The organism is Luteimonas changyuni (assembly GCF_039548395.1).
Taxonomy (GTDB): Bacteria; Pseudomonadota; Gammaproteobacteria; order Xanthomonadales; family Xanthomonadaceae; genus Luteimonas.
The window spans coordinates 57191-106581 of the sequence record NZ_JBCLUZ010000010.1 but is presented as its reverse complement, the minus strand read 5'-3'; the positions used below and the strand labels follow the sequence as shown (position 1 = coordinate 106581).

Genomic DNA, 49391 nt, shown 5'->3' with positions numbered 1-49391 from the left:
AGGCAGGGGGGATGCCCAGAGGCGGCCATGGATGGCCGGCGGCCGGAACTGGGAGCAGGATGCGCATATTCCGGCTGGGCATCCCCCCTGCCTCCACGGCGGGCAGCGCACACCCTCCCGGACTCCCTCCCGGAGCAATCACCCGGCCGGAACTGGGAGCAGGATGCGCATATTCCGGCTGGGCATCCCCCCTGCCTCCACGGCGGGCAGCGCACACCCTCCCGGACTCCCTCCCGGAGCAATCACCCGCAAGCTCCACACAATCGGGAGAAGAGCCAAAGAAAAACCCCGCCTCGCGGCGGGGTCCTTCGTGTCGCGGTACAGCGGCGTGGCTGGATCAGAAGCCCATGCCACCCATGCCGCCCATGTCGCCGCCGCCCGGCATCGCCGGCTCGTCCTTCTTCGGCAGCTCCGCCACCATCGCTTCGGTGGTGATCATCAGGCCGGCGATCGACGCCGCGTTCTGCAGCGCGGTGCGGGTGACCTTGGTCGGGTCCAGGATGCCGAACTCGATCATGTCGCCGAACTCGCCGTTGGCTGCGTTGTAGCCGAAGTTGCCCGAACCGTCCTTGACCTTGTTGACGATGACCGACGGCTCTTCGCCGGCGTTGGTCACGATCTCGCGCAGCGGCGCTTCCATCGCGCGCAGGGCGATCTGGATGCCGTGGTTCTGGTCTTCGTTGGCACCCTTCAGGGCCTCGACCGCGGTCTTGGCGCGCAGCAGCGCAACGCCGCCGCCCGGGACCACGCCTTCTTCCACCGCCGCACGCGTGGCGTGCAGGGCGTCTTCGACGCGGGCCTTCTTTTCCTTCATCTCGATCTCGGTCGAGGCACCGACCTTGATCACCGCCACGCCGCCGGCCAGCTTGGCCACGCGCTCCTGCAGCTTCTCGCGGTCGTAGTCCGAAGAGGTCTCTTCGATCTGCGCCTTGATCTGCTTGATGCGGCCTTCGATGCCCGAGCCTTCGCCCGCGCCGTCGATGATCGTGGTGTTTTCCTTGGTGACCTGGATCTTCTTCGCGCGGCCGAGGTCGTTGATGGTCGCCTTCTCGAGCGACAGGCCGACTTCCTCGCTGATCACGGTGCCACCGGTGAGGATGGCCATGTCTTCCAGCATCGCCTTGCGACGGTCGCCGAAGCCCGGGGCCTTGACGGCCACGACCTTGACGATGCCGCGGATGGTGTTCACCACCAGGGTCGCCAGGGCTTCGCCCTCGACTTCCTCGGCGACGATCAGCAGCGGCTTGCCGGCCTTGGCCACGCCCTCGAGGACGGGCAGCAGGTCGCGCACATTGGAGATCTTCTTGTCGTGCAGCAGGATGAAGGGATCATCCAGCTCGGCCGACATCGACTGCTGGTTGTTGATGAAGTACGGCGACAGGTAGCCGCGGTCGAACTGCATGCCCTCGACCACGTCGAGCTCGTTCTCGAGGCCCGAACCTTCCTCGACCGTGATCACGCCTTCCTTGCCGACCTTGTCCATTGCCTGGGCGATCAGGTCGCCGATGTTGGCGTCGGAGTTGGCGGAGATGGTGCCGACCTGGGCGATTTCCTTCGAGGTCGACGACGGCTTGCTGATGCTCTTCAGCTCTTCCACGGCGGCCTTGACGGCCTGGTCGATGCCGCGCTTGAGGTCCATCGGGTTCATGCCGGCGGCGACCGCCTTCATGCCCTCGCGGATGAAGGCCTGGGCCAGCACGGTCGCGGTGGTGGTGCCGTCGCCGGCGTCATCGGACGTGCGCGAGGCGACTTCCTTCACCATCTGCGCGCCCATGTTCTCGAACTTGTCGGCCAGTTCGATCTCCTTGGCGACGGACACGCCGTCCTTGGTGATCGTGGGCGCGCCGAAGCTCTTGTCGAGCACGACGTTGCGGCCCTTGGGGCCAAGCGTTGCCTTGACGGCGTTGGCAAGCACGTTGACGCCACGCACCATCTTGGCGCGCGCGTCTTCGCCGAAGCGGATTTCCTTCGCGGACATTGTTGTTTCCTCGGAACTGGATCAGGGAATGGGGGTTGCGATGCGCTTGACGCGCGCTCAGCCGACGATGGCGAGGATGTCGTCCTCGCGGACGATCTTGTATTCGGTGCCTTCGTGCTTGTACGCCGAGCCCGAATACTGGCCGTAGATGACCTTGTCGCCGACCTTGACCTTCGGCGCGCGCAGGCTGCCGTTGTCCAGGGCCTTGCCCTCGCCGATGGCGATCACTTCGCCCTTGGTGGGCTTTTCCTTGGCATTGTCGGGGATGACGATGCCGCCGGCGGAGATTTCGTCGGCTTCGATCGGCTTGACCACTACGCGGTCGTAAAGCGGCTTCAGGTTCATGACAATCCTCACAAGTGATTGATTTTACTTGACAAAAACAGGAATCGGTCGCGGAGTCTAGCAGTCGGACCTGCCGAGTGCCAAAACGCGCGCCGCGAAAACCCGGCAGCGCCGGGATGTCCGCAAGATGGGGGGGCGTTGGCGGGGTTCAAGGGCCCCGCGGGAAATAAAGACGCGGCTCAGAAGCGCCAGGCGCCGACAACCATGGTTTCGCCGTTGTTGGGGGCGTGCAGGCTCGCGTTCGAGATATGGCGCAGCAGCAGCGAGAAGCGGCCCCAGCGCCAGCCGGCGGTGGTGACGAACTGCGGATCGCCGGACAGGGCGTCCGTCTCGCCCGACTGGGCGCCGACGCCGGCACCAAGCGTAAGGCCGTTGTCGGTGCGCTCGTAGCGCAGGCCGACGAAGCCGACCACGACGCTGTCGGACAGGTCCCGGCCACGCACTTGGCCGCGGCCGTCGACGTGGATGGCGCCAACCTCGCCGCGGAGTACCGCGTTGTCCAGCTCCCGCAGTTCCGGCAGCCAGGCGACCGAGGCCACTTTGGTGAATTCGCGCTCGGTGGTCTTGGAGCCGCCGGCGGCGACCTCGATGCCGGTCGCGGCAGCGGCAGGCAGCGCGAGCGCGAACAGGGCTGCGGCCAGTCCGGCGCGGAGGATGGCGGGGCGGATCGGAGCGGGCATGGGACGACCTGGATGAATGGGGAGATTTGACCGCACAAGAATACGATTGCCGCGTCGCGCTGGCGTGCAGATTGACGGAATGGTGTGTCCTTGTCTGGCCGTCGTCATATTTGACGGTTAGATTGCGTGGTCCACAAAGGGGAGTTACCCAATGCGTCTTGTCAGTTCCCGGCTTTGCTGCGCGATCGCGCTGGCGGTTGCCGCCACGCTGCCGGCCCAGGCCGAAGTCTTCATCAACGAAATCCACTACGACAACATCGACACCGACGTCGGCGAGGCGATCGAGGTCGTCGGCAGCGCCGGAGAGAGCCTCGCCGGCTACCAGCTGGTGCTCTACAACGGCAGCAACGGCGCTTCCTACGACACCGACACCCTGCCCGAGGGCACGCTCTCGGCCTGCGGCGGCAAGGTCCGCTTCGCCACGGTGAACTACCCCGAGAACGGCGTGCAGAACGGCGCGCCCGACGGCATTGCCCTGGTCGATCCGCAGGGCGCCGTGGTCCAGTTCCTGAGCTACGAAGGCGTGATGACCGCCAGCAACGGCCCCGCCGCCGGCATGAGCAGCACCGATATCGGCGTCATGCAGCCGAGCAGCACCCCGATCGGCCATTCGCTGCAGCTCGGCGGCACCGGCAATGTCTACGCCGACTTCGCCTGGGCGGAGGCCGCCAGCGAGACCTTCGACGCATGCAACAACGACCAGTCCTTCGGCGAGCCCGGCAATGCCGCGCCGCGGGTGGTCGAGACCTTCCCGACGCAGGGCTCCAGCAGCTTCCCGTACGCGGCCGAGCTCAAGGTCACCTTCAGCGAGCCGGTGGCCGCCCAGCCCGGCGCGTTCACCCTGGCCTGCGAAGGCCCGGCCCGCCATCGCGCACCCGGGCTCGATCACGTCGCGCAGGCGACCAGCTTCACCCTGACGCCTTCGTCTCCGCTGGTGCCGGGCCAGGCCTGTTCGCTGCGGGTCGACGCCGGCTTCATCCTCGATCTCGACGACGCTGCGCCCGAGGCCGACACCGTCATCGACTTCAACGTGAAGCGTTCGGGCGGCGGCGGCGGTGGCGGCGACGGCGATTACTACGGCCTGGTCAACGACTCCAGCCCCGACCAGCTGCGCTGCTCGCTGCACGAGACCATCCGCGGCCATGTCGCCTATCCCTACAGCGGCAGCGGCATCACCACCTGGACGATCCTCGAAGTCGCCGACGAGGACCCCAACGACGCCGGCAAGATCCTCGACGTCTATCGCAACCGCAGCTACGTCAAGGGCACCGACCGTGCCGGCAGCGGCGGCAGCAACAAGTACAACCGCGAGCACACCTGGCCGAATTCGCTCGGCTTCCCGGACCGGGTGGGCGACATGGGCTATCCGCACTCGCCGTATACCGACGCGCACATGCTCTACCTGAGCGACGAGGTCTACAACTCCAACCGCGGCAACATGCCCTTCGCCGATTGCCCACAGTCGTCGAACTGCGGCGAGCGGCCGACGGAGTTCAACAACGGCCGCGGCGGCGGCACCGGCGTCTATCCCGGCAATTCGAACTGGGTCATGGGTCCGAACGGCAACCAGGGCTCCTTCGAACCCTGGGGCGCGCGCAAGGGCGACATGGCGCGTGCGGTGATGTACATGGCGATCCGCTACGAGGGCGGCACGCACCCGACCACCAACCAGTCCGAGCCCGACCTGGAACTCACCGACGACCGCAGCAGGATCGTCGGCACCACCTCGTCACCGGCTTACATGGGCCTGCTGTCGACCCTGGTCGAATGGCACCTTGCCGACCCGCCGGACGACGCCGAGCGCGCCCGCAACGAAGTGGTCGCCGCCCACCAGGGCAACCGCAACCCCTTCATCGACCATCCGGAATGGGGCACCCAGGCGCTGTTCACCTCGAGCACGCCCGCGACCTGCGAACTCGCCACGCCACCGGCGAGCGAGCCCCGCAACCCGCGACTGCGTGATCCGCGCGCGCGTGGAACCGTGGCTCCGGTGCCGGCAGCTGCCGCACCCACCGGCCGCAAGCTGAAGGCGATGCGCTGACGGCACGCGCCCGGCTTCCCGTTCATGCAGGGAAGCGGCTCAAACAGAAGGGGCGCCGGGATATCCGGCGCCCCTCTGCGTTTGCACGATCAAATAAGCGACAGCAGCGTGGTGATGCGATTCCGGTTGAGGGCGGCCATCGGCGGCAGCCTGCAGCTCAACGCGATCGACTTCGACGTCAACAGACCGCCGGCATCGGCACCTGACCATGTCAGGTCCCCGGCCGTACCGCCGGCCAACGTGATCGATTTCGGGATGTAGCTGGCAGTTGCAAGCTCATCGCCAACCACCGCCGTACAGGTCACCGTGACCGGAGCTGTCGACGAATTGCTGATGCGCGTACTGAAGCTCTGCACGTTCAGGGAGACTTCTTCGTTGGCAAGCGCACAGGTCACGAAGGCCGGCGCATCGCTTTCATTGACGACGGCGAGCGGGCGCTTGCGGATCAGTCCTTCAAAACGGGCAGCGCCGCCTGGCAGTTGCCGACAGGGCCCGAGCCGGTCGTAGTGAGCAGGTCCAGTGCCTGCGCATGTTGGGTCGCGCCCAGAAGCAGGACGCCGGCTGCAGCGAGGCAGATCGATCTGTACATATGGGTCTCTCCTCATATATGGATGCGGCGCCTTGCGGGCGCCGCCACGCCACCATAGAAGAACGTCGCGCGGGCCAAGCGTGATGGCGGACACGCTTTTGACCGCCTTCCAGCGCTGCGGCGTCAAAACCGGCGCCTTGCGCGTGCACCTCGCAGTCTGCGTCGATGACCTTCTTCGCCGCATGCGCCGGCGATGGCAGCAGCGTGCCGATGCCGGCGAGCAGCATCGCCAATGCAAGCGGCCCGCGATCGCGGCTGCGCCTCCTCGCCAGGCCGGGACATGACCCGGCGCCGGAGTTGGTCGCGGCCGGTCTTCCGGACATTCACCGGGGCGCATCCGGGCTGCTGCGTTCCGCGACCGCAGGGATCCGGCCGGCCCGGGTCGGCTACCCTGTCCGGCTCCTGCCGCCCGCCGCCTGTCCGTGCCGATGACCGCCCTCCCGCACCGCTGCAACTGCCCCGACGTCCGCACCGGGAGGTCGATCGCCACGCCGCCGGCCTGGCGATGGATGTGCGCAACCTTCCTCGCGCTGGCGACGCTGCTGGCGCCGGCGACGGTCCTGGCCGCGATCGGCATGGACGACCTGCTGCCGGTGGACGAGGCCTTCGTGCTGCGGGTCGATGCTGGCGCGACGGGTGGCATCAAGCTCGAGTGGACGATCGCCGAGGGCTACTACCTCTATCGCCACCGCATGGGCGCCGAGCCCGTGGACGATGGTTTCCGCGCCGACCCGGCCGGGCTGCAGCTGCCCGCCGGCACGCCGTATACCGATGAGTTCTTCGGCGACGTCGAAACCTATCGCGGCCGCGTGGCCGGCCTGCTCCCGGGGACCGCGACGGCCGCACGCACTGAGCTGAAAATCCGCTACCAGGGCTGCGCCGACGTCGGCATCTGCTATCCGCCGCAGACGCGCACGGTGGCGGTCACACTGCCGGCCGCCGCAGCCGCGGCGCCGAGGCAGGCCGATTCCGGCTTCGCCGCGCTGGGCCGGGCGCTGGGCACAGGCGGTACCGGCGGCAGTGCAGCGCTGGCCAGCGCCGGTGTGGCCGGCCCGCTGCCGCTGCCGGAAGCGCAGGCCTTCGCCTTCGAAGCCATTGCCGATGGTGGCGATACCCTGCTGATGCGCTTCACCCCGGCGCCGGGCTACTACCTCTACCGCGACCGCAGCAGCTTCACGCTGGAGGCCGACGGCATCCAGGCGGGCGCGCCGCGCTGGCCCCGCGGGGTCGCGCACCACGATGAATACTTCGGCGAGGTGGTGGTCTATTTCGACCAGGTCAACGTGCCCTTGCCGCTGCGCCGCAGCCACGGCGAGCCGCGCGAGGCCACGCTCACCGCCACCTTCCAGGGCTGCCAGGATGGCGGCATCTGCTATCCGCCGATGACCCGCAGCGTGCGCGTGTCGCTGCCGGCAGGCACCACGGCGACGGCGGCAAGCACCACGGCGACGGCGGCAAGCACCGCGGATACGGGAGCCACCGCGGGCGCAACGACGGTGGCCAGCGACCCGGCCACCACCGGCGCCGCCAACGGACCCGCGGCGATCGACGGCGCAGCTGCCGCCAACGCGCGGGCCGCAGCCGCCGGCACTCCCGATGCGCCGGACGCCGCGGCCGCGGACGCTTCGGCGCCCGTCGACGGCACAGCCGGCGCCACGGCCGACGCGGCCGCCGACAACGCCGCGCGCAGCAGCCCGCCGGCCACCGCGGGCGGCGGCGGCCTTGGCCTGGCCCTGCTGCTGGCACTGGCCGGCGGCATCCTGCTCAACCTCATGCCCTGCGTGCTGCCGATCCTTTCGCTCAAGGTGCTGGGCCTGGCCCAGGGCGGCGCCAGCCGCGCCCACGCCCGCCGCCAGGCGCTCTGGTACACCGCCGGGGTGCTGGTCGCGTTCGCGGTGGTCGGCCTGGCGGTGCTTGCGCTGCGCGCCGCCGGCCAGGCCCTGGGCTGGGGCTTCCAGCTGCAGCAGCCGGGCTTCGTGGCCGCATTGGTGCTGCTGATGGCGGCGGTCGGATTGAGCCTGTCGGGCGTGTTCAGCATCGGCGGCAGCGCCAATCTCGGCCAGGGCCTGGCTGCGCGCAGCGGCCCGGTTGGCGACTTCTTCACCGGCGTGCTCGCCTGCGTGGTCGCCAGCCCCTGCATCGCGCCGTTCATGGGCGGCGCGCTGGCCTATGCCTTCTCCGCTTCGCCGGCCGCGGCGCTGCTGGTGTTCCTGGCCCTGGGCCTGGGCCTGGCGCTGCCGTTCCTGCTGGTCGGCCTGGTGCCGGCGCTGGCCGACCGCCTGCCAAGGCCAGGCGCGTGGATGGACACGCTCAAGCAGGTGCTGGCCTTCCCGATGTACCTCACCGCGATCTGGCTGGCCTGGGTGCTGGGCCGCCAGCGCGGCGTCGATGCCATGGCCGTGGTGGCCGCGGGCGTGGCGATGATGGCGCTGGCACTGTGGTGGCTGGAGCGCGCGCGCATGCGCGGCGGCTGGCTGCGGCGGCTGCCGGCGATCGCGCTGCTGCTGGTGGCGCTGTCGTCCGCGTGGCTGGTTGGCCGCATGCCGCCGCCGGTGGCGGCGGTGGCCGGGGCCGAAGGCGGCAGCGTCGCCTACTCCGCCGAGCGCCTGCGCGCCCTGCGCGACGCCGGCACCCCGGTGTTCGTCAACATGACCGCCGACTGGTGCGTGACCTGCAAGGCCAACGAACGCAGCACGCTGTCCGGCGATGCCTTCAGGGACGCCCTGGCACGCACCGGCGCCGCCTACATGGTCGGCGACTGGACCAATGTCGATCCGGAGATCAGCGCCTTCCTCGAGCAGCACCGCGCGGTCGGCGTGCCGCTGTACGTGGTCTATCCGGGCGACGGCGGCGAAGGCCAGGTGCTGCCGGCCGTGCTCGACCCCGACACTGCCGTCGCGGCGCTTGAACGGGCGGTACGCTGATGCGCACGCGCAGCATCCTGCTTGTCGCGCTGGCCGCGGGCGTCCTTGGCGTGGTGGCCGGCCTGGCGGTGAACGGCCCCGGCCCGCTGCTGCGCACCGAGCTCGGGCAGCGCGCGGTGCAGCACGCGATGGATGCCGTGGCCCCGGTGCCACCCGCGGACCTCGCGATCGCGACCCGCGGCGGCCCGGTGCCGACCATTACCCTGCCCGACCTGTCCGGCCGTCCGCGCACCCTGCCCGCGGAGTTCGCGGGCCGCCCGCTGCTGGTCAATTTCTGGGCCAGCTGGTGCGGTCCCTGCATCGAGGAGATGCCCGAGCTCGACCGCTTCACCGCCGGACAGGGTGACGACGGCGTGCAGGTGATCGGCATCGCGCTCGACGACCAGGCGGCGGTGGAAGAATTCCTGGAGCGCATCCCGGTGCGCTATCCGATCCTGATCGACGCCGCGGGTCCGCGCGATTCCGGCGTCCAGCTCGGCAACCAGCGCGGGGTCCTGCCGTATACGGTGCTGGTCTCGGCCGACGGCCAGCTGCTCAAGCAGCGCATCGGTCCCTTCGTGCATGGCGAGCTGGACGACTGGGCGCGCAGCCGCGAGTGAATCAAACGAGCGTTTAAAACTGGGCTAATTCGCAAAACTTCGGCGATCTGGACACGATCCGCCGCTTGCCGCAGACTGACCGCCGTTTTTCGCGAAGGCGGATCGGCATCGGAAATGGACAGGCTTCTTGTCCTCCACGGCCCCAACCTCAACCTGCTCGGCAGCCGCGAGCCGGAGATCTATGGCCGCGACACGCTGGCCGCGATCGACGCCGGGCTGCGCGCGCGCGTGGAGTCGGCGGGGCTGGCGTTCGAGAGCCTGCAGTCCAACGCCGAGCACGTGCTGGTGGACCGCGTGCAGGCCGCTGCCGGCGACGGCACCCGCTTCATCCTGATCAATCCGGCCGCCTTCACCCACACCTCGGTGGCGCTGCGCGACGCGCTGGCCGCGGTCGCGATCCCCTTCATCGAGGTCCACCTGTCCAACCCGCACGCCCGCGAACCCTTCCGCCGCCAGAGCTTCTTCAGCGACCTGGCCGTAGGCGTGGTCGCAGGCTTTGGCGCCGCCAGCTACAGGCTTGCCCTGGATGCGGCCCTGCCCCGCCTTGCGCCGGCAGGCTGAGTCCCGCCCGCACTTCCCGATTGCCACTGCCGGCGCCACTGCCGGCACCACCTGAGAGGCCCGCATGGACCTGAGAAAAATCAAGAAGCTGATCGACCTGCTCGAGGACTCCAACCTCGCCGAGATCGAGATCAAGGAAGGCGAGGAGTCCGTGCGCCTTGCACGTACGCCGCGCGGCTACGCGTCGCAGCCGCAGCCGCAGTTCGTGCAGGCCGGCCCGCAGCCGGACCCGGTGATGCCGATGCAATCACCGGTCCAGGCCGCCACCGGCGGTCGTCCGTCCGAACCCACCGGCCCTGCGCTCCCCGACGGCCACGTGGTGCGTTCGCCGATGGTCGGCACCTTCTATTCATCGCCCGCGCCGGACAAGCCGGCCTTCGTCACCGTGGGCCAGACCGTCGGCGCCGGCGACACGCTGGGCATCATCGAAGCCATGAAGATGTTCAACCCGATCGAGGCCGACGTTGCCGGCACGGTGCTGGCGATCGTGGGCGAGAGCGGACAGCCGGTCGAATTCGACCAGCCGCTGTTCGTGATCGGCTGAGGCCCGACGACATGCCCCTCGACAAGGTCGTCATCGCCAACCGCGGCGAGATCGCGCTGCGCATCCTGCGCGCCTGCCACGCGCTGGGCATCCGCACGGTCGCGGTGCATTCCACCGTCGACCGCAACTTGAAGCACGTCGGCATGGCCGACGAATCGGTGTGCATCGGCCCGGCGCCCTCGCCGCAGAGCTACCTCGACATGGCCAGCATCATCGCCGCCGCCGAGGTCACCGACGCCCAGGCGATCCACCCCGGCTACGGCTTCCTGGCCGAGAACGCCGACTTCGCCGAGCGCGTGGAGCAGTCGGGCTTCATCTTCATCGGCCCCAAGGCCGACACCATCCGCCTGATGGGCGACAAGGTGGAGGCGATCAAGGCCATGAAGGCCGCCGGCGTGCCCTGCGTGCCCGGCTCGGACGGCCCGCTGGGCGACGACGCCGCGGAGAACATCCGCCTGGCGCGCGGCATCGGCTACCCGGTGATCGTGAAGGCGGCCGGCGGCGGCGGCGGCCGCGGCATGCGCGTGGTGCATACCGAGGCCGCGCTGCCCGGCGCCGTGGCGACCACCAAGCAGGAGGCCAAGGCGGCCTTCGGCAACGACATGGTCTACATGGAGAAGTTCCTCGAGAACCCGCGCCACATCGAGATCCAGGTGCTGGCCGACGGCCAGGGCAAGGCCATCCACCTGGGCGAGCGCGACTGCTCGATGCAGCGCCGCCACCAGAAGGTCGTCGAGGAAGCACCCGCACCCGGCATCACCGACGCGATGCGCACCGAGATCGGCCAGGTCTGCGTGGACGCCTGCATCCGCATCGGCTACCGCGGCGCCGGCACCTTCGAATTCCTGTTCGAGGACGGCCGCTTCTATTTCATCGAAATGAATACCCGCATCCAGGTGGAGCACCCGGTCACCGAGATGGTCACCGGCATCGACCTGATCCGCGAGCAGCTGATGATCGCCGCCGGGCGGCCGCTGTCGATCCGCCAGGAGGACGTGGTGATCCGCGGCCACGCGATCGAGTGCCGGATCAACGCCGAGGACCCGGACAGCTTCATGCCCTCGCCCGGGCTGATCCAGCATTTCCACGCGCCCGGCGGGCCGGGCGTGCGCGTGGACAGCCACGTCTACGAGGGCTACCGGGTGCCGGCCAACTACGACTCGATGATCGGCAAGCTGATCGTGCACGGCGCCGACCGCGACCAGGCGATCTGCCGCATGCGCGTGGCGCTCAGCGAGATGGTGGTGGACGGCATCCGCACCAATATCCCGCTGCAGCAGCGGATCCTGGCCGACAGCGGCTTCGAGGAGGGCGGGCGCAACATCCACTACCTCGAAAAGCGCCTGACCGAGCGCAAGGACAACTCGCTCTCGATCCTCTGAGCGCCCGTCCTGCCGGACGGCGGCGGTTTCCGCCGGCCGGCACCATGTCGCACCGCACCTTGGTGGCTCCGGCCACCTCGCCTATGCTCGGTCGTTCACCGGGCACGGGGGCCGGTACCAACGACAAGGGAGAGAGGATCGATGCGCGTTCGCAAGAGCAGGGTCGCCACCGTCGTGCTGGGCGGCCTTCTGGCCACGGCCACCGCCGGGATCGTATTCGCACAGCCACGCACCGCTGCGCCCGCGCCCAAGGGCGCTACCACTGGAAACACCACGACCGAGAGGCCCTGGAGCGTCGGCGGGGGCGACATCGGCATCCGCTGGAACCATGACCTTGCCGGCGACCTCGGCATGCGCATCGTGCCCGCCTCCATCCATGGCCAGCCCACCTCGGACGGCTCCGAGCGCTTCGCGCTGCAGGACGCCCGGCAGATGCGCTTCATGGTCGACAACGGCTACGCCCGTGAAATGGCCGGCGGTGCCCTCCAGGCCCGCGGCGGCTACGTGGTGCAGCTGAAGGGCGGCAGCATCGACCTGGACGGCTTCCGCCTCGTGCCACGCGCGGTCAAGCGCGGCGCCGAGCCCGAGTTCGACCTGATCGACGCCAAGGGCGTGGCCTGGTTCCACGTCGACCATGTGATGCACGAACTGCTGGACGATCCGGCGTCGTTCACCATCGGCTCCTCCGACGTCCGCATCAGCGAACGCCTGGCCAAGCGCCTGGGCGCCCCGTATGCCGCCGGCATGGCGATCGCCGAACTGCAGCTCGACGTGCCGGTGCAGCTGCGCGGCAGCGGCGACCTGCAGCCGCAGGCCAACCACATCACCTGGGACGGCGATCCGGCGCCCGATGGCGGCACCTACCAGAACGACATCTTCATGCTCAGCACCTTCGCGCAGTACCTGCGCTGCCAGGGCTGCAGCGGAACCTCGGGCAGCGGCACCATGGCCATCGCGCCGTCGGCGACGCTGAAGAACAACGTCAACGAGGGCAACATCGCCGCCACCGTGCCCAACGACCCGCTGGGCACCAGCAGCGCGATGTGGACGGCCAGCATTCCCTGGCACCAGAAGTTCTCCGGCAATTCGGCCCCGTACAACAACGACCAGCATCCCTACCTGATCTGGAACATGTACCGGACCAACGCCGACGGCAGCTTCGAGCAGGTCGGCCGCTCGGGCGTGAAGCACGCCTACCTGACCACCAACGGCGGCTGCCTGGACAGCAACGACCATCACGGCCACGCACTCGGCCGCGGCTGCACCGACACCTACTCCGTCGGCAACAACGACTACACCCAGGGCATGACCTCGCGCGACGAGATCCTGCCCTCCTCCGGCCTCTGGGGGCGCTGCGGCTCGGTGTTCGATCCGGACTGCAACGGCGTCCAGAACACCGCGCCGGGCGACAACTACGCCCACCGCCTGCTGGTCAACGAGTCGCAGGTGTCGCCGGCCGCCAACCCGGGCGCCACCTGGATGTTCGAATCCTGGTACGTGGCCCGCAAGGACATCGACATCTACAACTCGATGTCCACCAAGGTGACCAACCCGTCGTGGACCGGCAGCATCTGGAACATCGGCACCAGCGCGGAGCGCCTGGGCTCGGCCATCGACCGCTGGTTCGGCACCACTGTTCCGATGAATCCGCGCAACCCGCACATGAACCCGAGCAAGGAGCGCAAGCTCATCACCGAGCTCGTGTCGGGCGATTCGCACGCCAAGCTGGCGGTCAAGGCCAAGCGCTTGGCGGGCGGCGTCTGGCAGTACCACTACGCGCTGATGAACTTCGACTTCGCGTTCGCGGAAACCGAAGGCAGCTCGCCCAACCTGCGCATCCACTCCACGCAGGGCTTCGACGCCTTTGCGCTGGCCACCGCATCGGCTGACGCCGTCACCGCCACCACGGTCCGCGATGGCGACCTCGACGCGGCGAACGACTGGGCCTTCGAGGCCGGCACCGACAGCATCGAATGGAGCGCGGGCTCCGGCGGCCGTTCGCTGGCCTGGGGCGAGCTGTACTCGTTCACCGTACTGTCCACCAGGTCCCCGGTGAACGGGACCGCCACGCTGCGCGCCGACGGCACCGGCCGCGGCACCGCATACGAGGTCGACACCCTGGTGCCGGGCCCCTGAGCCCTGTTGCCGGCCCGGGACACTCCCGAGCCGGCAAACCCGACGCGCCGGCCGGTACCATGGCGCTCCCCTGGCCCGGCCCCGCGCGATGCCCTTCCTTGAACTGACCCTGCACTGCCGCGAATCGGAACAGCCCCGTTACGAGCACGCCTTCGACGACGTTGGCGCACTGGCGGTGACCATGCTGGATGCGGACGCGGATACCGGCAACGAGCGCGCGATCCTGGAGCCCGGCGTCGGCGAGACGCCGCTGTGGGGGGCGATTTCGCTGAGCGCGCTGTTCCCGCACGACTCCGACCCCCTGCTGTTGCTTGCTGCGCTGGAAAGCTTCGACGCCGGCCTGGACTGGAGCCGGGTGTCGTTCCGCAACGTCGAGGACCAGGACTGGGAGCGCGCATGGATGGACCAGTACGTGCCGCTGCGCTTCGGCGAACGCACCTGGATCGTGCCCTGGAACCACGAACTGCCCGACGGCGCCGCGAGCGACGACGCTGCCATCGTGCGCCTGGACCCGGGCCTCGCCTTCGGCTCCGGGACCCACCCCACCACGGCGCTGTGCCTGCGCTGGCTGGACGGCCTGGCCGCCGACGGCCGGCTGGACGGCGTCGGCGTGCTCGACTTCGGCTGCGGCAGCGGCATCCTCGCCCTGGCCGCGCTCAAGCTCGGCGCCGCCCACGCCACCGGCATCGACAACGATCCGCAGGCGCTGCTCGCCACCGCCGACAACGCCGCGCGCAACGCCGTGGGCGAGCGCCTGTCGGTATACGCACCGGCGGAGGCACCCGATGGCACATGGCCGGTCGTGGTCGCCAACATCCTCGCTTCGGCGCTGGATGCGCTGGCGGACACCCTGGCCGCGCGCGTCGCACCCGGGGGCCGGCTGGCGCTGTCGGGCATCCTCGACGGCCAGCAGGAAGCACTGCTCGCGCGCTATGGCGAATGGTTCGACGGGCTCTCGGTCGCGATCGAAGGTGACTGGGTTCGCATTGACGGCATCCGGCGCCGCTGACGGCTGCCCGCCGCGCAGCGCGCGTGCTTGAATAGGGCACATGTTCGTCAACTGTCCCTCCTGCCGCGGCCTGGTCGCCACCGACCCGGCCAGCGACCTCCCTCCGGAACGCTGTCCGCGCTGCGCGGCACCGCTGCGCGATCTTCCCGGCGGCGCGGTCGCCCCGGTGGGCGATGCCCGCAGCGGCGTGGCGGCGGCGATTTCGGAAGCGTTCGACGGGCCGGCGACAAGCGCCGGGAACCCGGCGGACGACGGCGCTGCACAGCCCGCGATATCGCTCGCCACGCTGCTGCAGGTGCCGGTGACCACGCCCATGCCGAACCCGCCCGCCCTGGCGCATGACGGACCGCCTGAAGCAGCGCCGGACGGGTCTGCTGAAGGTACGGCGGTGCACATGCCGGGAGATGGATCCGGGGCAGCGAATGAAGAGGGGGGCGAGACACCGCTGGCGAGCACGGCGCCGGCGGAGGACCAGGAGCCAGCGGACACCGGTGGGCCAGGCCTGGAACCCGCGCCCGCACCGACACCGGAAGCTGAAGCTGAAGCCGAAGCCGAAACCGAAGCGGAAGCGGAAGCCGAAGCTGCCCCCGCGTCCGGCCCGCGGGAAACCGCCCCTGCGGCCGCCCCTGCGGCCGCGCCGCGGCGCGCCATCGGCCGCACCGCCCCGAGCTTCGCGCGCACCCGGCGCACCGCCATCCCGGAGGCACGCCCGGGCCGCGCCTGGGCGCTGCCCGCCGCCATCGTCGCCCTGGCGCTGCTGCTGTTGCTGCAGTGGCTGCTCGCCGACCGCGCGCGCCTGGCCGCCGACCCGGCCTGGCGGCCCGTGGTCGCGCGCGCCTGCGGGCTGCTGCGCTGCAGCCTGCCACCGTGGCGCGAGCCCACCGCGTTCGTCCTGCTTGAGCGCGACGTGCGTCCGCATCCACAGGCCGCCAATGCGCTGCGCATCGCCGCCAGCTTCCGCAACGACGCCGCCTGGCCGCAGCCCTGGCCCGGGATCGTGCTGACGCTGTCGGACATCGACGGCCGCCCGCTCGGCACGCGCGCATTCACCGCCGCGGAGTACCTCGGCGGCGAGCCGCCCACGGAGCTGCTCGGCAGCGGCCAGGGCGCAATGATCCGCATGGACGTGCTCGAGCCGGGCCCGGGTGCGGTGGGCTTCGCATTCGATTTCCACGATGGCGCCGGGCCGATGGCAGCCGCGCCCGGCGCGCGTTAAACTCGTTTCCGATCGCGCGCTTGCGCGACATGGTCCAGGGGTCCGATTGAACGCCGCCGACAGCAACGAGCCGCAGGCACGCGGCACGCAACGGGCGCCGCTGCGCGAGCACGTGGCGAACTCCGTGCGCCGCTACATCCGCGACCTCGACGGCTGCGATGCGGAAAACCTGTACGACATCGCCCTGCGCGAGCTCGAGATCCCGCTGTTCGTCGAAGTGCTCAACCACTGCGAGGGCAACCAGAGCCGCGCCGCGGCCATGCTCGGCATCCACCGTGCGACCCTGCGCCGCAAGCTGCGCGACTACGGGATTCTCTGATCCGCGCGGCGCCGGGACCAGTCGCGCCCGCGCCGTATAATCACGGGGTCCCCGCTGCCCCCACGTGCAATGACCGTCGATCGCCTGCCCCTGCGCCGGGCCCTGCTGTCGGTATCCGACAAGACCGGCCTGGTTGAACTCGCCCACACGCTCGCCGCGCGCGGCGTCGAGCTGCTCTCCACCGGCGGCACCGCCCGCACCCTGCGCGAGGCCGGCCTGGCGGTGCGCGACGTCGCGGACGCCACCGGCTTTCCGGAAATGATGGATGGCCGGGTCAAGACCCTGCATCCGGTGGTGCACGGCGGCCTGCTGGGGCGCGCGGGCGTTGACGAAGCGGTGATGGCCGAACACGGCATCGGCGCCATCGACCTGCTGGTGCTGAACCTGTATCCCTTCGAATCGGTCACCGCGAACGCCGACTGCACGCTGGCCGACGCCGTCGAGAACATCGACATCGGCGGCCCGGCGATGCTGCGCTCGGCGGCGAAGAACTTCGCGCGCGTGGCGGTCGCCACCGACCCGGCGCAGTACGCAGGCATCGCCGAAGAGCTTGACGCCAACGACGGCGCACTGTCGGCCGCGACCCGTTTCGCGCTGTCGGTGGCGGCGTTCAACCGCGTCGCGCAGTACGACGCGGCGATCGGCAACTACCTGTCGGCGATCGCAGAGGCCGCCGAGGGCGTGCCGGTGCGCAGCGAATTCCCCGCGCAGATGAACGCCAGCGTGGTGAAGGTGATGGACCTGCGCTACGGCGAGAACCCGCACCAGTCGGGCGCCTTCTATCGCGACCTGCATCCGGTGCCGGGGACGCTTGCGACATTCACCCAGCTGCAGGGCAAGGAGCTGAGCTACAACAACCTCGCCGATGCCGATTCGGCCTGGGAGTGCGTACGCCAGTTCGACGCGCCCGCCTGCGTGATCGTCAAGCACGCCAATCCCTGCGGCGTCGCTACCGCCGCCGGCTGTGGAGAGGCCTACGAGCGCGCATATGCCACCGACCCGACCTCGGCCTTCGGCGGCATCCTCGCCTTCAACACCACCCTCGACGCGGCCACGGCGAAGGCGATCCTGGACCGCCAGTTCGTGGAGGTGCTGATCGCGCCGGACTACGAAGCCGCAGCGCTGGACTACTGCGCGAAGAAGGCCAACGTGCGCGTGCTGCGCATCCCGCACGGCGAGGGCCGCAACGCATTCGACAGCAAGCGCATCGGCTCCGGCCTGCTGCTGCAGTCGGCCGACACCCGCGGCATGAGCGCCGATGAATTGAAAGTCGCCACGCGGCGCGCGCCCACCGAAGCCGAGCTGCGCGACCTGCTGTTCGCCTGGCGCGTGGCCAAGTACGTGAAGTCCAACGCCATCGTGTACGCCAGGGACAGCGCCACCGTGGGCGTCGGCGCCGGGCAGATGAGCCGCGTGTACTCCGCGCGCATCGCCGGCATCAAGGCCGCCGACGCAGGGCTTGAGGTGCCGGGTTCGGTGATGGCGTCCGACGCCTTCTTCCCGTTTCGCGACGGGCTTGATGCCGCGGCCGCGGCGGGCATCCGCGCGGTGATCCAGCCGGGTGGTTCGATGCGCGACGCCGAAGTGATCGCAGCGGCCGACGAGCACGACATCGCGATGGTGTTCACCGGCGTCAGGCACTTCAGGCATTGACCATGAAAGTCCTCGTCATCGGTTCCGGCGGCCGCGAACACGCGCTGGCGTGGAAGCTGGCGCAGTCGCCGCGAGTGGCCGAAGTGCTGGTCGCGCCCGGCAACGCCGGCACCGCGACGGAAGCGCGCTGCCGCAACGTCGACATCAAGGCCAGCGACATCGAAGCGCTGCTGGCGCTGGCCCGCGACGAGGGCGTGGCCTTCACCGTGGTCGGCCCCGAAGTGCCGCTGGTGGCCGGCATCGCCGATCGTTTCCAGGCCGCCGGCCTGCGCATCTTCGGGCCCGGCGCGGCGGCCGCGCAGCTCGAGGGCAGCAAGGCCTTCGCCAAGGATTTCCTTGCCCGCCACGGCATCCCGACCGCGCACTACGCGGTGTTCACCGCACTCGAACCCGCGCTGGCGCACCTGCGCGACACCGGCGCGCCGATCGTGGTCAAGGCCGACGGCCTGGCCGCGGGCAAGGGCGTGATCGTGGCGATGACACTGGATGAAGCCGAGGCCGCGGTGCGCGACATGCTCGGCGGCAATGCCTTCGGCGAAGCCGGCGCGCGCGTGGTGATCGAAGAATTCCTCGATGGCGAAGAAGCCAGCTTCATCGCCATGGTCGACGGCGGCTTTGCACTGCCGATGGCCACCAGCCAGGACCACAAGCGCGTGGGCGACGGCGATACCGGCCCCAACACCGGCGGCATGGGCGCGTATTCGCCGGCACCGGTGGTCACGCCCGAGGTCCACGCACGGATCATGCGCGAGGTGATCGGGCCGACCGTGGCCGGCATGGCCGCCGACGGCGTGCCCTTCACCGGATTCCTCTATGCCGGGCTGATGATCGACACCGACGGCGCGCCGAAGGTCATCGAGTTCAACGTGCGCTTCGGCGACCCGGAAACGCAGCCGATCATGATGCGCCTGCGCTCGGACTTCGCCACGCTGGTCGAGGCCGGCATCGACGGCGCGCTTGAAGGCGTCGAAGTCGACTGGGATCCGCGCCCCGCGCTGGGCATCGTGATGGCGGCCGAAGGCTATCCGGCCGCGCCACGCACCGGCGATCCGATCAAGGCCCGGGACGTGCAGGACATGCCTGACACCAAGGTGTTCCACGCCGGCAGCCGCATCCAAGGCGAACACGCGGTGACCGCGGGTGGCCGCGTACTCTGCGTCTGCGCGCTGGGCGACAGCGTGGCCGATGCGCAGCAGCGCGCCCATGCCGCCGTCGCCGGAATTTCCTGGCCCGGCGAGTTCCACCGCAACGACATCGGCTGGCGCGCAATCGCGCGCGAGCGCGGACCTATCCCCCAGGCCTGACCGGCCGCGACAGGAGCCCCCCATGACCATGCCCCGCCTCTCGATCCTCGAACTCGGCCGCGTGCGCGAGGGTGGCGACATCCGCACCGCGCTCGACGAAGCCCGCGAGCTCGCCCGCCAGGCCGAAGGCTGGGGCTACGAGCGCTTCTGGATCGCCGAGCACCACAACATGCCGGCGGTGAGCACGGCGGCGACTTCGCTGGTGATCGCCCACGTTGCCGGCGGCAGCACGAAGATCCGCGTCGGCGCCGGCGGCATCATGCTGCCCAACCACGCGCCGTACGTGATCGCCGAGCAGTTCGGGACGCTGGCCACGCTGTTTCCCGGCCGCATCGACCTTGGCCTGGGGCGCGCGCCGGGCACCGACCAGGTCACCGTGCGCGCGCTGCGCCGCGACCCCGCCAGCAGCGATCGTTTCCCGCAGGACGTGCAGGAGCTGCAGGCCTGGCTGTCGCCGACGCGCCCCGGCCAGCGCGTGGAGGCCGTTCCCGGTTCGGGGACCGAAGTGCCGCTGTGGATCCTCGGTTCCAGCCTGTTCGGTGCCCAGCTCGCGGCCGAGCTCGGACTGCCCTTCGGCTTCGCCTCGCACTTCGCGCCGCAGATGCTCGACCAGGCGCTGTCGATCTACCGCAGCCGCTTCCAGCCTTCCGCGCAGCTCGACAAGCCGTATGCGCTGGTGGGCGTGAACGTGATCGCCGCGCCGACCGACGAGGAAGCGAAGTTCCTCGCCACCTCGCAGCAGATGTCGTTCGCCGGCATCTTCCGCGGCGCCCGCGACCTCACCAAGCCGCCGATCGACGACATCGAACAGTACTGGACGCCGCAGGAAAAGGCCCAGGCCTCGCACATGCTCGCGCACAGCATCTACGGCGGCCCCGACACCGTGCGCGAAGGGCTCAAGGCGCTGATGGAGCGCACCCGGGCCGACGAGCTGATGGTGGTCTCCGACGTGTTCGACTTCAACCACCGCCTTCGCTCGTTCCAGGCGGTCTCCGAAATCGCCTCGACCCTGTAACCCCCCACGAAACTCCTGTAGGAGCAGCTATAGCTGCGATCGTGAAGCATCGGTCGCAGCTATAGCTGCTCCTACCAAGCCGGTGTTGGCGATGGCCGGCTTGGCGGGCTTGCGCTAGGCTCGCCGCACACCATCCGGGGTCCGCATGGCCTACTCCCAGTTCGAGCTGCTGCGCCAGCGGCGCTTCCTGCCCTACTTCGCCGTGCAGGCGCTGGGCGCGTTCAACGACAACGTCTACCGGCAGGCCATCATCGGCCTGCTGTTCTACATGGGCGTGGACAGCGAACAGCGCACGCTCTACACCAACCTCGCACCGGCGCTGTTCATCGCACCCTACTTCCTGTTCTCGGCCATCGCGGGGCAGTTCGCCGAGAAGCTGGAGAAGCAGCGCCTGATCGTGATCACCACGGCGATGGAGATCGGGATCATGACGCTCGCCGGCGTCGGCTTCCTGCTCGGCAACATGCCGCTGCTGCTGGTGGCCCTGTTCGCGACCGGCATGCAGTCGACGCTGTTCGGCCCGGTGAAGTACTCGATCCTGCCGGCGGTGCTCAAGCCCGAGGAGCTCACCGGCGGCAACGGCCTGGTGGAGATGGGCACGTCGCTGTCGATCCTCGCCGGCATGATCTACGGCGGGCTGATCTTCCAGGTCGCGGGCACCTGGGGCGCGGAAGCGGCCGCGGCCTCGGTGGTCGCGCTGGCGGTCACCGGCAACCTGGTCGCGCGGCTGATCCCGCGGGTGGATGCCGGTGCGCCGGAGCTCAAGGTCAACTGGAACCCGGTGCCGGAATCGATCCGCATCTGGAAGCTCACCCGGCGCACGCCGGCGGTGCGCAACGCCATCCTCGGCGTGTCCTGGTTCTGGTTCGTGGGCACGGTGCTCACCGCGCAGCTGCCCAACTATGCCGAGCTGCACCTGGGCGCGGCGGAGCGTTCGACCAGCCTGTACATCTTCGGGCTGGCGCTGTTCTCGGTGGGCGTGGGCGTGGGCTCGCTGCTGTGCGAAAAGCTGTCCGCGCGCACGGTCGAGATCGGCCTGGTGCCGCTGGGCGCGCTGGGCATCAGCGCCTTCATGCTGGACCTCTACTTCGCGCGCAGCGGGCTGGCGCCGCAGGCCGGGCTCGACATCGCCGGCTTCCTTGCCGGCGACCACGGATGGCGCATCGCGATCGACCTCACCGGCATCGGCTTCTCCTGCGGGCTGTTCATCGTGCCGCTGTTCGCGCTGATCCAGAGCCGTACGCCAAAGCACGAGATGGCACGCGTGTTCGCCGGGCTCAACATCCAGAACTCCGCCTTCATCGTCACCGCGGCGGTCACGGGGCTGGTGCTGCAGCAGGTGCTGGGCTGGAGCATCCCGCAGGTGTTCCTGGCGGTGTCGATCGCCAACCTGCTGGTGGCCACCTGGATCTTCACCATCGTGCCCGAGTTCGCGATGCGCTTCGTCAGCTGGCTGCTGGTGCGCACGCTGTACCGGCTGGAGCTGCACGGCATCGAGCGTCACGTGCCCGACGAGGGCGCGGCGCTGCTGGTCAGCAACCACGTCAGCTACATGGACGCGCTGATCCTGGCGGCGAGCATCCCGCGGCCGGTGCGCTTTGTCATGTACTACCGGATCTTCCAGATCCCGGTGATGCGATGGATCTTCAAGGCCGCCGGCGCGATCCCAATCGCGAGCCCGAAGGAGGACGCGGCGATGATGCAGCGCGCGTTCGACAGCATCGACGCGGCGCTGGCCGAGGGCGAACTGGTGCTGATCTTCCCTGAGGGCCGGCTGACGGCGGACGGCGATATCGCTCCGTTCAAATCGGGGGTCGAACGCATCCTTGAACGCCGCCCGGTGCCGGTGGTGCCGATGGCGCTGCGCGGGATGTGGAGCAGCATGTGGAGCCGGCGCAGCGCGTCGGCCGCAAGCGGACGCCTGGGCCTGATGCGCGTGCCGCGCCGCTTCCGCGCGCACGTCGCGGTGATGGCGGACGCGCCGATTCCCGGCGCCGTCGCCGACGCCCCGATGCTGGAGGCAAGGGTGCGTTCCCTGCGGGGCGACAACCCCTGATCTCCGATGCGGCGATCGTGTGTGGGAGCGGCTATAGCCGCTCCCACGAAAGCCGGGTCAGTTGACCCAGCCGGCTACGACGAACAGGGCCAGCAGGGCAAGCCAGGCGAGGAGGACGCGCCAGACCAGTGACATGGCGTCGCGCATCGCCTGGTCCAGCGGGGCCTCGAGCGCCGTGGCCATGGGCACCGCCAGCGGCGGCACGCCGGCGTCGCCGGGTTCGACCCCGGCCTCCACCGACCCGACCTCCCGGACCGCGTCGTCGAGCTCACGACGCACGCTCGCGCGCCCGGCCGCGGCCAGCACGTCGACTCCCTCCGCCAGGCCGGTGCCGCCGGCGGCCTTCCAGGCCGACACCACCACGTCGAAGTTGCCCACCAGCGCCAGCGACAGCGCCATCAGCTGCGCCACCGGCCAGTCCAGCAGCACCAGCAGCCTGCGTGCGCCCTCCACCGTGCCGGCGGGCAGGTACAGCGCCGGCTCGTCCTCCGCGGCAATCGCGACCAGCCGGTACAGCAGCGCGCCCACCGCGCCCAGCAGCACGAACCAGAACAGCACGCCGAACCAGCGCCTCAGCGCCGCGATGAAGACGCGGCCGACCTCGTCACCGGCGTCGGCGGCTCCGGCCGCGGCCGGCGGCCGCAGGCGTGCAAGCGCTTCGCGGCGCTCGGCGGAATCGTCCGCATCGACCACCGCGGCCACGTCGACATCGAGATCCCGCGGCCCCCAGGCGTAGAACACCACGGCCACGCCGAACACCAGCGACGGCAGCCCGAAGGCCACGCCGTGCAGCAGCCACTGCAGGAAACCGACCGCCAGCACCACCGGGACCAGCGCCAGCAGCAGGCCCCAGCGCCCGCGCCAGAACGCGTCCTCGCGGAAGCGACCGTCGAGCCAGCGCAGCAGGGCGCGATACCAGCCGTCATCGCGGACGGCGGCGGCAAACCAGGGCGCCAGGTGCCCGAGCACCAGGGCAACCACTACCGCGAACAGGGTCGGAAACATGGCCTGATTCTAGCGCCAGCGGGCGGCGGCGACCGCCCTCACCCGCGGCCGTGCCAGCGTTCGATCAGCCAGCGCGAGATCGAAATGGTCGGTGACAGCAGCAGCCCGTCGGGGCCGGACTCGCCGCGCAGCGCGGCGCCGACGTCGTCACGGCTGAACCAGCGCGCATCCTCGAGCTCGTCGCTCAGGCACTGCGGCACGTCCGCTGCGGCCTCAGCCTCGAAGCCCAGCATCAGCGACGACGGGAACGGCCACGGCTGCGAGGCCAGGTAGCGGCAGCCGAGCACGCGCACCGCCGATTCCTCGAACACCTCGCGCACGACCGTTTGCTCCAGCGACTCGCCCGGTTCGACGAAGCCGGCCAGCACCGAATAGCGCCGCGGCGCCCAGCCCGGGCCGCGCCCGAGCAGCAGGCGCTCGCCGTCGCTCACCGAGACGATCACCGCCGGATCGGTGCGCGGATAGTGTTCGAGCCCGCAGCCGCCGCAGTAGCCAAGCCAGCCCGCGCGCCGGTACTCGAGTGCCCCGCCGCATGCCCCGCAATACCGGTGCCGCGCGCGCCAGTGCAGCACGGCGCGCGCCTGGGCGAAGGCGGTGGCCTCGAAATCCGGCCACTGCGCGGCCGCGCTGCGCAGGTCGACGCAGGACGGCGGCGCCGGGTCCACGGCTCCGCGCGCAGCGGGACCGCGGGCGTCTTCAGCGCGCACCGCGAACCAGCCCTCATCGCCGCGCAGTCCCAGGAACAGGGCCGCGCCGGGCCCGTCGGCAAGATCCACCGCCGGCGGCGCAAGCAGCGAGCCATCGGCCGCCGCCCACGCCCGGCCCTCGGCATCGAGCACGAGCGCACGCCCGGCCGCCCACAGCCGGGCCAGGGCGGCGCTGTCGTCACGGATGTTCTCGGCGCGATCCAGCGGCGCCTCGACGAAGGCGAACGGCGCCGCGCGCCGCGGGCTCATGCGGTGAAGCTGCTGCCGCAGCCGCAGGTCGACTTCGCGTTCGGGTTGCGGATGGTGAACTGCGCGCCATGCAGGCTCTCGACATAATCGACCGCCGCGCCCATCAGGTACTGCAGGCTCAGCGGGTCGACCAGCAGGGTCACGCCGTCGGTCGCCACCGCGAGGTCGTCATCGCCCTGCTCTTCGTCGAACTCGAAGCCGTACTGGAAGCCCGAGCAGCCGCCGCCCTGGATGTAGACGCGCAGCTTGAGGGCGTCGTTGCCCTCTTCGGCGATCAGCTCGCGGACCTTGGCCGCGGCCGAGGGGGTGAACTCCAGCGGGCGGTCAAGCGACTGGTAGCCGGGGGCGGAAAGATCGATGGTGGTGCTCATGCCATCAAGCATGGGGGGTGGGGCCGCGGGCTTCAAGCGTCCGGCGCGGAACGGGGCGTCGCCGCAGTGGCCTCGGCCCAGGTGAAGGACTCCTCCACCGCCTGGCCGCGCGGTGGTGCCAGGCGCACGATCACGCGGAGCGGCTTGAATCCTTCCGGAACCATCAGGTCGCCGTCGACCTGCTGGAAGTACTTGAACGAATACTCCACGCCCGGCGCATCGTCGGCCTGGCGCAGGGCGGTCCAGTCCAGGCGCTCCAGGCTGTCGTTGCGCGAGCCTTCCACTTCGATGGTCAGGTGCCCGCTGCTCACCGCCGCCCGGTTCAGGGTCTGGGTGAGGGTGGCGGTGAAGTGCCAAGCACCTTCGCCCTGCGACTGCAGGCGCAGGCCGTGCACGGTCAGGCCGCGGCGCTGGCTGGTGCTGCCGACCAGGCGCTCGTAGAAGGCCACGTCCGCGCGCAGGGCGGAGATCTCCTCGTCGCGTTCGGCCAGCGCGACCTGCAGGTCGCCGTTGGCCTCGCGGCTGACCTGGTCGGAGCGCGCGAGCGTCGCGACTTCCTGGCGCAGGCCGTCGATTTCAGCGCGCAGCGCGGCATCGTCGCTGCGGCCGGTGCCGTTGAACACCGTCCAGGCGCCCCAGGCGCCGAGCAGCAGGCAGGCCGCGAGCACGGCCATCAGGACGAGGTGCGCGCGCGGATGCGGATGTTCGGGCGGTGGCGTGTCCGGCATTCCCGCATGGTAACGCGCGCGCCTGAGCGTCGGGCGAACGGGGTGGTGCATATACTTCGCGCCACCGCAGTCGATCGCAGCCCGATGGAGCACGGCCATGTCCGAAGCCCAACTGTTCGCCGCCGGCGTCCTGCTTGCCTGGCTGGCCGGCATCCGCGTCTACCTCACGGTGTTCGGCGTTGGCGTGGCCGGCGCCCTGGGCTGGCTGGAGTTGCCGTCCGCACTCGAAGTCACGGCATCGCCATGGGTGCTGGGCATCTCCGGCGTGCTGGCGCTGGTCGAGTTCTTCGCCGACAAGATCCCGGGCGTCGACTCCGGCTGGGACCTGCTGCAGACGCTTGCGCGGGTGCCGGCCGGCGCCTTCCTGGCCGCGGCCGCGCTCTCGCCGGACGGCGACCTGTCGGCCGGCATGCTCGCCACCGGGGCTGGCGTCGCCCTCGGCAGCCATGCACTGAAAGCGGGCAGCCGGGTGCTCATCAATGCGTCCCCGGAACCGCTCAGCAACTGGGGGGCCTCGGCCACCGAAGACGTCGCCGCGATCGGCCTGCTGGCCCTGGCCCTGGCCAACCCGCTGCTGGCCCTGGGGATCGCGCTGGCACTGAGCCTGCTGCTCGCCCTGGGCCTGTGGTGGCTCTGGCGGCGAGTGTTCCGGCGCCGGCCGGCGACCGCGCCGGGCTGAGCGCGACCGGCATCGCAGGACCACGGCGCCGGTTCGTTGTAGGCTTGGCGATTCGGGGGAGCGCAAGGTGCGCCACGCCTCCGCCCTGCTTACGGAGGTCTCCCGCAGTGAGCGCAGCAACCGGCACCCGGACCGCGGCCGACACGGACCAGGCAGCGCCCTTGCCCGGTGCGACCGTCCGCGCCGAGTTCCCGCCCGCCGGCTACTGGCGCCGCTGGTGCGAGGACGCCGCGCCGCCGGTCACCGTTCGCGTCGATGCGCCCGCGGCCGAACCACCGCCCCCCGCGGTCACGCCACCGGTCGCCGCCGACGGCAGCACCGAGGCGCCCTACCGCGTGCTGGTGGTCGAGGACGACCTCAGCCAGGCGCTGTTCGCCGAAAGCGTGCTCAGCGGCGCCGGCATGCAGGCGGCGGTGGTGTCGGTGGCCACCGAAGTCATGGCCTCGCTCGGGACCTTCCGTCCCGACCTGGTGCTGATGGACCTGCACATGCCGGGCATGGACGGCGTCGAGCTCACCAACCTCATCCGCGAGGATCCGGCCTACGGCCACGTGCCGATCGTCTTCCTGACCGGCGACCTCGACCCGGAGCGCCAGCTCGAAGTGCTCGAGGTCGGCGCCGACGACTTCCTCACCAAGCCGGTGCGGCCACGGCACCTGATCGCCGCCGTGCAGAGCCGCGTGCGCCGTGCGCGCATGCTGCAGCGCGAGCGCAGCGGCGGCGGCCGCCACCCGGTCACCGGCCTGTTCACCCGTTCGCACATGCTGCAGCGCCTGAACTCGATGATTCCCGGCGACGGCAAGGGTGCGCTGTTCATGGTCGAGATCGCCGGCATCGGCGTCCTGCGCGACCGTTATGGCTACAGCGGGCTCGAACAGCTGCTCACCGACGCCGCCGCCCGGATCGGCGAAGCCGCCTCGGGCCACGCCGTGTCGCGCCTGAGCGACAGCATCTACCTGATCCACGCCGCCAGCCTCGAACCCGGGCAGCTGCCCGAAAGCGCCCGCGCGCTGCGGGATGCGCTCGGCCGCGAAGGCTTCAGCGCGAACGACGAGCCGGTGCGCCTGCGCGCCTTCGTCGGCTACACCACCCTGGCCCACGCCTATGGCGATGCCAGCAGCGCGCTGGCCGCCGCCGAGCGCGCGCTGCGCGAGGCCCGCGCCCAGCCCACCGCCGTCGCCGGCTACCAGCCCCCGCGCCAGCGCGACCACGACCAGGCGATGGCCGAATCAGTGCGCCAGGCGCTGGCCGACAACCGCTTCGAACTGGCGTTCCAGCCGGTGGTGGCGGTGGCCGGTGGCGAAGACGCGCAGTTCCAGACCCTGCTGCGGATGCGCAGCACCGACGGCACGCTGCTGGCCGCGGCCGACTTCCTGCCCGCCGCCGACGCCGCCGACCTGATGCACGACATCGATGCGCGCGTGCTCGAACTGGCGGTGACCGTGCTGCACCAGCGCACCGCCGAAGGCCGGCCGGTGCGCCTGTTCGTTTCGCAGTCGGCGCGCAGCCTGGCCCGCGACGGCCACGCAGACCACGTGCTGGGGATGCTGGCCGCCTACGGCATCGAGGGTGCGCGGATGGTGATCGACGTGCGCCAGGACGAAGCCCTGATCCACGCCCTGGCGCTGCGCGAATTCTGCGACGCCATGGTGCCCGCCGGGGTGCAGCTGTGCCTCGGCCAGTACCAGTCCGGCCGCGAATCCGACGCCCTGCTCGCGCAGCTGCCGCTGGGCTACGTGCGGCTGGGTTCGCGCTACGCGCAGAAGCTCGACGATCCGGCGGTGCGCGATGAAATGCGCCAGGCCATCGAGCGCGCGCACCGCCTGGGCCTGTGCGTCATCGGCCAGCAGGTGGAGGATCCGCAGGCCGCGGCCACGCTCTGGATGAGCGGGGTCGACTTCATCCAGGGCAACCTGGTGCAGCAGGCCGCGGGAGAAATGGACTTCGACTTCCACCACTCGGTGCTCTGAGATGCTGACACGCGGACGACCCTCGGCAATCATGTTCCGCTGGCTCGCGCTGGGCGCGGCTGCGGGCGCGGCACTCTCCCTGGTGCTCGAAGCCCTCGGCTTCATAGGGCCCTGGCAGCACGCGACCCTGGTGCTGGTGTTGCTGGTGCTGTTCGCGGTCATCGCCATCCACGTCAGCGTGCGCCGCCGCGACCAGGAAATGGACGAAGCCGACGAGCGCGCGCGCCGCGACGAAGCGGTGATGGAGCAGCTGCAGGCGCAGATCGAGCAGCACACCCAGCTCGAAACCCAGATGCGCCAGGCCAAGCAGGCGGCGGAGTCGGCGGTGATGGCCAAGGGCGAGTTCCTGGCCACCATGAGCCACGAGATCCGCACCCCGCTCAATGGCATCGTGCCGATGCTGGACCTGCTGATGCACGCCCGCCTGGCGCCCGACCACGCCGAGCTGGTGCGCACCGCGTACACCTCGTCGCAGCAGATGCTGCGCATCGTCGACGACATCCTCGACTACTCCAAGCTCGAGGCCGACAAGCTCGAACTCGAAAGCACCGGCTTCAACCTGCGCGAACTGCTTGAAGGCGTGATGCAGCTGATGGATCGCCCGGCCCAGGGCAAGGGCCTGCGCATGAGCCTGAACATCGACCCGGCCGTGCGCCTGGCCGTGCGCGGCGACCCGGTGCGCCTGCGCCAGGTGCTGGGCAACCTGGTGTCGAACGCAGTGAAGTTCACCGAACGCGGCTCGGTGTCGATGACGGTGCGCCGCAACGGCGAGACCGCCGCCCAGCACCAGCTGCGTTTCGAAGTGCGCGACACCGGCATCGGGATCCCGGCCAGCTCGCAATCGCGCCTGTTCCAGGCCTTCAGCCAGGCCGACGCCTCCACCACCCGCCTGTACGGCGGCACCGGCCTGGGCCTGGCGATCTCCAAGCGCATCGTCGACCTGATGGGCGGCCGCATCGGCGTGGAGTCCGAAGCCGGCCATGGCGCTACCTTCTGGTTCGAGATCCCGCTGCTCAAGGCCGCCGGCGACATGCCCAACAACCTTGACGACCACACCGCGCGCGGCCGCCTGCTGCTGCTCAGCGCCGACCCGCGCCTGCGCCTGCGGCTGTCGATGCTGCTGCCCAACTGGGGCCTGCGCGTGAGCGCGGTCGAGAACACCCAGGAAGCCCTCGACCGCCTGCGCGCGGCCTCCAACCAGGGCGCGCCCTGGGCCTACTCCCTCGTGCTGGCGGATCTTGCCGGCATGCGCAGCACCGCGGTGGCCCTGCACCGCAACCTTGGCCGCCAGGCCGTCTACGGCGACCTCAAGCTGGTCTGCCTGTACGGGGACGACCCGGTCCCCGAAGAACTGCAACGCAGCGTCACCCTCCTCAGCCGGCAGTCCCCCGACGCCGACCTCCGTGCCGCCCTGCTGGGCGGGAACGCCACACAGGCACCGGACTCCGTCAGGGAACCAACCTCCATGGCAAACGCCATCGCATCCTCATTGCCCTCGGCCCCGATCCGCGCCGCGCGCGTGCTGCTGGTCGAAGACAACCCCGTGAACCTGATGGTCGGGCAGCGCCTGCTGTCGGTGCTCGGCATCACCTGCGACACCGCCAGCAACGGCGAAGCCGCTCTGCTGCGCATGGAAGCCTCGCGCTACGACGTCGTGCTGATGGACTGCCAGATGCCGGTGATGGACGGCTACACCGCCACCCGTCGCTGGCGCGAGATGGAGCAGGACGCCGCCGACGGCCGCCACGTGCCGATCATCGCCATGACCGCCAACGCCATGGCCGGCGATCGCCAGAAGTGCCTGGACGCCGGCATGGACGACTACCTCGCCAAGCCGGTGACCCGCAGCGAGCTGGAGCGCACGCTGGCGCGCTGGTGGAACGCCGAAGCGGCCGCGGCCGCCGCCCAGCGCGAAGCCTACGAGGTTGATCCGGAGACTGGCGAGATGATCGGCTACGACGATCACATTGCCGGCGCCGGAAGCGGGGACGCCGAAATACAGGTGGAGTTCGTCGACGGGATTCCGCCGGTGGCCGGGCCGGATGACGAGGCCGATGACATGCCGACGACGACGCTCGATGCCGGCACGGAGTGGGGGGGGCGACCGGCTCTCGCGGGTGCGGGTGCGGGTGCGCAGGCTCCCGCGGACGCAGCGCCTGCACCGGCATTCGCGGCACCGGCATTCACGGCACCGCCACCCACGCTGCCACCCACGCCGCCACCCGTGCTGCCACCCGTGCTCGACCACGAGATCCTTGAAGAGCTGCGCGTCATGCTTGGCGGCGACCTCGATCACCTGATCGACGTCTTCCTGGCGGACACGCCGCGCCTGGTAGGCACCATGGAACAGGCCGCCACCGGCCCCGACTACGACGCCCTGCGCGACGCCGCGCATTCGCTGAAGTCATCCAGCGCCAACCTGGGTGCGATGTCACTGTCGGCCGCGGCCAAGCGCGTCGAGCTGGGCGCCCGCGAGCGCCTGCTCGAGCGCCCCGCCGTGGCGGTGGCGCTGGTGGCCAACGAGTTCAACCGGGCACGCGCGGCGCTGAAGGCCGCAAGCGCGGCACAGGCCTGAGCCAATCGCGGCTATAGCCGCTCCCACAAGACCGGCCGGTGGCCCGACCGCAACCGACGGATCAGCTGCCCATCTTCCCTGTAGGAGCAGCCATAGCTGCGATCAGCCGCACACCTTCCCTGTAGGAGCAGCTACAGCTGCGATCAGCCGCCCATCCTCCCTGTAGGAGCAGCTATAGCTGCGATCAGCTACCCATCTTCCCTGTAGGGGCAGCCATAGCTGCGATCAGCTGCCCCCTTCCCTGTGGGAGCCATGGCTGCGATCAGCCGCCCGTCTCCCCTGTGGGAGCAGCTACAGCTGCGATCAGCCGCCCATCTTCGACTGCAGGTAGTTCTGCTCGCCCACGCGGTTGATCAGGTCGAGCTGGGTCTCGATCCAGTCGACGTGCTCTTCCTCGGAATCAAGGATGTCCTTGAACAGGCGGCCGCTGGTGTAATCCTTGATGCTGTCGCAGTACTCGATGGCCTCGCGCAGCACGGGCAGTCCGTCGAGCTCCAGCGCCAGGTCGCACTCAAGGATCTCGCGCGGCGACTCGCCCACCCGCAGCTTGCCCAGCGCCTGGAAGTTCGGCAGCCCCTCGAGGAACAGGATGCGGTCGGCCAGCTGGTCGGCGTGCTTCATCTCGTCGATCGATTCCTCGTACTCGTGCTTGGCGAGTTCTTCGAGGCCCCAGTTCTTCAGCATCTTGGCGTGCAGGAAGTACTGGTTGATCGCGGTAAGTTCGTTGTAGAGCGCCTTGTTGAGGAACTCGATGACCTTGGGGTCGCCCTTCATGGCATGTCTCCGGCTGGCGTGGGGAATGATCCTGACGACTCTAGCGCCAACCATCCCCATCTGCCGGAACGCGAATCGTGATCAATCCCACCTTCATCCGGGCGGGGCGGATGCAGGTGCCTCAGGCCGCGTTGGCCAGCGGCAGGACCTGGAGGACCCTGCGCGAAGCGGCCTCGTCTTCCAGCAGCGCCACCGCGGTATCCACGCAGCTGCCGCAGCAGGCGCCGGCGCCGGTGCGCATGGTGAGCTCGGTCATGCTGCCGCAGCCAGCAGCGGCGGCCTCGCGGATCTGGTGGTCGGTAACCCCGTTGCAGACACAGACGTACACGGCGGACTCACGGTTCATGGGACGAACCGATTGTCCTTCCATATGAGAATGATTGTCAATCCTGAACGAGGCGCGTTCTCGTCACCGGCGCCGGACGCCCTCGTCCGCGCTGGGATTCCAGGCTGATCGTCGGCACCGCCCCGGAGCCCGCCACCTGACGCGCGAACGGCGCCAGATGTTGCAGCGCGCGCGTATAGACACCGCGCTTGAAGTTCACCACGTGTTCGAGCGGATACCAGAAATCGACCCAGCGCCAGTGGTCGAACTCCGGCGTATCGGTCAGGTCCAGGCGCAGGTCGGCGTCCGCGCCGGTGAAGCGCAGCAGGTACCAGACCTGCTTCTGGCCGATGCACACCAGCCTGTCGTTGCGGCGGATCGCACGCGGCGGCAGCCGATAGCGCAGCCAGCCCGGCGTGGCGCCCAGCACGTCGACGTGGCGGGCCTGCAGCCCGGTCTCTTCCGCGAGCTCCCGATACATGGCCTCGAGCGGGGTCTCGTCGGAATTCATCCCGCCCTGCGGGAACTGCCAGCCGTCACGGCGCACCCGGCGCGCCCAGAATACGCGGCCATCCGGATGCATCAGAACGATGCCGACATTGGGTCTATAGCCGTCCGGATCGATCACGATGCGGACTCCTGAGTCTTTCGACGCCTGCGACGTCACTGCGATCGACTCTGCCACGGGGCGCCGGGGCGGACAAGCCGAGGCCGGGGATTTGACGGCGCCCGGTTGCCCGGTGGACAATTGCGGGCTCGACGCGCCGTGCGCACGAGTCCATGGCTATGTAGCTCAGCTGGTTAGAGCACAGCACTCATAATGCTGGGGTCGGTGGTTCGAGTCCACCCATAGCCACCAGAATCACAAGAAATATCAGTCAGTTGCAAGAAAAAAGCCCGCCTCCGATGCGGGCTTTTTCGTGACACGCAATCACCAGGCCAGGCGAGACTCCGCTACCGGCCAGGCCGGTCACGGACTTCCTGCTCGGCCGCCGCCCATCACCGCGCCAACAACCTCCGCGTCCAGTCCAGCAACACCAGCGGCAGCCGCTCAGGCGCCGACAGCACCGCGTAGTTGTCCGGCCCGAACACCTTCGGAAGGTATCCCGGCGCCTGCAGGTCCACGGTCAGGCAGAACGGGAAGATGCCCTGCAGCCGCGCTTCGGTCACCGACTGGCGCATGTCCTCGACGCCGAAACGTCCGTCATAGCGGTCGGCATCGTTGGGCTTGCCGTCGGACAGCATAAGCAGCAGGCGGTGTTCGGCAGGCTGGCGCATCAGCAGCGCTGTGGCATGCCTGATGGCGGCGCCGGCGCGCGTGTAGTTTTCCGGCTCCAGGCCGGCGATGCGCAGCGCGACGTCCGGCCCGTAGGCCTCGTCGAATGCCTTCAGGCTGCGCATCGACACGCCGTGCGGGCCTTCGCCGGAGAAGGCCATGACCGAGAAGGGTTCGCCCAGGCCTTCAAGGGCCATGCAGACCAGCAGCAGGGCCTCGCGCTCGACGTCGATCACGCGCCGGCCGCCGCCAATGAAGCCGTCGGTGGAGCCGCTGCTGTCGACCAGCAGCGACACCGCAATGCTGCGCCGGCCCGGGCGGCGCGCCTCGTACAGGCCTTCGCGAAGGAAGCCACCGGCCCGCAGGTCGGCGCGGCCTTCCACGCAGGCATCGATGTCGATGTCCTCGCCGTCGCCCTGGCGGCGCAGGCGGACGCGCTCCGGCCGCAGGGCCTCGAACTGCCGGCGGATGCCGTCAAGGTGCGAGCGGTGGCGGGCGAGCGTGGCATCGACCCAGCGCGGATCGCCGGCCACGGGCGGCATCATGCGGATGGTGGTGCCGTGTTCGATGTACGACGCGCTCGCGTGATCCCATTCGGGATAGCGAAAGCGGGTCCCGCCGGCGTCGGGATCGTCGAATTCGATCCTGGCGCGGGTGGCGGGTGGGTCGTCCGACAGCAGGACTTCACGCGGCGGGTCGGGTGCGGCGATCATCCGCGTCGATGACAGCTCCGACAGCATGTCGCCGTATTCGTCGGCGCTGGTTTCGTCGTCGCGGTCGACCGGGCGCTGCAGGCCGAAGGGATCCTCGGCGACCTCGTGCGGCGCGTCCTGCTGGATCATCCACACGCCGGGTTCACCGGGGCGGTCCTCGTCTTCGGTCGCTTCGCGCTCTTCGGGCCGCCGCTCCATCCGCGCGCTGCGGACCGGCCCGGTGTCGTCATCGTCGCGCCCGAACGGTTTGCCTTCCACCATCCGGGCCACGGCGCCCACCTCGCGCAGCTCGCCCGTCCACCAGTCGCGGTACAGCGGCATGGGACCGAGGCGGCGGACGGCGGCGGCGTCGAGGCCCCAGTCCTGAAGCAGGCGCTCGGCCCGGGCGAGCGGGTCTCCATCCCGGCTCGCTCCGGAGCCGGATCCGGAGTTGGCGCTGGAGTCGACGTAAGAGCCGGTGTCGCCGTCGGCATTGCGGACCGACGCGACCTCCAGCCCACTCTCCAGGATGTCCCGGACAAGCCGCTCCAGCGGCTGTCGCGCCGTCGCAAAGGCGGCGAGCGGGGGGCGTGCCGCCAGCGCCAGTCCGCGAAGCCGCCGCAGGGCCGGCACCAGGCCTGGAAAGCCGCGCGCGACCTCGGCTTCGGCGGCCTGCGCCTCGAGCGCCAGCGCGGTGTCGCGCAGCAAAGGGCTGCGCTGCCCGGCGATCGCCTGCACGTGGCCACGCATGGCCCGGCACGCCTGCTGCAGCGCCATCGCGCGATAGAGCTCCGACGCTTCGACGGCATCGCAGGTCCCGAGGTGGGCCGGCAACCAGATCGCGTCGCCGCTGGTGGCGGGCAGCGCCCGCTGATGACGTGGATAGGTCGGCCGGTGGAACAGCCGGTGGAGCACGGTCGGGCGCGCCGGCGGCAGCGCCACCCGGAACGTCAGGCTGGTGCCGAACGCGGCCGACACCAGCAGGTCGAGGCGCCGGACCAGCGACGCGAGCGCAATCGGCTCGTCGGGCTCGCGCGCATAGTGCCGCCGCCAGGTGTCGCGGATGAACACAGTGGCGTGCCGCGCCACGTCGACGACAACGTCTTCGGCCTCGGCCACGTCGGCGGCCGCCTAGGGGAACATCGCGTCGACGAGTTCGCGCATCGCGCCGAGCAGGGTCGGATCGTCGCTGAGCGGTGAAACCACCGCCGCGTTGCACGCCTCGCCTACGCTGATGCCGCTGGCGACCAGGCGTCCGGCGGCAATCAGCAGGCGCGTGCTCGGAACCTCGGCCAGGCCGCGGTCGCGGAGCGAGCGCACGCGGCCCGCCAGCTCAACCAGCGCAACGGCAGTGCCGCTGTCCACGCCGCTCTCGGCGACCACGATCGCGGCCTCGGCCGGGGGCTCGGGAAACCCGAGCTCGATCGCCACGAAGCGCTGCCGCGTGCTCGGCTTGAGGTCCTTGAGCATCCGCTGGTAGCCGGGGTTGTACGAGATCACCAGCTGGAAACCCGGCGCCGCCTCCAGCGTCTCGCCGGTGCGGTCGATCGGCAGGATGCGGCGGTAGTCGGTCAGCGGATGCAGCACCACGATGGTGTCCTGGCGCGCTTCCACCACTTCGTCGAGGTAGCAGATCGCACCCTCGCGCACGGCGCGCGTCAGCGGACCGTCCTGCCAGACGGTGTCGTCGTGGCGGATCAGGAAGCGGCCTATGAGGTCGCTGGCCGTCAGGTCGTCATGGCAGGACACGGTGATCAGCGGACGCCCGAGCCGCCAGGCCATGTGCTCGACGAAGCGGGTCTTGCCGCAGCCGGTCGGGCCCTTGAGCATCACCGCCAGCCCGCCGGCGTGGCACTGCTCGACGATCTCGACTTCGTTGCCCGTGGGCAGGTAGTACGGGCCGGCCTCCGCCGGCCTCATGCGCTCATCCACCCATCAGCGCCCCGGGCGCCGCTGCAGCTCGCCGTCGGCATCATTCGCGATCACGTCGAACTGCGGGCGGTACCTGAAGAAGTCGAAGATGAACATCGCGACGCCGGTGGCGAAGATCGTCGCCGTCAGGATCAGCATCAGGAAATGCACCTGGATCTTCAGCTGGGCATCGAGGTAGCCCATGCCCATGATCCGCTCGAGATAGACCTGGGCGATGCCCGCAGTGCCGAACGACAGCGTCATGCCGAACATGCCCGTCACCTGCAGCCAGAACGCCCAGTAGCCGAGCGGCGAGTAGTTGTTCTGGGGTCGGTTGGTCAGGCCTGGCAGCGCGTAGGTGATCATTGCCATGGTGATCATCGCGTAGGCGCCATAGAACGCCGAATGCGCGTGCATTGCCGTGACCAGGGTGCCGTGGGTCCACTTGTTGACGCTGGGCCAGGTGTGGGCGAGGCCGAGCAGGCCGGCGCCGAACAGGGCGAAGATGGCGCTGCCGATGGTCCAGTGCAGGGCCAGGCTGTTGGGATGGCTCACGCCGCCGCGGCGCATCGCCGCATAGGCGTAGATCGCCATCGCAGCCAGCGCCAGTGGCTCAAGCGCGCTGAAGAAGCCGCCGATCGGCAGCCAGATATGCGGCACGCCCACCCAGTAATAGTGATGCGCAGTGCCGAGGATGCCGGCGAAGAACACAAGGCCCACGATCACGTACAGCCACTTCTCCATCACCTCGCGGTCGATGCCGGAGAGGCGGATCAGCAGGTAGGCGAGGAAGCCGGCCATGATCATCATCCACACGCCCTCGACCCACAGGTGGATGGTCCACCAGCGGTAGAAGATCGAGACGGTGTAGTTCTCGTAGTGCAGCAGCGCCGGGATGTAGAGGATCGCCGACAGCGCAAGGCCGCCCAGCAGCACGCCCTCGGTGGTCGTGAACCGCCCGGACTTCTTGATGGTCATGCCGATGTTGTAGAGGAACATCAGCATGCAGATCACGATCACGATCTTGTGCGGCAAGGGCTGCTCGAGCAGCTTGTTGCCGGTGCCGTAGCGGAACAGGTAGCCGATGACCGCGGTCACGCCCATCAGCGTCCACAGTCCCAGCTGCCAGTAGGCCAGCTTCGTGCTGTGCAGCTCGGTGCGGGATTCGTCGGGCACCATCCAGTAGGTGGCGCCCATGAAACCCGTCAGCACCCAGACGATCAGCAGGTTGGTGTGGATCGTCTTGGTGACGTCGAACGGGAGGATGTACAGCAGCGGGTCCGGCCCGAGGTACTTCGCGGCCGACAGCAGTCCGAACACGATCTGCAGACCGAACAGCACCATGGCCACGGCGAAGTACCAGTAGGCCACTGATTGGGACTTGTAGCGCATAGAAAATCTCCCGGTGCCGGCGCAGGACGCCCGCCAGTCTTATTTCATCGATCCAAGGAAGGCCACGAGCTGGTCGACTTGCTCTTCGGTCAGGCTGTCCGCATAGGTGTTGGGCATGAAGGACGTGCCTTCGGCCGAGAACATCGCGCCTGGCACGAGGTGCGCGCTGGGCGTCACGATGGATTCGCGGATGTAGCCCTCGACATCGGTCGCGCTGCCGGTGTAGTCCGGCGATGCGATCGTCTGCGCCGCGCGCTCCGACATGCCGGCCATCGATGGCCCCGCGAGCTGGACGCCGGGCTGCAGCGAGTGGCAGGCCGTGCAGACCGGCACCGCGGTCCCGAACAGGTTCTCGCCGATCGCGCGCGGGTCGCTGTCGGCGCGCACGGGCCTGACGTCCTGTGCCTCCGCCGCGCCCTCGGCCGTGCCCTGCGCGGCCACGACGACCGACCCGCCGGACACCAGGATCGGACGCGGCGGCCAGCCCTGGTTGTCGACCTTCGACACCCAGTCGAGGAACTTGACCAGGTTGGCGATCTCGACCTCGCTGAGGTCCTGGGTCGGCATCAGGCGGCGATGGCGCTGTTCGTCATAGAACTGGGACGGATCGCGCATATAGGCCTTGAGGTAGGCCTCGCCGCGGTGCTGCGCGATCTTGGTCAGGTCGGGCGCGTAATAGGCGCCTTCGCCGAACAGGGTGTGGCAGTTGATGCAGTTGTACTTGTGCCAGACGTCCTTGCCGTGGGTGATCTCCGGCGTGATGTCGTCGGCGTTGGTGAGCTCGCCGAAACGCATGTGGCTGTAGAAAGTCAGGCCGAGGAACGCAACGGCGGCAAGGCCTGTTGCGACGATGGCGAAGATCCGTGACTGCCGCTTGTTCATAGGTCCTTCCTCAGACGGCGATCGACGGCCAGTAGGAAATCGCGGTGTATCCGGCGTAGACCACGGCCACCGCCATCAGCAGCAGCACCAGGATTCCGACCCAGCGGACGGGTGACACCAGACTTGTCGCTTTCATTCGACTGCTCCCGGATCGGGCGGTGCCAGGACAGTGCCGGCCCGCGCGGAACCTACTGTGGCATTGCTTGCCGCGTCTTGCATTGTGCGGCGCAGCGGTCGACGTCAACGAGCAGCGGCAGCACCCCTTCCAGCGGCAGGGCCTGCACCGTCCCGCGGTGCCCACTCATGGTGTCCGATCGGAACAGCGAATTGACGATGGCTTCCTCGGTCGCCTCCGCCACCGCTTCGAACAGCGGCGTCATCGCATCGTTGGACAGAGTGACCACCTGGTGGCGCTGTTCGCCCTGCGCTTTCCGCACCCCGGGCGCCGTCGAAAACGCGATCACATAGTCCCCGGACCCGTTGCTCATCGATCCCCCGGTGCGCCCCAGTCCGAGCAGCGCGCGCGTCGCCAGCCGGCGCAGCAGGCGCGCGTCCAGCGGGGCGTCGGTCGCGACCACGATCATGATGCTGCCGTCGCCGTTGTCGGTCGGCGCCTGCCGGGCAGCCGGCGGTGCGGGCGCATCCGGCCGCATGCCGTCCAGCGCCACGCCATCGATCGTCAGGCGACCGCCGAAGTTGCTCTGCACCAGCACGCCGACGGTGTGGCCGCCTTCCGATGACGCCAGCTTTCGTGAACTGGTGCCGATGCCGCCCTTCCAGCCGAACGCGACCGTTCCGGTTCCCGCGCCGATGGCGCCTTCGTCGGTGTTGTCGGTGGAAGCCGTGTCCAGGGCCTGGTGCACGTGCTCCGGCCGGATGGGGCGCGCGCGGATGTCGTTGAGGAAGCCGTCGTTGGTCTCGCCCACCACGGGATTCAGCGAGCGCACTTCATCCATGCCGGGTTTCGCCAGCTGCCACGCGACCAGCGCATCGGCCGCGCGCCATACGCCCAGCGTTCCGGTGAGCAGGATCGGTGTTTCCAGCTCACCCAGCTCTTCGACCTGGGTGACGCCGATGAGCTTGCCGTAGCCGTTGCCGACCACGATCGCGGCCGGAACGCGGTCCCGGTAGAGATCGCCCGGGTGCGGCAGGATCGTGCTCACGCCGGTGCGGACATCACCGCCCTCGATCACGGTGGCGTGTCCCACCGCTACCCCGCTCACATCGACGATCGCGTTGCGCGGTCCGGTCGGCCGCACGCCAATCACCACACCGGCATCGCGTGCACGCGGCCGCTCGGTGCCCGCGGCTGCGGCTTCGCCCGAATGGGCGCTGCCCGCCAGCAGCACGGCCGTCACTGCGACCGACGACAGGATCCAGCTACGCGGTTTGCACGGCATCGAAAGCGTCCTGTATGGCCCGCGGCCATTGTCACCGACGCGGACGCATTCCGCGTCAGTCCAAGAAGTTGAAGAACCCGCCGCGTGGCCAGCGGGTGGTTGGCGTGTGCCAGCGTCAGTCCGGGAAGCATGCCCGCAGCCTGTCGATGATGCGCGCGGTGCCGTGGCGCACGGGGTCCTGCGCCGGCAGGCCGAGCAGGTCCTCGGCCTCGTGGCAGGCACGCTCGGCCGCTTCGGCGGAAAGCTTCGCCGTGTTCAGCGCCACGCCCACCGCGACCACCGCCGGATTGGTGAGGCGCGCCACAGCCAGGTTGGCGTCCAGCGCATCGCGCAGTCCCGGGAGCCGATAGTGGGCGAGCCCGCGCAGATGCGGCCGGCCGGGTTCGTCGCACAGCACCAGCGCATCGGCCTGCGCACCGTGCAGCAAGCCCAGCGAGACTCCGGCGAACGAAGGATGGAACAGCGAGCCCTGGCCTTCGATCAGGTCCCAGCCGCCGTCGAGGCGCTCGGGAGACAGCCATTCGATGCCGCCGGAAATGAAGTCGGCGACCACGGCGTCGATCGGGATGCCGCGACCAGCGACGAAGATGCCGGTCTGGCCGGTGGCGCGGAAGTCGGCCACGAGGCCGCGCGCGCGCATTTCGGCTTCCAGCGCCAGCGTCGTGTACATCTTCCCGATGGAGCAGTCGGTGCCGACGGTCAGCAGGCGCTTGCCGGCGCGCTTGAGACCGTTTCCGACCGGCGTCGCGGGCGGCGTGCGTGCGTCGAACAGATGGCGGCCACTGCGCCTGGCGGCTTCGACGATCTCCGGATGCGATACCAGCCTGTCGTGCAGGCCGGACGCGACATTCATGCCCGCCTCGAGCGCGGCAATGGCGTGCCCGACGGCGTCCCCGTCAAGCCTTCCGCCGGCGTTGGCCACGCCAATGACCATGGTGTTGGCGCCGGCCGCGCGCGCCTGCGCGAAGTCCATCACCGGAAGGTCGATCGTCGCCTTGCAGTCGGGGCCGCGGAACTGCCCCACGCACCACTCCGGCCGGAACTGCAGCAGGCCGCGCGCGGTCTTGCCCGAAAGCTCGTCCGGCGCGTTGCCCACGTACAGCAGGAACGGCGGCGACCAGCGGGGATCGTGGGAAACGGGTGCGTGTCCGGTAGCCATGGTGCGGGCCTTTGGGGCGGATGCCCGGGTTGGAGCCATCTTCGGTGGCGGACACGGGCGGCGCTATTGAAAAGATGCCGTCCGGGCATAACCACCGGTTATGCCCCCGCCGTGGTCCCGGGCGCGTGGGTCATCCAGCAGCATGTTGCGGTCATGTGGCGGCCGCCCCAGCGTGCCCGCATTCATGCGCAAACGTCGTCCAGCTTTCCTGCGTGCAGGCACGCCCATGGGTCATGGACTGCCATAACCCTCGGTTTGGGCGCCAGCAAGCATTCCGAGGGCTCCGCACCCTCGCGATGGCGCTAGCCTTGGGCGGCACCGGCACAGCGCGCGCCACCACCCACCCAGCCCGGATCACCCACGTCCATGCCACGTCCCGGATCTACGCCTCCCATGTTCTTGCGCCGCGGCCTGCTGCCGACACTGGCGCTGGCAACCCTGCTCCTGGCCGCCTGCGCCGGCACGCCGCTACGCGACGACGCCGAAGCGGCGCAGCCCGCCGCCGCAAGGCCGGGGATGGTCAGCGCCGCGCATCCCCTCGCCACCGAAGCCGGCCTCGACGTACTGCGTCGCGGCGGCAGCGCGATCGACGCCGCCATTGCCGTGCAGGCGATGCTCGGCCTGGTGGAACCGCAGAGCTCCGGGATGGCAGGGGGCGCGTTCCTGCTGCACTACGCAGCCGACGGCGGCGGCGTTGACGCCTATATCGGCCGCGAGCAGGCTCCCTCTTCCGCGGGCACCGCGCTGTTCAACGACGCCGACGGCCGGCCGCTGACCCGCGCCGAAGCGATGCTGAGCGGACGCGCGACCGGGATCCCCGGCGTATTGCCTGCCCTTGAGCTGGCCCATCGCGACCACGGCCGCCTGCCCTGGAGCACGCTGTTCGAGCCAGTGGCCGCGCGCGCCGAAGCGGGATTCAAGGTCACGCCGCGCCTGCAGCACCATATCGACGGCACCTTCCCGCAGGCCTCCGCACCCGACGTCAGGCGGCTGTTTTCGGATTCCGACGGCACACCGCTGCGCGCGGGCGAAGTGATGCGCAACCCCGCCTATGCCGCAAGCCTGCGCGCGATTGCAGCTGGAGGTGCTGCCGCACTGCAGCGCGGCGCACTCGCCGAAGCCATCGCCAGGCGCCTGGACGAGCCTCCCCACGGTGCCCGCGTGGAGGCCACCGACCTCGCCGGCTATCGCGCCGGACGCACGCCGGCGCTGTGCCGCCCGCTGCGTGCGCACGTGGTCTGCGTGCCGCCCCCGCCGTCCAGCGGCGCCGGCCTGCTGCAGCTGATGCTGCTGCTGGACGGCACCGACATCGCCGACCGTGGCCCGGACGATCCCCAGGCCTGGCTGCTGTTCGCCGAGGCCAGCCGCCTGATGTACGCCGACCGCGACCACTACGTGGGCGACCCGCGCTTCGTCCCGGTGCCGGTCGATGGCCTGCTCGACCCGGCCTATGTCGCTGGCCGGCGTGCGCTCGTCGGCACACGCGCCGCGCCGCATGCGCCCGTCCATGGCGCTCCCGCAGGCGCCCCGTCGCTGGCCGTCGATGGCACCGACGAGCCCGGCGGCACCAGCCACTTCGTGGTTGTCGACGGCGCCGGCAACGTGGTGTCGATGACCACCACCATCGAATCTTTCTTCGGCTCCGGGCGCGTGGTCGGCGGCATGCTGCTGAACAACCAGCTGACCGACTTCTCGTGGGGGCCGGGAGCCTCGGCGGCCAACGCCATCGCGCCCGGCAAGCGCCCGCGCTCGTCGATGTCGCCGGTACTCGTGCTCGACCACGACGGCGGCTTCGTCGGCGCGCTCGGCTCGCCGGGCGGCAACGCCATCCCTGCGTATATCGCCAAGACGCTGGTCGGCTGGCTGTACTGGGACCTGCCGCTGGACCGTGCCATCGCCCTGCCGAACCTTGTCGCGCGCGGCGACCGCTTCAACGGCGAAGCCGATGCGATGACACCGGCACTGCGCCAGGCCTTGGCCGCACTCGGCATCAAGGTGGAAGCAGGCTCCGGCGAAGACTCCGGCCTGCATGGGGTCGAACTGCGTGACGGCGGCCTCCACGGTGCCGCGGACCCGCGGCGCGAGGGCAGCACTGCCATGCCCTGAGCGGCGGACACAGCCCGCCGCGTTGAGCGATCATGCTGCGCGCTCCACAGGATCCATCAATGCGCTTCCGCCAGATCGAAGTCTTCCACGCCGTCTACACCACCGGTTCGATCAGCGCCGCGGCCCGCGCGCTGCACGTCTCGCAGCCGTCGGTCAGCAAGGTGCTGCAACATACCCAGCTGCAGCTGGGGCTGGAGCTGTTCCGCCTGGTGCGCGGCCGGCTGGTGGCGACCGACGAAGCGCACGCCTTGTTCGTCGAGGTGTCCGAGGTGTTCCAGCGCCTGACGTCGCTGCAGAAGACGGTTGGCAACCTGAAGAACCTGTCCGGCGGACACATCCGGCTGGCGGTCGTGCCCTCGCTCGGGCTGCACCTGGCGCCGCTGGCGATCAGCCGCTTCCGGAAGAAGCATCCCCAGGTGACGTTCGACGTGCAGACGCTGCACCACGATGGCCTGTTCGAAGCGCTCTACGAGCGCAGCTGCGACATCGCGATCGCCTACGACGCCCCCGTCCACCCGCGCATGAAACGCCAGGAGCTGGACACCGCGGAGCTGATGCTGCTGTTCCAGCCGGCGAGCCTGCCCGACGTGGGTGACAGCGTGCCGATCCAGCAGCTGGACGGCCAGGACATGGTCGGCCTGACCACGGGCGGACCGGTCGGCGAGCTGTTCAACCGCGAGCTGCGACGGTCTGGCGTCAGCGTGCGCGAGGTGGTGTCGAACCAGACCTTCTACATCGCCGCGGCATTGACCCGCTGCGGCGCCGGCATGGCCGTGGTCGACGAGTTCACCGCGCGCGCGAGCGTCGATGCAGGCACCGCGTACCGACCGTTCTCGCCCTCGCTGCGGTTCAAGGTGCAGTGCGTGCACCTGGAGGACCGCCCGCCGTCGAAGGCGGCGGACGAATTCCTGGCCCTGTTCGGCACGCTGATGCGGGAATCGCGCGAACCTGGTTGAGCGCTCGGGTCAGCCCTCGGCCGGCATCGGCCAGCCACCTCGCAGCTGCTATGCCTGGTCGTGCCTGCTCCCGCCCAGGCATCGCGGCGAGTCCGGCGCGGCGCCCTGCACGGCCCACTCGTTGGCCGTGTATGTATGCAGCGCCAGCGCGTGGATCTCCGCCATCAGCCCGCCGACCGCGGCGTACACGGCCTGGTGCCGGCGCACGGGCGACAGGCCTGCGAACGCCTCGCTGACGACGGTCGCCTTGTAATGCGTCTCCAGCCCGCGGCTGTGCATATGGCTTTCGTCCAGCAAATCAAGGTGGCTGGGGGACAGCGCCCGGAGGGCGGCGTGGATGCGGTCGGCCTTGGTGTTCATGGCGACATTATCGCCCGGATCGCAAACGGTCGCGGCTGAAGGTCAGGCCAGGCACTCCGTCGCCTGTCGCGCCGCGATCCATTCCTCGTTGGTGGGCTCCACGCCAACCAGCACCCGGCTGTCGGCGGCGGAAATGACCGCGGCATCGGCTTGGTTCGCGGCGGGATCCAGCCGCAGGCCGAGGAACGCCAGGTCGGCGCACACCCGCTCGCGGATGAACGCGTTGTGCTCGCCGACGCCGGCGGTGAACACCAGCATGTCCAGCCCGCCCAGCACCGCGGCCATCGCGCCGATCTCGCGCACGATGCGCCGCACGTAGAGCGCCAGCGCAATCCGCGCGCGTTCACCGGCTTCGCCTTCATCGCCTTCGTGGGTCACGATCACCCGCGGCTCGGACGAGATGCCGGACAGGCCAAGCAGGCCGGAGCGGTGGTAGAGCAGCTGCGCGACCTCGTCCAGGCCCAGCTTCTCGATCTCCATCAGGTACAGCACCGCGCCGGGATCCAGGGCGCCGGTGCGCGTGCCCATCATCAGGCCGTCCAACGCGGAGAAACCCATCGTGGTGGCGACGCTTTCCAGGCCCTGCATCGCACACAGGCTGGCGCCACTGCCGAGGTGGGCGACGATCGTGCGGCCGCGCGCGGCATCACCGTGGCGCTCAGGCAGCGCGGTGGCCATGTAGGCGTACGACAGTCCGTGGAAGCCATAGCGGCGCAGGCCGCGCTCCCAGGCATCCCAGGGCAGCGGCAGGATCTGTTCGACCATGGGAATGGTGTGGTGGAAGCCGGTGTCGAAGCAGGCCACCTGCGGCAGCTTCGGGTACTCGCGCAGCAGGATGTCGACCGCCTCCAGCGCGAAGGGCTGGTGCAGCGGCGCCAGCGGGATGAGGCCACGCAGATCGTCGAGCACGTCGGCGTCCACGCGCACCGGCTCGAAGTACCTGCTGCCGCCGTGCACCACGCGGTGGGCAACCACGCCAACGCGGCGGCCGTCCAGCCGTGCGAGCACGCGCTCGCGGATCAGCGCCAGCGCATCGCGGTAGGGCGTGCCGGCATCGAGCTTGACCGCGAAGGGCTCGATGCCGCTCTCGCCGAAGTCCGGCCTTGGCCCCCCGATGCCCTGCACCTTGCCGTTCCACAGCGCATTGCGCGGCAGCGGCTCCACGCCCGGATCGAACACCGCGAACTTGATGCTGGACGAGCCGCAGTTGAGCACCACCACCAGGTCCGCGCCGGACGAGGCGACGTGAGGTGCCGCGGACCCTGCGCTCACGGCGGAGTCTGGCGGTAGTGGTGCGCCAGCATCAGCGCGATCGCACACGAGGCCATGCGCGACTCGCGCGGATCGGCGCGACTGGTCAGCACCACCGGCACCTTTGCGCCCAGCACGATGCCGGCGCTCGCGGCCTGGCCCATGAAGATCAGCTGCTTGGCCAGCATGTTGCCGCTCTCCAGGTCCGGCACCACCAGGATGTCGGCATGCCCGGCCACGGGCGACTCGATGCCCTTCGCCTTCGCGGCCTCGATCGACACCGCGTTGTCGAAGGCCAGCGGTCCGTCGAGCACGCCGCCGGTGATCTGGCCGCGGTCGGCCATCTTGCACAGCGCCGCGGCATCCAGCGTGGCCTGCATCGACGGGTTCACGGTCTCGACCGCGGCCAGGATCGCCACCTTGGGCAAGGCGATCCCGAGCACCCGGGCCAGGTCGATCGCGTTCTGGACGATATCGGCCTTCTGCAGCAGGTCGGGCGCGAGGTTGACCGCGGCATCGGTAACGATGAACGGCCGCGGGTAGTGCGGCGTCTGGATCACGAAGCAGTGGCTCACGCGGCGCTTGGTGCGCAGGCCGGACGCGGATGCCACCACCGCCGACATCAGCTCGTCGGTGTGCAGGCTGCCCTTGATCAGGATCTCGACGTCACCGTCGCGGGCCAGCTCGGCCGCGCGCATGGCCGCAGCATGGCTGTGCGGGACGTCTTCGACAGGAATGCCGGAAATGTCCAGGCCCGCTTCGGCGGCGGCCGCTTCCAGCCGGGCGCGTGGCGCCACCAGCACCGGCTCGACCAGGCCCGCGTCGCGCACGTCCAGCGCGGCGGCAAGGCTCAGCGCATCGCAGGGATGCACGATGGCGGCGCGCACCGGCGCCAGGCCGGCAACGTGGTCGAGCAGGCGCCCGAGGCCGTCGTTGCCGTTGGCGTCCTTTCGATGGACTGGCTGTGCCGGGTGGCCTGCGGTCATTCGCCCGCTGCGGCTTCAAGCCGCTTCGCCGCCTCGCGCTTGCCCATGCCGCGCAGCGCGGCGAGCGACTGGACCTGGGCCTGGCGCGGCACGGTCTTGCCGGCTTCCCAGTTGTAGATCGACTGGCCGCTCACGTTGGCAAGCTGGCCGTATTCGGCCGCGGACAGGCCCAGCTTCTCGCGGTGCGACTTCAGGCCCTTGGCCTGGAAGCGGACGCGGGGGGCATCGCCGTCCACCGCCGCAGCCGCCACGGCCTTTTCCGCCCGCGACGGACGCGACCCGGATTTCACCTGGCGGGACAGGGCCACCATCTCGCGCTTGAGCGCCGCGATATCGCGCCGGTATCCGGCATTGGCCTTGCGCAGCGGATCAAGCTGGGCTTTTGTTTCCTTGCGGGCAAGGCGGGCGATTTCGGCTTTCAGGACGGTTGCAAGATTGGCCACCGGTCAGTACTCCATATGTCAATTGGGGGATAACGGCGAAGTTTAGGTTTGAATTCGTCCCACGTCGAATCCGGAATATCCAAAGGTTATCAGCGTGGTTTTCAAGGATGTTATCCGGCTCCCGTCACATTGCCGCATGCACGGGCCCTTGCACACTGCAGGCGGCCTGTAAGAATCACCGGAACCAGCCACTGGAGCGCATGTGCTTTCCATCGTCATTCCCGCGCACGACGAGGCGCCGGTCATTGCCGCCACTCTCGACGCCGTGGCCATCGCCACAGGTGCGTCCGGCGACCGCGTGGAAGTGATCGTGGTGGATGACGCCTCCACCGACTTAACCGCCGCGATCGCCCGGGCCCACGGGGCACGCGTCGTGCAGGTCGACGTGCGCCACATCGCAGGCGCGCGCAACGCGGGCGCGGCAGCCGCCCGGGGCGATCGGCTGCTGTTCGTCGATGCCGACACGCTGGTCAACCGGAAGGCAGTGGACGCGGCGATGCGGGCGCTTGATTCCGGCGCGGTGGGCGGCGGCACCGCCGTGCGCTTCATGCGCCCGCTGCCGCTCCATATCCGCATGTTCGAATCGACGTCGATCGTGCTGTTCCGCATGTTTGGCGTGACCCCGGGCTGCTTCATCTTCTGTACCCGCGATGCGTTCGAAGCCGCCGGCGGATTCGACGAAGACTTGTACGTCGCCGAGGACGTGGCCTTTGGCCGTGCGTTGGCCAGGCAGGGCCGCGTCGCGATCCTGCGCGAGCCTGTGTTCACCTCGGCGCGCAAGATGCGCACCTATTCCCTGGGCGAGAAGGTCCGGTTCACGCTGCGGTTCATCGCGTCACCCAGGCACGTGGCACGCACCCGGGACGCCCTGCCACTCTGGTACGGCCCACGGCGGCACGAAAAAACGACCAGGAAGCCTTGACCGGCTTTATTCCGGTTCTTCTCCCGATTGCATGGAGCTTGCGGGTGATTGTTCCGGGAGGGAGTCCGGGAGGGTGCGCGCTGCCCGGGGGGGGGGGGGGGGGGAGGGGGGGGGGCGGCCCTTCCCCTTTTCCCCCCCCCCCCCCCCCCCCCCCCCCCCCCCCCCCCCCCCCCCCCCCCCCCCCCCCCCCCCCCCCCCCCCCCCCCCCCCCCCCCCCGGGCCCGGATCTTTTTCGCGGTCGGGGACGAAGGCAACGTCCAGTCGACGTCGACACCGGTTGGATCGTCAACGGACCAAGCGGCACGGCCACGGCCACGCCTACGCCGACGGCCACGCCCACGCTCGCAAGCGCGCCCGCTCTTGATCTTCGACCCGAAGCAGGAAAACGCCACGGCCCGTCCCGTGCACAGGGGGTGTGCGGAGAGCCGGCCATGGATGGCCGGCGCCCGGCCGCTGGGAGCAGGACGCGGAGACGGCCGGCGCAGCACACCCCCTGTGCACGGGACGGGCAGCGCGGACTAAAACGGAGAAATGCGCCGGGCGGGCATAGGTACAAGGCAAGGCATCGCGCGGCGATACAATGGCTCATTCCCGTCAGCGCCCGTACCTGCCATGACCAACAGCAAATACCGCAAGCCCCTTCCCGGCACCTCGCTCGACTGGTTCGACGCCCGCGAAGCCGTGGAGGCGCTGCAGTCCGGCGCCTGGGACAGCCTCCCCTATACCGCACGCGTGCACGCCGAGAATATCGTCCGCCGCGCCGATCCCGCGTTGATCGCGGATTATCTCGGCCAGCTCATCGAACGCCGCCGCGACCTCGATTTTCCCTGGTTCCCTGCGCGCGTGGTCTGCCACGACATCCTCGGCCAGACCGCGCTGGTCGACCTTGCCGGCCTGCGCGATGCCATTGCCGATGCCGGCGGCGACCCGGCGCAGGTGAATCCGGTGGTGCCGGTGCAGCTGATCGTCGACCACTCCCTGGCGGTGGAATGCGGCGGCTTCGACCCGGATGCATTCACCCGCAACCGTGAAATCGAGGACCGGCGCAACGCGGATCGCTTCCATTTCATCGACTGGACGAAAAGGGCCTTTCGCAACGTCGACGTGATTCCGCCGGGCAACGGGATCATGCACCAGATCAATCTGGAGAAAATGTCGCCGGTGGTTTACGTCGACGGCGGCGTCGCATTCCCGGATACCTGCGTCGGCACCGACAGCCATACCCCGCACGTGGACGCCCTGGGCGTGATCGCGATCGGCGTCGGCGGGCTGGAGGCGGAGAGCGTGATGCTCGGCCGCGCCTCGTGGATGCGCACGCCCGAAATGATCGGCGTGGAGCTTTCAGGAAAGCCGCAGCCCGGCATCACCGCCACCGACGTGGTGCTGGCGCTGACCGAGTTCCTGCGCCAGCAGAAAGTCGTGGGCGCCTATCTGGAATTCCGTGGTGAAGGCGCCGCGGCGCTGACCATCGGCGACCGCGCGACCATTTCAAACATGGCGCCGGAATATGGCGCGACCGCGGCGATGTTCTTCATCGACGACAACACCCTCGACTACCTGCGCCTCACCGGCCGCGAAGACGAGCAGGTGGCGCTGGTGGAGACCTACGCCAAGGCTGCCGGCCTGTGGGCTTCGGATCTCGCCAACGCGCAGTATCCGCGGACGCTGCACTTCGACCTGTCCAGCGTGGTCCGCAACATGGCCGGCCCGTCCAATCCGCATCGCCGCCTGGCGACCAGCGACCTGGCCGAGCGCGGCATCGCCGGCGACCTGGCCGGCGCGCGCGCGCAGGAAGCCGAAGGCCTGCTGCCCGACGGCGCGGTGATCATCGCCGCCATCACCAGCTGCACCAATACGTCGAATCCGCGCAACGTCATCGCCGCCGCGCTGCTGGCGCGCAATGCCAACGCGCGCGGGCTGA

At 69.8% G+C, this 49391-nt stretch carries 43 protein-coding genes and 1 tRNA gene (1 of these 44 cut by a window edge); 22 read left to right on the top strand and 22 right to left on the bottom strand.

Annotation, left to right across the window (positions count from 1 at the left end):
- Nucleotides 1-337: 337 nt before the first annotated feature.
- From groL to WCD84_RS06240, 3 genes are all read right to left on the bottom strand, one after another.
- A complete protein-coding gene (groL, locus tag WCD84_RS06250) occupies nt 338-1978 on the bottom strand; it encodes a chaperonin GroEL (protein WP_343280782.1) in 1641 nt (546 codons plus the stop codon).
- A gap of 57 nt (nt 1979-2035) precedes the next feature.
- Complete coding sequence (gene groES, locus WCD84_RS06245) at nt 2036-2323, bottom strand: co-chaperone GroES (RefSeq protein WP_343255805.1); 288 nt, start codon at nt 2321-2323, stop codon at nt 2036-2038.
- 179 nt (nt 2324-2502) lie between these two features.
- Entirely contained in the window at nt 2503-3003 is a 501-nt protein-coding gene (locus tag WCD84_RS06240) for an acyloxyacyl hydrolase (protein ID WP_343280781.1), read from the bottom strand.
- Nucleotides 3004-3154: 151 nt separating this feature from the next.
- Here WCD84_RS06240 and WCD84_RS06235 point away from each other — a divergent pair, with 151 nt between their 5' ends.
- The gene (locus tag WCD84_RS06235) at nt 3155-5044 is read left to right on the top strand and encodes an endonuclease (RefSeq protein WP_343280780.1); all 1890 of its coding nucleotides are present in this window, start codon (nt 3155-3157) and stop codon (nt 5042-5044) included.
- An 89-nt stretch (nt 5045-5133) separates the two neighbouring features.
- Here the strand turns inward: WCD84_RS06235 and WCD84_RS06230 are convergent, their stop codons facing one another.
- On the bottom strand, nt 5134-5760 hold the full coding sequence (locus WCD84_RS06230) for a hypothetical protein (protein WP_343280779.1): 627 nt from the start codon (nt 5758-5760) through the stop codon (nt 5134-5136).
- Between the two features lie 382 nt (nt 5761-6142).
- Between WCD84_RS06230 and WCD84_RS06225 the strand changes: the two genes are divergently transcribed.
- The 13 genes from WCD84_RS06225 to WCD84_RS06165 all read left to right on the top strand — a co-directional run bounded on the left by WCD84_RS06225 (nt 6143) and on the right by WCD84_RS06165 (nt 22351).
- Entirely contained in the window at nt 6143-8557 is a 2415-nt protein-coding gene (locus tag WCD84_RS06225) for a protein-disulfide reductase DsbD family protein (RefSeq protein WP_449280070.1), read from the top strand.
- A complete protein-coding gene (locus tag WCD84_RS06220) occupies nt 8557-9156 on the top strand; it encodes a TlpA family protein disulfide reductase (protein WP_343255801.1) in 600 nt (199 codons plus the stop codon). Before WCD84_RS06225 ends, WCD84_RS06220 begins: the two co-directional genes overlap by 1 nt.
- Before the next feature lie 114 nt (nt 9157-9270).
- Complete coding sequence (aroQ, locus tag WCD84_RS06215) at nt 9271-9717, top strand: type II 3-dehydroquinate dehydratase (protein WP_343280777.1); 447 nt, start codon at nt 9271-9273, stop codon at nt 9715-9717.
- A 64-nt stretch (nt 9718-9781) separates the two neighbouring features.
- Complete coding sequence (gene accB, locus WCD84_RS06210; protein WP_343255799.1) at nt 9782-10261, top strand: acetyl-CoA carboxylase biotin carboxyl carrier protein; 480 nt, start codon at nt 9782-9784, stop codon at nt 10259-10261.
- Between the two features lie 11 nt (nt 10262-10272).
- Nucleotides 10273-11643 (top strand): acetyl-CoA carboxylase biotin carboxylase subunit, encoded by a 1371-nt coding sequence (gene accC, locus WCD84_RS06205; protein WP_343280776.1) that lies wholly within the window; start codon nt 10273-10275, stop codon nt 11641-11643.
- Between the two features lie 141 nt (nt 11644-11784).
- On the top strand, nt 11785-13779 hold the full coding sequence (locus WCD84_RS06200; protein WP_343280775.1) for a hypothetical protein: 1995 nt from the start codon (nt 11785-11787) through the stop codon (nt 13777-13779).
- Nucleotides 13780-13867: 88 nt separating this feature from the next.
- The gene (gene prmA / locus WCD84_RS06195) at nt 13868-14788 is read left to right on the top strand and encodes a 50S ribosomal protein L11 methyltransferase (RefSeq protein ID WP_343280774.1); all 921 of its coding nucleotides are present in this window, start codon (nt 13868-13870) and stop codon (nt 14786-14788) included.
- Between the two features lie 40 nt (nt 14789-14828).
- Nucleotides 14829-16004, top strand: coding sequence for a DUF3426 domain-containing protein (locus WCD84_RS06190; protein WP_343280773.1), 1176 nt, complete (start codon nt 14829-14831; stop codon nt 16002-16004).
- Between the two features lie 46 nt (nt 16005-16050).
- Nucleotides 16051-16323, top strand: a complete 273-nt coding sequence (gene fis, locus WCD84_RS06185) for a DNA-binding transcriptional regulator Fis (protein ID WP_343255794.1) — start codon at nt 16051-16053, stop codon at nt 16321-16323.
- Between the two features lie 69 nt (nt 16324-16392).
- Nucleotides 16393-17976: a bifunctional phosphoribosylaminoimidazolecarboxamide formyltransferase/IMP cyclohydrolase gene (purH, locus tag WCD84_RS06180; RefSeq protein ID WP_343280772.1), complete on the top strand. Its 1584-nt coding sequence runs from the start codon at nt 16393-16395 to the stop codon at nt 17974-17976.
- 2 nt (nt 17977-17978) lie between these two features.
- Entirely contained in the window at nt 17979-19280 is a 1302-nt protein-coding gene (gene purD / locus WCD84_RS06175) for a phosphoribosylamine--glycine ligase (RefSeq protein WP_343280771.1), read from the top strand.
- A 28-nt stretch (nt 19281-19308) separates the two neighbouring features.
- A complete protein-coding gene (locus tag WCD84_RS06170; RefSeq protein ID WP_343255813.1) occupies nt 19309-20295 on the top strand; it encodes an LLM class flavin-dependent oxidoreductase in 987 nt (328 codons plus the stop codon).
- 145 nt (nt 20296-20440) lie between these two features.
- Entirely contained in the window at nt 20441-22351 is a 1911-nt protein-coding gene (locus WCD84_RS06165) for an MFS transporter (protein WP_343280770.1), read from the top strand.
- Between the two features lie 57 nt (nt 22352-22408).
- Here the strand turns inward: WCD84_RS06165 and WCD84_RS06160 are convergent, their stop codons facing one another.
- From WCD84_RS06160 to WCD84_RS06145, 4 genes are read right to left on the bottom strand one after another with little or no spacing between them, the layout of a single operon-like run.
- Nucleotides 22409-23356: a hypothetical protein gene (locus WCD84_RS06160; RefSeq protein WP_343280769.1), complete on the bottom strand. Its 948-nt coding sequence runs from the start codon at nt 23354-23356 to the stop codon at nt 22409-22411.
- A 38-nt stretch (nt 23357-23394) separates the two neighbouring features.
- Nucleotides 23395-24312, bottom strand: coding sequence for an NAD(+) diphosphatase (gene nudC, locus WCD84_RS06155; RefSeq protein ID WP_343255789.1), 918 nt, complete (start codon nt 24310-24312; stop codon nt 23395-23397).
- Nucleotides 24309-24683 (bottom strand): iron-sulfur cluster insertion protein ErpA, encoded by a 375-nt coding sequence (gene erpA, locus WCD84_RS06150; protein WP_343255788.1) that lies wholly within the window; start codon nt 24681-24683, stop codon nt 24309-24311. The genes nudC and erpA overlap by 4 nt, the downstream gene beginning before the upstream one ends.
- A 32-nt stretch (nt 24684-24715) precedes the next feature.
- Nucleotides 24716-25411 carry a DUF6776 family protein gene (locus WCD84_RS06145; protein ID WP_343280768.1) on the bottom strand — a complete coding sequence of 232 codons (696 nt, stop codon included), beginning with the start codon at nt 25409-25411 and terminating at the stop codon, nt 24716-24718.
- Between the two features lie 97 nt (nt 25412-25508).
- Here WCD84_RS06145 and WCD84_RS06140 point away from each other — a divergent pair, with 97 nt between their 5' ends.
- The 3 genes from WCD84_RS06140 to WCD84_RS06130 all read left to right on the top strand — a co-directional run bounded on the left by WCD84_RS06140 (nt 25509) and on the right by WCD84_RS06130 (nt 30635).
- On the top strand, nt 25509-26090 hold the full coding sequence (locus tag WCD84_RS06140) for a DUF4126 domain-containing protein (RefSeq protein ID WP_343255786.1): 582 nt from the start codon (nt 25509-25511) through the stop codon (nt 26088-26090).
- Nucleotides 26091-26197: 107 nt separating this feature from the next.
- Nucleotides 26198-28060, top strand: coding sequence for an EAL domain-containing protein (locus WCD84_RS06135; RefSeq protein ID WP_343280767.1), 1863 nt, complete (start codon nt 26198-26200; stop codon nt 28058-28060).
- Nucleotides 28061-28091: 31 nt separating this feature from the next.
- On the top strand, nt 28092-30635 hold the full coding sequence (locus WCD84_RS06130; protein WP_449280069.1) for an ATP-binding protein: 2544 nt from the start codon (nt 28092-28094) through the stop codon (nt 30633-30635).
- Nucleotides 30636-30938: 303 nt separating this feature from the next.
- Here the strand turns inward: WCD84_RS06130 and bfr are convergent, their stop codons facing one another.
- From bfr to WCD84_RS06115, 3 genes are all read right to left on the bottom strand, one after another.
- Nucleotides 30939-31409 (bottom strand): bacterioferritin, encoded by a 471-nt coding sequence (bfr, locus tag WCD84_RS06125; RefSeq protein WP_343255783.1) that lies wholly within the window; start codon nt 31407-31409, stop codon nt 30939-30941.
- 121 nt (nt 31410-31530) lie between these two features.
- Nucleotides 31531-31737 (bottom strand): (2Fe-2S)-binding protein, encoded by a 207-nt coding sequence (locus WCD84_RS06120; RefSeq protein WP_343255812.1) that lies wholly within the window; start codon nt 31735-31737, stop codon nt 31531-31533.
- A gap of 55 nt (nt 31738-31792) precedes the next feature.
- Nucleotides 31793-32362 carry an RNA pyrophosphohydrolase gene (locus WCD84_RS06115; RefSeq protein WP_343255782.1) on the bottom strand — a complete coding sequence of 190 codons (570 nt, stop codon included), beginning with the start codon at nt 32360-32362 and terminating at the stop codon, nt 31793-31795.
- 154 nt (nt 32363-32516) lie between these two features.
- Between WCD84_RS06115 and WCD84_RS06110 the strand changes: the two genes are divergently transcribed.
- Nucleotides 32517-32593 (top strand) — tRNA-Met (locus tag WCD84_RS06110).
- A 140-nt stretch (nt 32594-32733) separates the two neighbouring features.
- Here the strand turns inward: WCD84_RS06110 and WCD84_RS06105 are convergent.
- The 7 genes from WCD84_RS06105 to dgcN all read right to left on the bottom strand — a co-directional run bounded on the left by WCD84_RS06105 (nt 32734) and on the right by dgcN (nt 40446).
- Nucleotides 32734-34821 (bottom strand): nitric oxide reductase activation protein NorD, encoded by a 2088-nt coding sequence (locus tag WCD84_RS06105; protein WP_343280766.1) that lies wholly within the window; start codon nt 34819-34821, stop codon nt 32734-32736.
- Nucleotides 34822-34833: 12 nt separating this feature from the next.
- The gene (locus tag WCD84_RS06100) at nt 34834-35622 is read right to left on the bottom strand and encodes a CbbQ/NirQ/NorQ/GpvN family protein (RefSeq protein WP_343279554.1); all 789 of its coding nucleotides are present in this window, start codon (nt 35620-35622) and stop codon (nt 34834-34836) included.
- A 15-nt stretch (nt 35623-35637) separates the two neighbouring features.
- Nucleotides 35638-37005, bottom strand: a complete 1368-nt coding sequence (locus WCD84_RS06095; RefSeq protein WP_343280765.1) for a cbb3-type cytochrome c oxidase subunit I — start codon at nt 37003-37005, stop codon at nt 35638-35640.
- Between the two features lie 39 nt (nt 37006-37044).
- The gene (locus WCD84_RS06090) at nt 37045-37887 is read right to left on the bottom strand and encodes a c-type cytochrome (protein ID WP_343255778.1); all 843 of its coding nucleotides are present in this window, start codon (nt 37885-37887) and stop codon (nt 37045-37047) included.
- A gap of 10 nt (nt 37888-37897) precedes the next feature.
- A complete protein-coding gene (locus WCD84_RS06085) occupies nt 37898-38023 on the bottom strand; it encodes a hypothetical protein (RefSeq protein ID WP_343255777.1) in 126 nt (41 codons plus the stop codon).
- A 52-nt stretch (nt 38024-38075) separates the two neighbouring features.
- On the bottom strand, nt 38076-39287 hold the full coding sequence (locus tag WCD84_RS06080) for a DmpA family aminopeptidase (RefSeq protein ID WP_343280764.1): 1212 nt from the start codon (nt 39285-39287) through the stop codon (nt 38076-38078).
- 115 nt (nt 39288-39402) lie between these two features.
- On the bottom strand, nt 39403-40446 hold the full coding sequence (dgcN, locus tag WCD84_RS06075; RefSeq protein ID WP_343280763.1) for an N-acetyltransferase DgcN: 1044 nt from the start codon (nt 40444-40446) through the stop codon (nt 39403-39405).
- 393 nt (nt 40447-40839) lie between these two features.
- Between dgcN and WCD84_RS06070 the strand changes: the two genes are divergently transcribed.
- Nucleotides 40840-42552: a gamma-glutamyltransferase family protein gene (locus tag WCD84_RS06070; protein WP_343280762.1), complete on the top strand. Its 1713-nt coding sequence runs from the start codon at nt 40840-40842 to the stop codon at nt 42550-42552.
- A gap of 59 nt (nt 42553-42611) precedes the next feature.
- Nucleotides 42612-43508, top strand: a complete 897-nt coding sequence (locus WCD84_RS06065; protein WP_343280761.1) for a LysR family transcriptional regulator — start codon at nt 42612-42614, stop codon at nt 43506-43508.
- Nucleotides 43509-43556: 48 nt separating this feature from the next.
- On the opposite strand, the gene WCD84_RS06060 is transcribed toward WCD84_RS06065, so the two are convergent.
- From WCD84_RS06060 to WCD84_RS06045, 4 genes are read right to left on the bottom strand one after another with little or no spacing between them, the layout of a single operon-like run.
- Nucleotides 43557-43868, bottom strand: a complete 312-nt coding sequence (locus tag WCD84_RS06060; RefSeq protein ID WP_343280760.1) for a BolA family protein — start codon at nt 43866-43868, stop codon at nt 43557-43559.
- A 42-nt stretch (nt 43869-43910) separates the two neighbouring features.
- Complete coding sequence (locus WCD84_RS06055; RefSeq protein WP_343280759.1) at nt 43911-45140, bottom strand: acetate/propionate family kinase; 1230 nt, start codon at nt 45138-45140, stop codon at nt 43911-43913.
- Nucleotides 45137-46105: a bifunctional enoyl-CoA hydratase/phosphate acetyltransferase gene (locus WCD84_RS06050; RefSeq protein WP_449280068.1), complete on the bottom strand. Its 969-nt coding sequence runs from the start codon at nt 46103-46105 to the stop codon at nt 45137-45139. The genes WCD84_RS06055 and WCD84_RS06050 overlap by 4 nt, the downstream gene beginning before the upstream one ends.
- The gene (locus WCD84_RS06045; RefSeq protein WP_343280758.1) at nt 46102-46548 is read right to left on the bottom strand and encodes a helix-turn-helix domain-containing protein; all 447 of its coding nucleotides are present in this window, start codon (nt 46546-46548) and stop codon (nt 46102-46104) included. Before WCD84_RS06045 ends, WCD84_RS06050 begins: the two co-directional genes overlap by 4 nt.
- A 202-nt stretch (nt 46549-46750) precedes the next feature.
- Between WCD84_RS06045 and WCD84_RS06040 the strand changes: the two genes are divergently transcribed.
- Together WCD84_RS06040 and acnD are read left to right on the top strand one after the other, a co-directional pair.
- Complete coding sequence (locus tag WCD84_RS06040; RefSeq protein WP_343280757.1) at nt 46751-47470, top strand: glycosyltransferase; 720 nt, start codon at nt 46751-46753, stop codon at nt 47468-47470.
- Nucleotides 47471-48082: 612 nt separating this feature from the next.
- Nucleotides 48083-49391, top strand: partial view of a Fe/S-dependent 2-methylisocitrate dehydratase AcnD gene (gene acnD, locus WCD84_RS06035; protein ID WP_343280756.1) — the 5' portion only. Its footprint extends 1307 nt past the window's final position; 1309 of the gene's 2616 nt are visible here — the first part of the coding sequence; the start codon lies at nt 48083-48085; its stop codon lies beyond the right edge, outside the window.

What these genes read in the sequence shown, in the direction of transcription:
- nudC (WP_343255789.1), bottom strand. Translation starts at nt 24,312, where the DNA reads ATGAGCCCGCGGCGCGCGGCGCCGTTCGCCTTCGTCGAGGCGCCGCTG.
- aroQ (WP_343280777.1), top strand. Translation starts at nt 9,271, where the DNA reads ATGGACAGGCTTCTTGTCCTCCACGGCCCCAACCTCAACCTGCTCGGC.
- prmA (WP_343280774.1), top strand. Translation starts at nt 13,868, where the DNA reads ATGCCCTTCCTTGAACTGACCCTGCACTGCCGCGAATCGGAACAGCCC.
- WCD84_RS06095 (WP_343280765.1), bottom strand. Translation starts at nt 37,005, where the DNA reads ATGCGCTACAAGTCCCAATCAGTGGCCTACTGGTACTTCGCCGTGGCC.
- WCD84_RS06080 (WP_343280764.1), bottom strand. Translation starts at nt 39,287, where the DNA reads ATGCCGTGCAAACCGCGTAGCTGGATCCTGTCGTCGGTCGCAGTGACG.
- WCD84_RS06145 (WP_343280768.1), bottom strand. Translation starts at nt 25,411, where the DNA reads ATGCCGGACACGCCACCGCCCGAACATCCGCATCCGCGCGCGCACCTC.
- WCD84_RS06140 (WP_343255786.1), top strand. Translation starts at nt 25,509, where the DNA reads ATGTCCGAAGCCCAACTGTTCGCCGCCGGCGTCCTGCTTGCCTGGCTG.
- purH (WP_343280772.1), top strand. Translation starts at nt 16,393, where the DNA reads ATGACCGTCGATCGCCTGCCCCTGCGCCGGGCCCTGCTGTCGGTATCC.
- WCD84_RS06070 (WP_343280762.1), top strand. Translation starts at nt 40,840, where the DNA reads ATGTTCTTGCGCCGCGGCCTGCTGCCGACACTGGCGCTGGCAACCCTG.
- WCD84_RS06060 (WP_343280760.1), bottom strand. Translation starts at nt 43,868, where the DNA reads ATGAACACCAAGGCCGACCGCATCCACGCCGCCCTCCGGGCGCTGTCC.
- WCD84_RS06240 (WP_343280781.1), bottom strand. Translation starts at nt 3,003, where the DNA reads ATGCCCGCTCCGATCCGCCCCGCCATCCTCCGCGCCGGACTGGCCGCA.
- accB (WP_343255799.1), top strand. Translation starts at nt 9,782, where the DNA reads ATGGACCTGAGAAAAATCAAGAAGCTGATCGACCTGCTCGAGGACTCC.
- WCD84_RS06200 (WP_343280775.1), top strand. Translation starts at nt 11,785, where the DNA reads ATGCGCGTTCGCAAGAGCAGGGTCGCCACCGTCGTGCTGGGCGGCCTT.
- WCD84_RS06130 (WP_449280069.1), top strand. Translation starts at nt 28,092, where the DNA reads ATGTTCCGCTGGCTCGCGCTGGGCGCGGCTGCGGGCGCGGCACTCTCC.
- WCD84_RS06050 (WP_449280068.1), bottom strand. Translation starts at nt 46,105, where the DNA reads ATGACCGCAGGCCACCCGGCACAGCCAGTCCATCGAAAGGACGCCAAC.
- WCD84_RS06235 (WP_343280780.1), top strand. Translation starts at nt 3,155, where the DNA reads ATGCGTCTTGTCAGTTCCCGGCTTTGCTGCGCGATCGCGCTGGCGGTT.
- erpA (WP_343255788.1), bottom strand. Translation starts at nt 24,683, where the DNA reads ATGAGCACCACCATCGATCTTTCCGCCCCCGGCTACCAGTCGCTTGAC.
- accC (WP_343280776.1), top strand. Translation starts at nt 10,273, where the DNA reads ATGCCCCTCGACAAGGTCGTCATCGCCAACCGCGGCGAGATCGCGCTG.
- WCD84_RS06100 (WP_343279554.1), bottom strand. Translation starts at nt 35,622, where the DNA reads ATGAGGCCGGCGGAGGCCGGCCCGTACTACCTGCCCACGGGCAACGAA.
- groL (WP_343280782.1), bottom strand. Translation starts at nt 1,978, where the DNA reads ATGTCCGCGAAGGAAATCCGCTTCGGCGAAGACGCGCGCGCCAAGATG.
- WCD84_RS06165 (WP_343280770.1), top strand. Translation starts at nt 20,441, where the DNA reads ATGGCCTACTCCCAGTTCGAGCTGCTGCGCCAGCGGCGCTTCCTGCCC.
- WCD84_RS06190 (WP_343280773.1), top strand. Translation starts at nt 14,829, where the DNA reads ATGTTCGTCAACTGTCCCTCCTGCCGCGGCCTGGTCGCCACCGACCCG.
- dgcN (WP_343280763.1), bottom strand. Translation starts at nt 40,446, where the DNA reads ATGGCTACCGGACACGCACCCGTTTCCCACGATCCCCGCTGGTCGCCG.
- WCD84_RS06220 (WP_343255801.1), top strand. Translation starts at nt 8,557, where the DNA reads ATGCGCACGCGCAGCATCCTGCTTGTCGCGCTGGCCGCGGGCGTCCTT.
- WCD84_RS06090 (WP_343255778.1), bottom strand. Translation starts at nt 37,887, where the DNA reads ATGAACAAGCGGCAGTCACGGATCTTCGCCATCGTCGCAACAGGCCTT.
- WCD84_RS06225 (WP_449280070.1), top strand. Translation starts at nt 6,143, where the DNA reads ATGTGCGCAACCTTCCTCGCGCTGGCGACGCTGCTGGCGCCGGCGACG.
- WCD84_RS06085 (WP_343255777.1), bottom strand. Translation starts at nt 38,023, where the DNA reads ATGAAAGCGACAAGTCTGGTGTCACCCGTCCGCTGGGTCGGAATCCTG.
- WCD84_RS06170 (WP_343255813.1), top strand. Translation starts at nt 19,309, where the DNA reads ATGCCCCGCCTCTCGATCCTCGAACTCGGCCGCGTGCGCGAGGGTGGC.
- WCD84_RS06065 (WP_343280761.1), top strand. Translation starts at nt 42,612, where the DNA reads ATGCGCTTCCGCCAGATCGAAGTCTTCCACGCCGTCTACACCACCGGT.
- groES (WP_343255805.1), bottom strand. Translation starts at nt 2,323, where the DNA reads ATGAACCTGAAGCCGCTTTACGACCGCGTAGTGGTCAAGCCGATCGAA.
- WCD84_RS06160 (WP_343280769.1), bottom strand. Translation starts at nt 23,356, where the DNA reads ATGTTTCCGACCCTGTTCGCGGTAGTGGTTGCCCTGGTGCTCGGGCAC.
- purD (WP_343280771.1), top strand. Translation starts at nt 17,979, where the DNA reads ATGAAAGTCCTCGTCATCGGTTCCGGCGGCCGCGAACACGCGCTGGCG.
- bfr (WP_343255783.1), bottom strand. Translation starts at nt 31,409, where the DNA reads ATGAAGGGCGACCCCAAGGTCATCGAGTTCCTCAACAAGGCGCTCTAC.